Origin of the sequence: Levilactobacillus lindianensis (assembly GCF_003946095.1) — a bacterium.
GTDB classification, from domain to species: Bacteria; Bacillota; Bacilli; order Lactobacillales; family Lactobacillaceae; genus Levilactobacillus; species Levilactobacillus lindianensis.
The window spans coordinates 1-57,671 of the sequence record NZ_RHOD01000016.1 but is presented as its reverse complement, the minus strand read 5'-3'; the positions used below and the strand labels follow the sequence as shown (position 1 = coordinate 57,671).

Sequence of the window (57,671 nt, the reverse complement as noted above, 5' to 3'; positions counted from 1 at the left end):
TTGCTTTCGGAACGGTTGAAGATCCCGACTGTGTAGCCGCGACTTTCGATGTTAAGGGCAAGGTTCTTACCCATAACTGCCATACCAACAACACCAATGTTAGCTTTTTCTGCCATTAGAAACCTTCCTTTTCTGGTTGAAATTAGATTCGAATTTTCCATCTCCTAGTGTAGCATTGAACAATAGGAAATTAAACTATTTTGACTACTTTTTTTCAAAAAATATATATTTTTGTAAAAAAATTTCTTTTACTAACGTCAGTAAACGCTTACTTGATCTAAAAGCGCCGACTATTGTTAAGAGTTGGGCCTAAAGTTCTGTTAAAATAGCTTTTCCAATCAGTAACCGGCATGATCAAATGGTTAAAACTTATTAGAAGTAGCGCGTAAATAAAAACAGGATTGACCAATTAGTCAATCCTGTCGGTTAGAAGACTATTTGTTTAAACGGTAGATCCATTCACGGTGGTCGCGTTGAATGAGTTCTTCAGCGGCGGCTGGTCCCATAGAATGTGGCGTGTAGTTAGGGAATTGTGGTTCTTGTAGGTCCCAAACACGACGGATTTGGTCGACGAACTTCCAAGCGTAGGAAACTTCTGGCCAGCTGGAGAAGTTGGTCCCGTCACCCTTCAGGACGTCGTGTAACAGACGTTCGTAGGGTTCTGGCGTTTCCTTAGACTTTTCGGCGTCAACCAGGTAGTCCAACTTGATTGGTTCCGTAGAGAAGCCGGTGTCGTTGGTCTTGGCGTTCAATTGTAAGGAGAACCCAGCGTGTGGTTCAACGAAGATCGTTAAAACGTTGGCAGCCAATGGTGTGTTCTTGCTCTGTGGGAAGGCAAAGATGTCGACGAGTGGGCGTTTGAAGACCACGTCAACTCGGGTAAACTTGTCGGCTAACATCTTACCAGTCCGAATATAGAATGGGGTCCCTGACCAACGGTAGTTGTCAAAGAGGAGTTTCCCGGCAACGAAAGTTTCAGTCGTTGAGTCGTGAGGCACATTGTCTTCATGACGGTAGTCAGCTTGATCGTTGATGGCGCCATATTGACCCCGAACGAAGTTGGTTGCGGCGTCGGCAACGTTGTAGACCCGCAGACTCCGTAAGGCCTTCACTTTTTCAGCTCGGATATCGGTATCCGTGAAGGCGACAGGTTGTTCCATGGCCAACAGGGAAACAATTTGCATGATATGGTTTTGCACCATGTCACGTAAGGCCCCACTGTTGTCGTAGTAGTTGGCCCGTTCTTCAACCCCCAGCTTTTCAGACAACGTGACTTGGATGTTGTCGATGTACCGGTTGTTCCAAAGGGATTCAACTAAGGTATTCCCGAAGCGCAGGGCTTCGATGTTTTGAATCATTTCCTTACCCAAGTAGTGGTCAATCCGGAAGATTTGGTTTTCATCAAAGGATTGGCTCAGGGCATCGTTTAGTTGTTTTGCGGAATCGTAGTCGCGGCCAAAAGGCTTTTCGATGACCAGACGGTTGAAGACATCTTCCCCTTCGGATAATAAGCCTTGGGTCTTTAAGTCTTGGGCAATCGTGCCAAAGAATTGAGGCGCCATTGATAGGTAGAAAATCCGGTGGCCTTCTGCCTTGTACTTCTTATCGAGCTTTTCGATGAGCTCTTTCAAGACCGAGTAGTGGGCCGCGTTGGTCACATCATGGTCTTGGTAGTAGAAGTGGGAAACGAAATCGGTGGCTTCCTTGGAGTCAGTCCGGTTACCGCTATCTGCTAAAGACTTCTTGATGGCTTCGCGGAACTTTTCGTTGTCCATCTTTTGCCGTGAGGTACCGATCACAGCGAAATGGGACCGTAAGTTACCTTTACGGTACAGGTTAAAAAGACTTGGATAGAGTTTCCGGTAAGCTAAGTCACCGGTACCCCCGAAGAATAAGAATACAGCTTTGCGTTCAGTTGCCAAGAGATCGTCACTCCTTAAATTTATAAAATCCGTTAGTGTGTCTGTCAAAGAAAATCGGCGGTGCACGCGTTACTCCCCCGGGTCAGTGCCAATGCCGGGATCCGTGATTTGTCCAGACGGTGTGTCTAGACCACTTCTGACATTCATTATACGCCAGTTCTCATTGAAACGCGACCGTTTTTAAAGCAAGAAATCAAAATAAAGACAACCGGTTGCAATGTAATGAAAACAACGCTTGCAACGACTTTCATATATTATGAAAACAAAATAATTTGGCTTAGTTGATCGTGAAAACGGGTTTCGTAGTTAGCTACCAATGAAATCGCTGTCACGCACAGTCTAGCAGAATCATCATGGGAAGTAACGAAGAAAGACTCGCTAATCCGGACGACAAACGGGGTGTAACTCTGGCCATTGAAAATTTTATATAAGGTTAATTTTAAGTGTTATTAAAAAACGATAAATTTGATGGTGGATCTGAACCGTTTTGAGGGATTTCTGGTATACTAGCAATCGGTTAGAAAATACTGTTCTGGCGGGCTTCCGTCGGACAACTAAGGGGTCAGGAAAACAATGAAAAAATTTATGGTGGCTTTGACTGGGTTAGTAACATTGGCAACAGTAGGGGCCGTTGTTCCAGCTACGGCAGTTAACTCTGTTGTCACGGCACATGCCGCACATGTTGGGCCTAGTTTGAGTGTTAACGCGATCTACAGTTCCGCCAAGAAGGTAACGGGGAAGGCCACAAAGGGCTCGAAGATTACCATTAAGGCGACTAAGAACGCCAAGAAGAACTTAGGTAGTGCCAAGGCTTCTAGCAAGACGGGGAAGTACACAGTTAAGTTAGCTAAGTCATTGAAGAAGAACAGTAACGTCTACGTTTACGCAACGAAGTCCAAGACTTCCTTCTACCGGATCATTCGGGTTGAAGCTAAGAAGGCTGCCGCAGCCGCTACTAAGAAGACAACTTCTAAGAAGTCTACTAAGAAGACAACCAAGAAATCCACGAAGAAGTCGACTGCCAAGAAGACCACGACGGCTAAGAAGCACGCCGCTAAGTTTACGGTTAAGACGCCAACAGGTACTTGGAAGTCCAACACGGCCAACAAGTATTCTCAAGTATGGAAATTTAGCCAAAAGACTGGTTTAAACCAGTACCTTTACAAGAATGGTAAGAAAGTTAAGACCTTGACGTCTTACGCAACTTACAGCGTTTCTGCTAAGACTCCGACATTCTGGAAGATTACCTACGCTCCTAAGAATTCTAAGAGCAAGAAGACCGCATACTTACGATTCACTTCTGCTAAGAAATTCAAGATCGTTAACTCTAAGAATAAAGTTATCTCCACTAAGGCCGGCGTTGCACCAGCCGCTAAGTGGACGTTTGCTAAGAAGTAAACGATCCCTGTTCTTATAAAATAGCTAATAGTAAAAGTACCGCTCGTCAGTGATGATGAGCGGTACTTTTTTATTAGGCTGTTAATTTGTAGCGAGTTGTTGAACAGGTTCCGAGGTGGGTTTGTTCAACCGTGGCCGGTACCCAATCAGACGCATGGCGTTGAAGATAACGACGAGGATGGAAGCCTCGTGAACGAACATCCCACTGGCCATGTAGATGTAGCCGTAAACTAACCCGATTAACAGGAAGACTACTGTGGCAATGGCGATAAAGATGTTTTCCTTGGTGTTGGCTGAAGTCTTCTTGGCCAAACCAATTGCATGATTCAGGGCAGTGAAGCTCGATTGCATCAGGACCACATCAGCCGTTTCGATGGCGACGTCAGTCCCACCACCCATGGCAATCCCGATGTTGGCGGTGGCTAAGGAAGGGCTATCGTTGATCCCGTCTCCAACGAAGGCAACGTTACGCCCCATGTCTTGGAACTTCTTGACGAAGGTGACCTTGTCACTTGGTAAGAGGTCGGCATGAACCTCATCGATCCCCAGAGATTCGGCGACGGCCTGGGCTGTGGCCTGGTTGTCACCAGTTAACATAACTAAATGCTTGATACCTTGGCGCTTGAGAGCAGCCAGAGCGGCTGGAACTTCTGGACGAACCGTGTCAGCGACACCGAGAATAGCAGCTAATTGACCTTGGTAACCGACTAGGACCGTTGATTGACCTTCGTCTTGCAGAGCATGGAGGTCAGTGAGTTGAGCAGCCGTTAAGTCGATCCCATTGTCCTTTAAGAGAGCAGCGTTCCCAACGTAGAGGGGGGCATCGTGCCACTGACCGACCATACCGCGGCCCTTAATTGTTTCGGTGGCCATCTTGTTGGCATCTGCAGCGACGTGCGCAGCTAAATGTTGGCTAATGGCGGTGGCTAAGGGGTGATCGGAAGTCTGTTCGACCTGAGCAACGGCGCCCAGGATCTGGTCATCATCGGTGTAACGCTTGAGGCTAGCGACGTCCATCTTACCAGTTGTTAAGGTACCAGTTTTGTCAAAGACTAACGTGTCGACCTTGGCTAGGCTGTCCACGACGTCCCCACCTTTGATGAGGATCCCGTTCTTCGCCCCATTACCGATACCGGCAACGTTGGAAACGGGGGCGCCGATAACTAAGGCACCAGGGCATCCGAGAACCAGGACCGTGATGGCGAGGCGTAAGTTCTGTGAAAAGGCGAAGACCAGAATGGCAATCACTAGGACAGCCGGTGTGTAGTACTGGGCAAATTTGTCGATAAATTTTTCGGCAGGAGACTTGGTGTCTTGGGCTTCTTCGACCAGTTCGATAATCTTAGAGAAGGTCGTTTCGTCCCCAACTTGGGTGGCTTCGACCTGTAACGTCCCGCTTTCGACAATAGCGCCAGAGTAGACGCTGTCACCGTTGTGCTTGTTTAAGGGGCGAGATTCACCGGTGATGGAAGATTCGTTAACGTATCCGGAACCGTCGACCACATGGCCGTCGACAGGTACCTGCCCACCAGCCTTAACTAAGACGACGTTGCCCTCTTCAAGGTCATCGACATCGACTTCTTCGGTTGCGCCGTCGTCACCGACTAGAAGTGCCGTGGTTGGGGCCATTTCAGTGAGTGACTGAATGGCACCCCGCGTCTTGGCCAACGTCTTTTGTTCGAGGTAAGACCCGAAGAGAAAGAGGAACGTCACGATGGCTGATTCTTCAAATTCACCGATGGCAAAGGCCCCGATGACGGCGATGCCGACCAAGAGTTCAATACTGAAGACCTTGGCACGTAAGGCACTGATAGCCCGGAGAACGATGGGGGCTGCGGCGATAACGGAAGCAATGATCCACGCCGTGTCGGTGATGTAAGGAACCTGGGTGAACCAGGTGTTTAGAAAGCCGAGAATGATAAGTCCGGCTGACCAGAAGGTAATTGGATTCGTGTGTGAGTAGATATAACGTTGAAATGCCATAAGTGAGCGATCCTTTCTTTAACTGAGTGATTTAAATTGTTTCGTCCTTGTTTATGTCTCTATTATGCCTGCGACGGGGGATGATTAACTTGATGTGAATCAAGTTGGCGAATTTAATTGAAAGATCATTTTGTTTTGGGTCGCCTGCGGTGACCAGAAGCTTCGTCCTGTGGGGCACGGGTGAAGCCGAAGGGCGGTCTTCACCCTCGCTTTAAACCTCACCCAAACCGTGAGTCTTAAAGACGTCCCGGGCTGTAAGACCGGAAAGTCACCGGTCAAACAGCCCCGACACAGGACTACGCCCCTGGTCTCCTCCGGCTATGGCGACAACGGCTGAAATTAAGAAAGTTGTTGTTACAGGTTTCCTGTTTACCTCTTACAGAGAATGAGACTTGTCTTAAATTAGATAGCGGTCAGTTAGAAATGACAAGCATTCGTCAGGTGAAACTGTTAAGGGGACCCTATCCGTATCCATAAAATATAGATAGTTTCAATATAGTTATATGGAACATTGAATTAAACGCTGAATATGTTTGATGTTAGTTAAAATTAGTCCGCAATCTTAGCCTTCGGCGGGCGGGTGCGGAAGCCTGTGTCGGTGGTGTTAGGGCGGTGGGTTTCCGGCCTTACAGCACGGGACGTCTTCGAGACCCCGATCCTGGGGGCTTGAGGACGAGGTTGAAGACCGGTCTTTGGCTTCAACCGTGCCCCATAGGCTGGGAGCACCCGCCCGCCGTAGGCGGACCAACCCACGGACTAAATTCAGAACACAATAAAACCCGCCACAAACCAGTAATAGGTTTGTAGCGGGTAATGAGGTTAGCTTATTTGAGGACGTAGCCATCGCTAGCTGTGTCGTAATGTAAGGTAACAGAATTGTCAGGCAAGTCGACGGTAATCGTCTGGTAGGCTGGTTCGAAGCCGTGGTGTAATAAGTTAACCGCAACTTCACCATCCTTGACGGTCACTTCATAACGGTTAAATTCACCGTTTTGATAATTGAAGTCTAAGCCATCGTCTTGGTAGTGTTCATAGGTGCCTTCGTTACCGAAGAGTTTGAACGTCATGGCCTTATCAGGTTCTTCACTGATGTGGTCAACGCTAGGACCCCATGGTAAGAGGGTGTTAGCCTTGATGAACAGTGGCAACTTGTCGAGTGGGGCATCCACGACGATGTCTTGTTGGCCATCGTATTCGCGGTTGTTCCAGAAGTCAATCCACTTGCCAGCTGGCAGGTAGACTAACCGCTTGATCTTAGATTTCTCAACGATAGGGGCAACGAGGATGTCGTCACCAACCATGAATTCGTCGTTTAAGTCGCGAGTCCGTGGGTCGTCATCGTAGTTCAAGACTAATGGCCGCATGATTGGCAGACCATTTTGACTTTCCTGAGCGAACAGGTCATACAGGTATGGAATGAAGTGGTAACGCAACTTCAGGTATTTCCGGTAAATCGACAAGGTTGGTTCACCGAAGCTCCAAGGTTCTTGGTGCCGAGTACCCATGGCCGCGTGATTCCGCAACAGGGGACTGAAGATAGCGGCTTCAATCCACCGTGTCAACAGTTCGGCGTTGGTATCTGAAGCAAAGCCCCCGATATCGGTTCCGACGAAGCTGAATCCGCTCATCCCTAAGTTACAGATTTGAGGAATCATCATTTGAATATGTGGCCAGATACTGCGGTTATCACCGGTCCAAACGGTGGCGTACTTCTGAGTCCCAGCATAGGCTGCCCGCGTGATTACGTAAGGACGACGGCCTTGTTGATCCTTTAACCCAGTGTAGGTTGCCTTGGCCATGTTGTGACCATAGACGTTGTGCATCTTCTTATGAGTGGATGGGGTTTCTTGGTCACTGAAGACCGTATCGTCAGGGATGTCACCCTCAAAGCTAGCGGGTTCATTCATATCGATCCAGACACCACCAACACCGTTGTCAGTTAAGAATTTATTGTTGTTAGCCCACCACTTGCGAACTTCGGGACGACCGAAGTCAGGGAAGGCGGAGTCACCAGGCCAAACTTTATTGATATAAACCTTGTTGTCTGGTGTCTTGACGAAGTAGTCGTGCTTAACCCCTTCGGCATAGGTCTTGTAGTCAGGATCCTTCTTAACACCGGGATCGATGATGGGGATAACCTTGATACCGCGGTTCTTTAACTTGGCCACGAAGGCCTTAGGGTCACCCTCGAACTTGTTCTTGTCCCAGGTGAAGACCCGATAGCCGTCCATGTAGTCGACGTCAAAGTGAATGGCATCGCATGGTAAATCATACTTCTTTAAACCATCCGCAATGTCTTGAACCTGCTTCTGGCTAGCACTGTAGCCCCAACGCGATTGTTGGTAACCCAGCGTCCACTTTTGTGGTAAAGGTACGCGACCGGTTAAGTAGGTGTAGTTGGTGACAACGTCCTTCAAGCTAGAACCACCTAAGATGTAGTAGTCTAGGTTACCTTCAACGGCTGAGTAGAAGTAGTAGTGAGGGCTTTCCTTACCCATATCGAAGTGGGCCTTGTAGGTATTGTCAAAGAACAGACCGAATGGGTGACCGTTCTTCAAGCCCAACAAAACAGGAATGGACTTGTACAGATTCTTAAAGTGTTCCAGTTGTGGTTGAGGATTGTCGGCGTTCCAGTTATCGTATTCGAAGCCCCGCTTATCCAGGTACCCGGTCTTATCACCGAGTCCATAGAGGTGTTCATCCGGCGCCAATGACTTGATCAATTCGAAGAAGCCGGTGTCGGAACTGACAGTGGACTTGGAAACGGAGTGGCCCTCGGCCTTCACTAGGCGTTCGTGGACCTTGTCAATTCCCTTGTCGAGCAGCTGACGCTTGCCACGGTAGTCCGTGACCAGGGCGTTGCCGTTCTGGTCGTAGGCGTCGACGTGACGGTCGGCATCTAACTTGATGGTGAGAGCGGCCGTCTTTAATTCATAGTGGTCGCCGGCATCTGTGACGGTGTACGCCGTCTTGGTTTCCTTATTGCCTTCAATGGCATAAGACTGACCCTTTTCACCGCGGTCTTCGAAGATTCGAACGATGGCATCGGTGAGCACCGTTACTTGTAAAGGATGCTCTGGATAGTCAAAGGTCACGGTTTGATTAGCTTGTTTATATTGTGGTAATTCAGGCATAGAAATTCGCTCCTCTTCCTTTAAAAATCCGTTAGGCAGCGTCGTCGGATAAGTCCTTTTGTGGCTTGTCTTGCTTGATAACGCTGATCGTCAATACGGCAATTAACATGGAGATCCCGGCAACTAACATCATGCCAGGCATGGACTTGCCGACCAACTTGAAGACGAAGAAACTAGCAACTGACGCAATGATTTGTGGTAAACAAATGGTTCCGTTAAAGATCCCGATGTAAGATCCTTCATTAGATCCATCCAATGATGAGGTGAAGATGTTGAAGGGTTCAACGTGGACCGTGAAGAAACCAATCCCGATTAAGATGAATGGCAAGATTAATAAGTACTGGTTGTGAATGAAGAAGACCCAGATTAATCCAACGGCGAAACTTCCAATCCCGAAGCGGTACCAGAACTTACGCTTGAATGGGTTGGTGTGAGACAAGACTAAGAATCCGTATAAAACGGCGGCCATGGATTGAACGAAGGTTAAAATTCCGTACCAGTTCCCAGCGGCTTGATAGCCGGCAGAAGTGGCGTTGGTCGTGTTCCAAACGTTTTGAGCGATAGCACCAGTGGTGTAAGTCCACATGTATTGAATTCCAATCCAAGCGAACATTTGAACGACGGCAACTTCCCAGAGAGCCTTTGGGGCTTCCTTGATTAATTGCCAGATGGGCTTGGTATTCTTGTGTGATTCGGGATCAATGTGGTGATACATCGCAAATGTTTCAGGATCGTATTCCTTAACGGTGTGGATCGTGTAGGCAGAAATTCCTAGCAAGATAGCGGCACCGATGTAGAAGGCTAAACGAACGGATAAGGGTACGACACCCTTCTTAGCAACGTTGGCAACCCCAAAGAAAGTTAAGACGAATGGGAGTAAGGTGGCAAGCACCCCACCAAGGTTACTGAAGGCTTGCTGCCAAGACCAAGCTTTATCCTTTTGGCTTTCGTTGACCATGTCCCCAATAATCATCCGGAATGGTTGCATACAAATGTTACTGGACAGGTCCATGAAGGCAATGGCAATAGCCCCGAAGAGTAACGCGGCTAGAGAACCATAACCGAAGCCAAATGATCCGGCGTTAGGCAAGAGAATCATGACCAGTGCGGCAACTGGGGCACTGAATAACAGGTAAGGCATCCGTCGGCCAAAGCGGTTCCAGGTCCGGTCGGAGTACTTCCCAACGAGGGGTTGAACGAGCAATCCAGCCAATGGTGGCAAGATGAAGAAGAACCCTAAGCTGTTCGGGTCGGCACCGATGGTTTGGAAAATCCGACTCATTTGAGACGATTGTAATGAGAAGGCCATGTTGACACCACAGAAACCAAATGTGATGGCGAAGAGAGTCTTCCACGGTAAGTTAGGTAGTGAGTTAGAAAGTGAAGCGGTCTTTTTACCGGTATCGGCCGTGACTTTGTGATCTCCTACTGGGCGAGCTGCATGTGCTGTTGGTTGATTCATAAATAATTGCATCCCCTTGGTATGTATAATTTCAGAAATCCTTTTGACAAGATCATCGTAGCACTTTACGTAAACGTTTACAATACTTTATTCGCGCTAAGGTAAACGTTTACGCTACGAGCTGTTAAAGTGGGTCAAATTAGACTATAATAGACGTATCCTAAACGGAAGTGGGGGTTGTGATGAAGCCAACAATCAAAGATATTGCGGCCAGATCCGGTGTCTCAATTGCGACAGTTTCACGAGTGCTGAGCCAGAAAACCGGCACTTACAGCGAAAAGACCCAGGCTAAAATTTTACGAATTGCGAAAGAACTCGGCTACCGAAAAAACACGGCGGCGGTCGAGTTAGTGAAGAAACGATCAGCAGTGCTCGCCGTGATCTTGAATGCAACTCCCACCAACTTTTCAACCGGCGTCATCGATGGGATTCAAAAACGAGCCAGCGAGTTGGGACAAGGGGTCATCATTCTGTATGCCGGGAACCGGGATGCACAGATGCTCCACAAGGCGATTGTGACGGCGTTGGAGCGGGCCGTCTCCGGAATCCTATTGACGGCCATTGAACCGGATGAAGCAGATCTCACCCTATTAAAGGACTCGGGAATTCCATTTTGTTTCGTCTCCCTCTACTTAAATCAACCTCAAATTTTGTCGGTCAGTTCAAATAATGAAAGTATCACGTCGCAAGCTGTGGACTACCTGGTCGAACAGGGGCATACGGCGATTGCTTTAGCCGGAATCGACGGATACCATACCGGGACGCAACGGATTGCCGGATACGAGGCTGGGTTGAGAGCCCATGGGATCACCACTTCTTGCATCAAGTATGGGGACTATAGTTATGAGTCTGGCCGTCAACTCCTTCAAGAATTTCTCCCACTTAAAGTGACGGCAATCATCACGGCTAGTGACATGATTGCTGCCGGCCTGTTGAATGCCGCGCAAGAGGCAGGGATTCGGGTACCCGAGGATCTGTCGCTGGTGAGCATTGATGGGACGATCATTTGTAATATCACGACGCCAGGTTTGACCAGTGTGACGCAGGACTTCTATCATATTGGAAGTCGGAGCGTCGATCAGGTCATGGGTCACGACGTGGAGACGTTTGTCCCGGTCAAGATTGAGGAACGTGGCAGTGTTAAACAACTGAAAAAGTAAAAGAAATCCCCGTGATCAACGAAGATCGCGGGGATTTTTGTCAAAAAAGCAGGACCACTTACACCTCGCAGTGTGTAAGCGATCCTGTTTAAAATTTACAGGTTAGTCTTCGTCATCATCATCGTCTTCTTCATCCAGACCGTCGCGAGCATCGTTGCCCAGCAAGGCTTGGAGTTCACGGATGATGTGGTTATTAGTCCCACGCAAGCTGGTTAAGAAACTAGCTAAAGCTGGCCGTTCTTCTTTCTCGGCGAGCTTGATAGCCCGGTCGATGAAGAGGTTGTGGGTATCAGCATCATGGACCAGTTCGCTAACTTGGTCTTCGGCGGGCAAATACTTCTTGTCGCCGCCCTCTTGCAACATGTTGTAGTCGTGGAATTCTTTGGTGGTAGTTGAAACAATCTCGCCCTCATCCAAAAGGAGTTCGCCTAAGGCATCGAATTGTGTCCGGTAGGTGGCAATGTAGTCGCTGAGTAACTGGCGAACACTAAGTGCCAGTGGCCCCTTAACGGACCAGCGAACCTGGTGAAATTTCACGATGGAAATGTGGAGGTTAGCCAGGATGTGGTTAGTCATGGCTCCCGCCGTAGGGACGTGGTGGTCATGTTCGGTTTGGGCTTGTTCGGCAGCGTAGCGGTCTTCAATACTCATAGTCGTTGTGGTCATTAGATGAACTTCCTTTCAAATTTAGGGATTACAGATTAGAGTGCCTTAACTTTAGAACTCTTAACAGTGTAGCCGAGGTCGGTGACCGTATCGGCTAGGTTTTCAGCGGTGACAGTGGCATCATCAAACTCAGCCTTAATCTTGCTGGCGTTGAAGAGCACCTTGACGTTCTTCACGCCGTTTTTCTTACTAAGGGCGCCTTCAATCTTGGTCATGCAAGATGGGCAGGTCAGGTCGTCTAATTTCATGGTTACTTTACTCATAAATAAAAACCTCCTTAGGTTTTTCGCTTGTCTTGATTACATAACCTAGTATAAGGGGTCGCGATTTGGAAATACTTGACTCAAATCAAGTTGCGTAAATATTTCAAAATTTTTGAAAAGTGAACGAAAATCGCGAAAAAGGGCGGTTTAACAGCAATTTCGGAGCGTTGTAGTTTCAGTTTATCTATGAATATGAGACAATGGGACTAATGAGACAAAATAAGTGAGGGAAAGTAAATGTCGAAAAGCAACAAGGAAGTCAGTCTAGCAGGGATTCTCTCAGCAACCCTGTTACTTAATGCGGCTGCGGCGTGTATGTGGCCATTAACGACTGTGTATATGCATGATGAGTTACATCAAACTCTGACGCTTGCAGGGATCGCGCTGTTGGGAATGTCGCTGTGTATGATTTTAGGGAACTGGCTGGGTGGCTGGTTGTTTGATAACTGGTCCCCATTTAAGACAGGGCTTTCGGGAACGCTGATTTCGTTCATTCCGATGCTTCTGTTAATCTTTTTCCATGGCTGGCCCATCTTCGGGATTATGCTACTCTTCATTGGCCTGGGTGACGGAATCGTGATGACCGTAGTGAACTCTTATGCGGCCAATGTGCAATCGATTGGTAGTCGCCGGGTCTTTAATTACCTCTATATTGGGATGAACTTAGGGGTTGTTGTAGGGACGCTGATGGTGGGATACCTGATGGACCACGGGGTCACCTTGGTCTTCATGGCTGCCAGTATCTGTTATACCGCGTTGCTGATTATCTTCGTCGTAGATTTCCGGATGGATATCACGACCAAGACGCATAAACACGCCAAGGGTCCGGCCAAGCCAGCGCAACTGAAATTAATTTGGATGATCAGTGCCTTGGTCTTCTGCCTATACGTCGGGTACTCCCTTTGGGAAAGTGTGATTTCCGTGCACATGACCAGCCTGGGAATCTCCTTTGAAAAGTATAGTTTGCTCTGGACGTTAAATGGGATTCTCATCGTTTTCGGGCAACCATTGGCCAATCGAATCGGGACTTATTTCAAGATGAGTTCGCAGATTGGAATCGGGACGTTTGTCTTCATCATGTCGTTCTTAATGCTGGTCTTCGCCAAGACCTATGCAATGTTCGTGGTGACCATGATTGTCTTAACGTTGGGTGAAATGACCGGATTTCCGGGGATCCCCGCGTGGATCGACAAGCTGGCCGGCGACAACGAAAAAGGGAAGTTCCAAGGGATCTATAATATGGCGATCTCCTTTGGTCGAGCGGTTGGCCCGTTATATGGTGGGTTGATTATTGAATACGGAAGTTACCATTCGCTCTTCCTATCCGTAACGGCCGTGATGTTGGTGGCATTGGCTGCCGTCATGTTACGAAACCGGCATAATCAAATGCGATTACGTAAGGAACAGAGTAAATAACTAGATTCCCCTGAATTGGTGCTGAACCAGTTCGGGGGATTTTTTGTGGAATGAGTTAGGCACGACCGCTGATTCAAGGCCATCAATTAAAAAAAGACCCGGAAGATAAGCTTCCGGGTCATCATTGGAATTATTGCGTGGGCACGTCAGTGAGGAATCCCTGTTGTTTGAGGGCCGCCGTGATGCCAGCCCGTTGCTTGGGATCACGAGAAAATTCCGTGAGAATGTGGTGCGTGTAGGTTTCTTTACGTTGATGACTACCACGTTGCTGGTAATAACTGGTAATGGCGCGATCGTAAGCCGCTAGTTGCGGTTCGGTAGCTGTCAAAGGTTTGTAGGCATTATTAAAGTGCATGAGTTCTTGGGGCAACCGTGGCTTTTGTTCAGGTTGTTCTGCTGGGTGACCGATGGCTAAGCCTAACACGGGAAAGGTGAGGCTGGGCAAGTCAAAGGTTTCGATGAGGCGTGGTACATCGTTGAGGACGCTCCCCATGATGGTGCTCCCGAGTCCTAGACTTTCCCCAGCCGTGACGATCGCCTCGATAGCAATTGTGGCATCGAAGATCCCGGCTAGTAGTTTATCGGTGCTGTGGAGGTTCGCTTGTGCCGTGGTCGAGTCTCCCGCCAGTCGGGCGTTACGCGCCTGATCAGCCACGAATAGGAAATAGTGTCCCGCCTGTTCGAGCCAGTGGTGACCGGTGATTTCCCCGAGAATTGCGAGTTTAGCGGGATCAGTGACGCTGATGATGCTGACCTGTTGGGAGAAGGTACTGGTGGCCGCGTGTTGGGCTGCTGTAACCAGGGTATCAACTTCTGCGGTTGTCAGTTTTTCTGAAGTGAAGTGGCGAATACTCCGGTGGGCCATTAGGGTGGTGATCGTTGGATTAGTCATTAGCCATCACGGCCTTCATGCGAGTTACCAAAGCGTCATAGACGCGTTGTTCGTCACGAGGTACCCCACGAAGTTCATAGTTGGCAATGAAGGGCGCATTGAACTTCTGGGCGTAGCGTTTAGCGGTCAAACAATATTGCTCGTTAAAGTTCCGGTTGCCACTACCGACGACACCAATCAAGTGATCCGCGTTGTGGTTGTAAGCAATGTACTCGCCGAGAACATTAGTCATGAGTTCTTTGACGCCATTGTCGATGCCATTCCCACCATCAAGATAAGTGGGGACAAAACAGAAATAGGGCTGATTTTCGTCGACAAAGTCACTGGCTTCACTGATTTCCGTGGGCTCAATAGTTGGTAATTCTGAATCACTTTCGTGTTGTTTGGCGGCGAAGGCCGTAAGATTTTCAACAAAGTTCTGGGTGTTACCCTCAATTGAAATGTATAAAACACGTAATGGCTGCATAAAATTTCCCTCCGCTTCGAATTTGCAATTACTCTTAGTGTACTCGGATTGGGGGCGAAATGCTCTTAGAAGTAGTCCGCTAATTTCCTTCGTTTGGGGGATGACTTGTCAAAAGCCTATCGATATGCTATTCTAGGGCTACTTTAAGAAAGAACGAGGTATTCAGCCGATGCGTAACTAATCAATTCTCAACTGTTTGTCAGCGCCATCCCACGAGTCTAGGGGTGGAGTGGGCCTGCATTTGGGATTGATGGTTACGCCGACTGAGTTGCCAGAGCAACCGGTGGGCGCCGTTTCCAATGGGGAAATACGACCACTTTTTTTGTGCGGTGCCATCAATCCCTGCTTTCAAAAGGGGGACGATCTTTTGACACAAATAACCTTAACAAATTTAACGAAAATAGTTGCTGGTGAAACACTTTTTACAGCAGAACGCTTAACGGCACAAACTGGCGATCGCGTCGGCATTATCGGGGCTAATGGGGGTGGGAAAACCACATTGGCCCGCATCATCACGGGCGTTGATACTGACTTTGAGGGGACTTGCGCCGTGAGCGAGAGTGTTCAGTTGGTGCCCCAGATTGCGCCGGTCGTCGGTCGATCTGGTGGACAAAGTATGTTGGATCGCGTTCGCCGCGCCCTGAGTCAGCATCCAGCCATTCTGATTTTGGATGAACCTTCAGCCAACTTGGATGACCGTCATCAGGACTGGCTACAACAACAGCTCTTACACTATCCGGGCCTTCTGATTGTGATTTCCCATGACCGGGATCTGTTAACGGGGGTGGCGACGCAGATTTGGTCACTCGAAAATCAACAATACACGCAATATAACGGGGATTACACCCACTTCATGAGCGCCCGGCAACAGGCACGGGATAACACCCTGTCGCAGTATCATCGGGAACAACGAGAACGCCGTGAGCTCCAACAGGCGGTCCAAGCGCGCCACGAGAAGGCCGCTCGGGTCCGTAAGGGTGGTCGCCGATTGACACCGGCCGAACGGAGTAACACGCGTTCAATTCGAGAACAGAATGCCGGTAAGATGGAGCGTGGTGCCCGATCCTTACAGGACCGGGCCGATCGTCAAACGACGACGGTCAAGCCCCATGAGGCCGCCCCGGTTAAATTACTAGCGACCGACTTGCCACCAGTGACGGGGAAGTACCTGATTACCGTGGATGACCTGCATCTGACCCATGGCAAGCATGATTTAGCCAACCACGTTCGGTTGCGGATTAAGCCCGGCGAACGGGTCGCTCTGAGTGGCCCAAATGGCAGTGGGAAGACGACACTGATTACCGCGGTGCTGAATCACGCCGATCACACCCGGCTAGCGCCCAGTGCCCGGGTGGGGTATTTTCATCAGGATATGACGGCATTGCCCGCCGATCAAACGGTCTGGAGCTTTCTTAGTCGCGCCACGACGCTCGATCATAACCGTACCCGGCAGATCATGGGGGCCTTTGGCCTGACCGCGACGTTCTATGACCGGCCGATCGGCGATCTCAGTGGGGGTGAGCGGGTGAAGTTACAGCTCCTGGGAATTCTGGTAAGTGCCAGCAATCTCTTGGTCCTAGACGAACCCACGAACTATCTAGATTTACCGGCGTTACAGGCTCTGGAAGACTTTCTGGTGGGATACCCGGGTACCGTTCTCTTCGTGGCGCACGATCAGGCCTTTCGCCAGCGGGTGGCTACGCGCACGGTGGTTCTACAGAACCAAGAATTACGTGATCCGGCGCACAGTGCTCAAGGTGTTCCGGCTTCGGATTTACCGCGACTGCAGTTTGAATATGATCAGTTGATGATGGCACCGGAGCTAGATACGAAACGGTTACGGGAGCTGCGCGACCAGATTGCGGCAGCTCAACGGGACTAGTGACAACTTCGAATGACGAAATCAAGATAAAATCAGGATTTTAGAGACTTTTTGAGCGGGATCGCTTACGAAGTCTCTTTTTTTCTGCTAAAGTAATCCATTGTGTGATTCTATGAAAGAGAGTGAGAAAACAAATGGATTCAGTACAAAGTAGCCAAACTAACGTGGCCAAACAGGCCCGAGTACCCGTGGCGCACCCAATGCTTGCCATGATGGGGATGCTCATCGGGGGCTTTGTCGGGATGTTTTCAGAAACATCCTTGAATATCGCGTTACCTCAGTTGATGGCGCAACTAAATGTGACTACTGCAACGGTACAATGGTTGGTTACCGGTTATATGTTAATGGTTGGTGTGGTTTTGCCATTATCCAGTATTATCACGAAATGGTTTACGACACGGCAGGTTATCCTGTTTGCATTAGTGGACTTTGCGGTTGGGGCCGTCATCTCGGCCTCGGCCCCGGGATTTGGTGTGTTACTCTTCGGTCGGATGATCCAAGGGATTGCCACCGGACTGATTCTGCCACTAATGTTTACAGTAGCCATGCAGATCTTTCCGCCTTATAAGTTAGGGGCTGCCATGGGAATGGTTGGTCTGGTCATTATGTTCGCCCCTGCTGTGGGACCGACACTGGCTGGTCTGGTCCTGGGGATCGCCTCTTGGCGGTGGATCTTCTGGTTGTTTGTGCCGTTTTTGGTAATTGCTTTGGTCTTTGCCTTGTTATCACTGAAGAACATTGCGCCAGTCACCCGGCCTAAGGTTGATTTCCTTTCGATTGTGTTATCGACGATTGGATTTGGCAGTTTGGTCATGGGTGTCAGTCTGGCCAGTGATCATGGTTGGGGCTCGCTACCCGTGATTGCTAGCCTGGTTCTCGGGATCATTGTTTTAGCTTGGTATACGCACCGACAGTTAAATATGGAAAAGCCAATTCTAAACTTACGTGCCTTCGCCATTCCTGGTTTCCGGATTGGGGCTAGTTTAGTCATGATTAACTTCGGGATCATTCTCTCCGCGATGTATTTGTTGCCCATGTACATTCAAAAGGGGGCATTGGTTCCCGTCGCGCTGACGGGGATCATCATGTTTCCTGGTGGGGTCATGAATGCTATCGTTTCCGCCGTTTCCGGTCGGTTATATGATCGAATTGGGGCACGAGTGCCCGCACGTCTGGGCTTTATCATCTCGATGGTAGGGGCTCTCTTGTTGGCCTTCACGACGACTAGCAGTGCTATCTGGTACATCATCTTGGCTCACGTCATCTTGATGATTGGGGCACCACTAGCGATGTCACCATCGCAGACACATGGACTCAACGCCTTGACGGGGCCGATTGCGGCCGATGGCAGTGCGATTATGAACACGCTCCAACAGATTGTTGGGGCCATTTCGACGGCGATCGCCACGAGCCTGCTGGGTATCGGGCAAGTTGCCTACGGTGCCGGAAGTCACGCCGCAGCCTTCGTTAACGGGGCACACTATGGCTTCTACTTTACCTTTGTGTTGGCGTTGGTCGGCTTTCTCTTAGCCCTCCGTTTGCCTAAACAAGTCCAGTAATTTAAATTTAATATAGAGGGACCTCGGTGGATTAACTGGGGTCCCTTTGCTGTTTTCAGAAAACTCTAGAGCGACGATCGTTCCACAGAAAGGGTGATCTGACCTGAATCTCAAGAACGATTGTGCTATAATCGAAAATACTTTGTTAATGAACGAATTGTATACCATTGAATGACAGTTAGGAGGATCAAAGAACGTGATGCATTTGAGTAAACGTGAAGGTCGAGATTATCTAATAGGATTTGTTTTCGTGTTGGCAATGGTTGGCGTAGCAACCTGGTTAAATGACTACGAAATTATTCTCCCCGAGATTGCCGCACTGACCACCGGAACGTGGATTTACCACAAGAGCGATTGGGTTAGTCAACCCTTGAAGATATTCTTGGCCCCATCAGGCACCGCTGTGATCGGGTTCTTTGTGAATCAGCTGCCGGTTAACTATCCCGAAAAGGTTCTGTTAACCCTACTGTTCGTCTTAATTCTTTTAAAGGGATTACGGTCAGTACTGGCACCGTCATTTGCGACTGGCCTGTTACCAATTATCGTGAATGCCACGCACATGTCCTTTATCGTGGCCATCTTTGCCTTCACCTTGATTCTAATGGCTGGGGTGTTGCTTGCGGGCCTACAGAAGGGCCAGCCAACGCCTGAACCGATTCAATTCAAGCACATGGCGCTATTCTCCGTTGCTGCCGTGATTTGGATTGCGCTTGTGTGGGCCTCTGGTCATCCACAGATGGCCGGAATTCCACCGGTCTTTGTGGTCTTCTTCGAAGTTCTCCAAAAGCCAGAATATGCGGGGAAAGTGGCCATCAAACAGATCATTGCCCTCAGTGGGGCCGCAACGTTTGGGGTTGTCGTACACGTCTTCATTGCCTCATGGTTGCTGACGACGCTGATTAGTCTGCCACTGGTATTCTTGCTTCTGCAACTCTTGCGGATCAAGTTGCCCGCAGCCTATGCTTTTCCACCTCTAGCCCTAGTTTTACCAGCGGAAATGTTCCATACCCTGCCAATCGCAGCGGTCTTGGCTTCCTGCTTGTTGTTGGGAATGGCCTATGGTTATAAGAAGGTTGCCCCAATGGTGAGTGGTTTCTTCGCGAACCGCCGGCAAGTGGCTTCGGATCAAGAAAATTAAAACTAAACTAAAAGTGACCGTTCATCAGGAAGAAGAATATCCTGGCGAACGGTCGTTTTTAGTTTAGTTATAAGCTTCCCAGAGCAAAGACCAATGGAATCGTTACGAGGCTACAGATTGTCGAGACACTCATTAGCGTCACGGCCGGTGTGGTCTCACCATGAGCCTGAAGGGTGAACAAGACCACATTACCAGCTACCGGACAGGCGGCCATGAGCACCGTAGTGTAGAACGGAATTCCCGTGACACCCAAAAGTCGTAGTAAAAGAATATCGATGATTGGAAATAGCAGGTTGCGACAAGCCAGGGCCCACAATAACCGATAGTTCAAGGCCTGTCGATTCAAGCGAACCGCTGCCAAACTATTGCCGATGACGATCATGGAGAGCGGGGTGTTAATTGAACTGACCGCCGTGACGGTTTGATTCAACAGGCTAGGCAAGTGAAATGGACTGACGAAGAGCAGCAATCCCAAGACAATGGCGACGATGTTCGGGTTCAAGAGGATCGCACGCCAGTCTCGATCACCAGTGTGGGACCGGAAGAGGGCGATACCGTGCGTCCAACAGAAAAGGTTGAAACCAGCCAATGACGCCACCGCGAAGAAGACCCCGTTGTTACCGAAAAGGGCACTAGCTAAGGGAATTCCCATAAAGCCGGCGTTGGAATAGACGGCGCCGAAGCGCATGATACGCTGGAGATTGCGGTCTTTGACTGACCGAAAGGCGACCTGGGTGATGAGCACCATCGCCAGATACGTGAGGATGATCCCCAGCATGACGAGTCCGAGACTCCGCAGTCGAATTGCCGAAAAGTGTTGTTCGAAGGCCTTGATAATCAAGCAAGGTGACACCACGTAGAGCAAGATGTTAGTGAGGTCGCTGGCAGTTTGGGGATGCATAAAGCCGAGCTTATTGATTAACAGTCCCACAGCCATCAGGAGAAACATGAGCATAATTTGATTGGTTAATTGTGTGATAGCCACGACGCGGCTTCCTTTCTAAATGAACATACGCGTTCAATTATGGTCGTGGCGTGGGGAACCGTCAATGGTAAATTCAGGCATCACATCCGTTACAGAGGCGCCTAATGCACACGAAAACAGCCGCTGGGGATGGCCCCAACGGCTGTTTTACACTAGTTCTTTAGTTGTCTGAATCGTCATCGTCCGCGTCATCCGGATTGACGGTTGGAAGTTGCGGTTTAACCGTGACCTCAAACCAGTTAATGAAGGAGTTCTCGTAGTCCAAGACCTTCAGATCGAAGTTTTGGAGATGAACGACGTCGTTAACCTTAACGTCGGGATAATTGTCGATGATGTAACCGGCCATCGTGACGATTTCCGTCGTCTCGAAGCCCTTGATGTCGGTGTTAAAGTACCGTTCAAAGTCGTAAGTGGTCATCTTCCCATTAACCTGGAAGGTTCCATTTGGTTGTTTGAAGATGTACTGGTCGTTGGCATCGTCGATCTCATCACGAACCGTTCCGAATAACTCTTCGTAGATATCCTTATCAGTGATGATTCCGGAGGTCCCCCCGTACTCATCAACCACGACCACGATTGGCGTCCGTTTCTTAATCATCTGTTGAAGAACTTCCGTAATTGGCGTCGTTTCTGGCGTCGTGGAAATGTCTCGAATCAGCTTGTCGACTCTGACCTTGGGATCCACCTGTTGTTGGCGAATCAGGTCGTAGTTGTAGACGTAACCCAGGATCTTGTCCTTGTCACCGTCCGCAACGACGGGTAAACGGCTAAAGCGTTCTTGCAGATAAACGTTGAGGGCACTCTTAACCGTTGACGTAATGTCGATCACGATTAATTGCGTCCGGTCAATCATGATATCTTTAGCAACTTTATCGTTGAGTTCGAAGGCCCGTTGCATGTAAACCAGGTCGTTCTTTTCGAGTTCCCCACCTTCCACGGCACTCCGTGAGAGGTTCAGAATTTCAGCTTGAGAGAAGACTTCGTCACTTTCATTGGCAACCTTCAAGCCCATCAGCTTGACGACCCCAGACGCGCTGGAGTTCAACAACCAAACGAAGGGGTAGAAGATCACGTGACAGTAGTGTAAGGGCGTGACGACTAGCATCAGAACCCGCATTGGCATATCGATGGAAATGTTCTTTGGCACAATTTCGGTAAAGACCACTTCTAGGTAAGTTAACAGGAGCACCCCGATAATCACACTGATCGTGTGAGCGGTGGCATTGTTAATGTGGGCCGGGGCAATCCCCGCCAGGAGAATGTCCACGAAGAACGTTTCCCCGATCCACCCTAAGATGATTCCGGCTAGGGAAACCCCAACCTGAGTTGTTGATAAATATTCATTTAAATTGGTGACCATTTTCAAAGCCCGATTAAGCTTCGTCGACGGTTTGTCTTGTGCCTCGATTTTTTCTTCGAGGGCACTAGGCCGCGTCTGAACTAAGGCAAACTCGCAGGCAACAAAGAAAGCTGCAAAGAGAAAAGTAATTAAAATAATAATTAAGTTCACAACTATCTGACCGCTATCCACACATCATTCCTCATTTCGTTATTTCTATCCCTTTATTATAGCGCGTCTCCGTGCCTTTTTATAGTAGATGAGTTGACCAAAATTGTACCTGTTTTTCACTTGCCTGGCAACCGAACAGCGTAAGAACACTCGATTATCGTTTGCCAATGACATACTTAACGTTTCCGGGAAAAAGGATTAGACTGAAATTAGTAACATCAAAGGAGATTTTGATTATGGCAGATACACCAAAGGAAGACACAGAAAAAGAAGCTGTTCAAATTCCAACGGAAGACGTGGACAAGGCAGCTAAATTGTTGTTGGAACCGGGGTATGTGACGAAGCACGATCTACCAAAGATGAAAGACTTGTCTTGGGCAACCGCACTTTCAGAAGCCGTTACCGATCATTTCTTGAATCATGACGACGAACATGACCCATACGTCTACTTCGAACAATTTGATTTTGCCGGTGGAGACATCGACTCTATCATCTTCAACATGGACGTTATCCCAACCCGTGAAGCCGCATTGAAGGACTTGGCGGATGCTTTAGGCGAAAAGATTGTTAAGCCTAAGCCAGTTGAGGATCAAGAAACTTACTAAAATTATTAGTGAATTTGGAGGCACTCGGACTTGTTCCGGGTGCCTCTTTTTATATAGCTTGGGAATTGTTGGATGAAATTGGCCGCCTGCGGATGCCAGGGATTGCGTCTGCTGTGGGGCCGCTTCAGCCCCTTGGGCTTCTCGCTCGAATTGAAGCCTCGCTAAGAACGCGAGTCTTCAAAGTCGCCCGTGATGTAAGGCCGAGAAAATCACTCGGTCTAACATCACCACCACGGCCGGCGTCATCCCTAGCCTCCTCCGGCTAGGTTTGAGCGTTGCCGCAACATATGTTGATCTTTGGAGTTGCCACAATTGGTTGTTAGACAATCCGATGTTTTGATGACGGTGGTCGAGTGTCTGCCTAACTACCACTCGCCATCCCACTTTTTCGCGAATTTGCCGCCGATAAATTACCATTTTAATAGTTAATTTTTCAAAACTTGCGAAAAAGTCTAGCTGGATTTCGTTAGTATAAGTAGGGGCCCAGGATTGCGTTTGGGTTGTGAAGTTAGACGTCGTTAAGTTGGCGCAAGGCGGTGGGATTGGGCCTGTTGACGGGTAAACCCTTGTGATATAATCATTTTGAGCACGCGATTGGGTGCTATACATAGTTTTTGAGACCATTTAGCCATTCAGCATTTTTTCAGTGGTTAAACTTGGCTATGACGACAGATAATCTGACCTATATTTAGGAGGAATCAACATGGATGACGAAAAGAAACCTAAGTTTGGGGTCAATAGTGCACCAGACGAACCAAAGCAACAACCGGCTGAGACGCAGCCACAGGCTAGCGAAGCCCCTAAGTTCGGGACCCAGGCCGCAGCACCAGAAGAACAGCCGAAGGCCAAGACGGCTCCTAAATTCGGCACGCAGGCCACAGAGGCAACGACCGAACAGGAGTCTAATTTTTTTCAACGGATTTATGCCTTGCAACCCACAAATTTCTGGGTTAAGCAATACATTTTCTCGATCATTGCCTGTGTCCTAGTCTGGGACTCAAAGATTAGTGTCCCCTTGGAACCACTGTGGTTGTTGCTGAACCTGGTTCTCTATCCGGTTGCGACAACGATTATGCTCGAAGCTGACAATGCCATTGAAAACTTCCCAAGCAGTCTGCGAAATGTGGCCTTTTTCCTCTTAGGGGACTTTAAGCGCCTCGGATGGGGTGGCATTATGGCGCCCGTTGTGTGGTTAAGTCAAGTTGTGCTTTTCTTCGTTCGTTGGGGCCTGGGCTTTATTCTGGGAACCATCGGATTAATCTACATGAACAGTCAAGCGAAGAAAATGCACATTTAAGTTGGTTGCGTAAGGAGATGGCGTGTTGAAGAAAGCAATTTCAGTTGGTAAAGGCTTTGGGAAAAAGGCTTTTGATGAAGGCATTAAGGCGTCTCACGTCGGGGATGTTGTGGTCATTGATCCGGGAACTTACACTTTTCCCAACGGTTTTGACGTGGGAAATTTACACCTCCGTGGAAACGGCCAACAACCTGGCGACGTGGTGATTGACTCGCATTTTTCCATGAAGGAAAATGGCTACTTGGAAGTTGAAAATCTGACGATCTATTCATCGGAATACAACATTATTTCTAACAAGAGAAATGGAACGGTCGTTTTGAATCGCGCCATCCTAGACAGTCATACGACGGAAAGCTATCCTGCTTTGTGGACCGAGGGCGGTAATGTTACACTGACAAACTCTGAGATTCGCCAGAACAAAGGGGAAGGTCTGAACTGTAGGAAAGGAGCAAATGTTCTCCTTAACAAGTCCGTCGTCCAGGGGATTTGGGCCAGGGATGGCGCAGTCGTTGATTTACAGACCACGCAGATTCAGCGGTATTTAGGTGGCGTTGACAACTCTCAGTATAAGGGGAGTGACGTATACTTTAGTGGTGCTGCTGACGGTGATAACATGATTACCTTGCGTTCGGGATCACAGTTCGTGGTGGATGCCTTAAACTTCGATTACCCACAAACGTCCGCGTCATTGACGCACGCGCTTTTGCAGGCTGGCAGTAATAACCTAAGTGATCTGACGTGGCTTATCGTCTCAATGGATGAACAGTCTTCAGCCGAAGTTGAGGGAGCAGAGGTTCGTCTGGAAGGGGTCAGCAGTACGCCTGCCGAACCAGAGCCGAAACCAGAAGAGAAGAAACCAGCACCAGTGGTTGAAACCAAGGACCCAGAGGAAAAGGTTGCGGAGCCCGAAGCTGAGCCAGAAGAGTCAGCACTAGATGAACTCAACGCGATGATCGGGTTGGACAATGTCAAAGAAGCCGTGACTCAATTCATTCGACTTGCCATCTTCAATCAAAAGCGTAAGGAACAGGGTCTGAAGGGCGTGGCGCAGTCTTACCACTCTTTGTATTTAGGAAATCCAGGGACTGGGAAGACGACGGTTGCGCGGTTGGTTGGTAAGATTATGTTTGAAGAAGGTATCTTACCTAAGGACAACTACGTCGAAGTTTCCCGCCAAGATTTGGTCTCCCAAAACGTTGGGGGCACAGCCATTCAGACCAAGAAGGTGCTGGAGCAGGCGCTGGGCGGCGTGCTCTTTATCGATGAAGCCTACACCTTGTATCAGGAGGGTGGTTCGGTGAACTGGGGTCAAGAAGCGGTCGATACCATTCTGAAATTCATGGAAGACCACCGTGACGACCTGATGATCATCTTTGCCGGGTACACCAAGGAAATGAAGGACTTTATGCACATGAACCCGGGCTTAATCTCACGGGCGCCGAACATCTTTGATTTCCAGGACTACACTGGTGAAGAAGTGGCCGAGATCGGGATGAAGTTGTTGAACGACCAGCAATTCACCTTTAATCGTGATCTCTACACCCAGACGATTGAAGAGGCCTATAAGACCAATATTGAAAACAGTAATGGCCGTTGGGTCCGGAACTTTAACGAAAAATTGGTCCGGATCGTCGCCAACAATTGTATCGAAGATCCCGACCGTGATGTCACGGCGATCTTAGACAGCGACTTGAATGAACTCGTCGGGGGCGACGAACAAGAAAAGGAAGCCAAGGTTCAGGAACTCCTGACGCAGATCGATCAGTTGGTTGGACTGGATGAGGTCAAAGACTTCGTCCACAAGCTGGTGGACCGCGTCGCCGGTGACCGGAAGCTGAAGGACGCCTTGCCAGATGAGCAGAAACCGACCTATCACATGGTCTTTGCCGGAAATCCCGGGACCGGGAAGACGACCGTTGCGCGGATTCTCGCGCAGCTCTTCTACAATCTCGGTATTCTAGAGAAGAAGACAGTCATGGAAGTTGGTCGGACCGACCTCGTTGGCCAGTACATCGGTCAGACGGAGCAGAAGACCGCTAACGCCGTACGAGACGCCATGGGCGGGGTGCTCTTTGTCGATGAAGCCTATCAGCTGACGGCGAGTGGTAACGGCGGCAATGACTTTGGAAAACAAGCCGTTGAAGCCTTGATTACGCAACTGGAAAATAATCGGGATAAGTTTATCGCCATCTTCGCCGGGTATACCGACCAGATGGATGAATTCTTGGGAGCTAATCCGGGACTGCGGTCACGGATTCCACTGACGTTGAACTTCGCCGACTACACGCCGGACGAGATCGGGGAGATTGTTTGCCGGACCTTACGTAAGAAATGGCATGTCAATGAGTCCCTCCTGCGGCACCTGGTTGCCAACAAGTATGCCAGCCTACCGGCTGAAGAAAAGTCTAACGGTCGTTGGGCCCGGAACTTTACGGATAAACTCATTCAAAATGATAAAAATTGGTTAGTTGCCAATCTGGAGACCGTGGAAGATGTCACGGCCATTCCAGACGATGTCGTGATCGAAACGGCTCGTTAATTTGGTGATGCTAAAGGGTAAGTAATTCGTGATGAATTGCTTACCTTTTTTGACCTTTAAGCAAAATCATTGAAAATGATGATGGAATGATCTAGGATAGCTATCCTAATAGATCAGTAGTAGCAGTGATTGAGCACGACAAATTAGCACTCTGATGAGATGAGTGCTAATTATTTGCATTTCTGACCAATGCTGACTATTATAGAAAATGTAATCAAGCAAAGCAGAAAGGGGTTAATTGATTATGGCTAACGATTTAATGAACCGGAATTATGATTTCTTTGATCCAATGAATTTCTTCAATGAAGTGGGCAACTTAGGTCACGACATGTTTAGTGGCGATGCGGCTATGAAGACTGATGTCGTCGAACATGACAAGGACTACGTGGTTACCGCTGAATTGCCAGGCTTCAAGAAGGATGACATTCACATCGACTATCGTGATGAAACCTTGCGGATCTCCGGTAAGTCAGACGTCAATGAATCCACCAAGGATGACGACGGTCGGATCTTGCGGCAAGAACGCCACAGCCAAAACGTGGCTCGTTCCTTCTATCTGCCAAACATCGATTTGAAGCAGGTCAAGGCCGCCTTCAAGGATGGTGTTTTGACACTGACCTTGCCAAAGCAAGCCGAAGTTGACAATAACCACGAAATTAGTATTGACTAACAGCGAGTAGTCACTGGTTCCGTGATTTCAGGATTGTGATTGTGTTTCTTAAAAACCTTCAGGAAACAAGAAAATAAGAGAGTGGGACAAAAGGCGGTTAGTCAATGAGCATTAACGTCGATAGACGAATAATCCCGGTTTTGGATTGTTTGTCTATCGGGGTTAAGCGGAGTTGACTGCCTTTTGTCGCACGTTTCCGCAATATACGTTCGGAGTGCACAAAGGGTCTGGGACTTTTGTCCCAGACCCTTATTTTTGCTATTAAATGCTAATTAATACTGTTTCCCGGTTTCGTAAACGATCTCGGGTTCATTGCCGTTTCGCTGATTCTTATTCAGCAGGTCGATCATCGTCATTTCATCTTCGCTGAGGGTGAAGTCAAAGACCGCGGCGTTCTGGCGAATTCGTTCGGCGTGTTGCGACTTCGGAATTGGCAAAATGTCGTGTTGCAGTTCCCAGCGTAAGATGGTCTGGGCAACTGACTTGTGATGGTGCCCGGCAATCTTAGCGATCATTGGGTCGGCCAAGTCCACGCGCCGACCCAGGGGACTCCAAGCTTCAGTGATAATGTGGTGAGCGGCATCGAAGTCGTTTAACGCTTGTTGGTTCAGGTAAGGGTGGTATTCAACTTGGTTGATGACGGGCATCTCTTTTGCTTTGGTTGCCAGTAACTCCAGGTGAGCTACGGTGTAGTTGGATACCCCAATCGACTTTACCTGACCGTTGGCCTTGAGTTGTTCGAGGGCGCGCCAGGTGTCAAAGAAGTGTTCCCGGACGGGCCAATGGATCAGCAGGAGGTCCAGGTAATCGGTCTGAAGCCGCTTTAAAGAGCCGGTGACGGCCTGCAGGGTTTCATCGTAACCCTGGGCCACTTCGGCGACCTTACTGGTCAGAAAGAGCTCCTGACGAGGAATCTGAAGGTTTTGCAAAGTGGTGCCGAGGATATCTTCGTTGCGGTAGAGCATTGCCGTATCGAAGAGTCGATATCCGGCATCCCAGGCGGCCTTAATCGTGGCGTCCATGGTCTCCTGGTCACTCAATAAGTAGGTTCCAAAGCCCATGCCGGGGATGGCGTTACCATCTGCCAGTGGGCGGGTTGAAGCAAGATTTTTAATAGTCATGACTATCGTCTCCTTGGTTAATTAGCGTGGTCGCTTGAATTGGTCGTACAGGTTGATTGAGGCTTCAATTAACATGCCGAAAGTCATTAGCCACATGGCCAGCATGTCCTTATGGGCTAACATACAACCGAAGAGGACAACGTAGAGAATGAACAGGATAACAGATGAAGATTTGTGATTCATGGTGGTGCCTCCTTTATGTAGTGAAGCGAGATATTTGTGACCGACTAAATGGTTGCCGGCCGCAATGATTATGTCGGAAATTAACGATAAATTTGGTAGATCGAGACGTCATTTGGATACGTCTCAGTCCGTAGAATTAAAAAAGGTGGGGCGAGAGCTTCGTTGCGGAAAGGGTCGATCTAAGCCGGAGGAGGTCAGGGCTGAAGCGTCCCCACAGCAGGCGTAATCCCTGGCAGCCACAGGTGACCCCTTCCACAACCCCATACGTCCATTTAAACACTCCAACGAGGTCCTGTGAACTATTACCGAATTTTTAAAGTTCCTGAAAATGTCGCGTGATTACAGGATTGAAAGCGGATTATCGAGTACAATAGTGATTAAAGAACCCGTAAAAGGAGGAATCGGCGATGCCAGAACGTGAGTTACCCTTACTGGATCAAGGTCTAGATGATGCTGCCGTCCGTCAGCGGATTGCAGCGGGCCAACAGAATGATCCCTTGCCCCCACTGACGAGAAGCGTCAAACAAATCTTTCGTGACAACCTCTTAACGCTATTCAACCTGATCAACCTCCTGTTGGGTGGATTAGTGTTCTTGACGGGGAGTTATAAAAACCTTCTATTCATTGGCGTTGTGGTTTTCAATACGGGGATCGGAATTTTCCAAGAAATCAGATCGAAACGACAGGTCGATAAGCTGGCCCTGCTTTCGGAAAGTAAAATTAATGTCCGCCGTAATGGCCAGGTGGCGACGTATTCGCAGGATGACTTGGTGATCGATGACCTGATGATTTTAGGCCGTGGGGACCAGTTACCGGTGGATGGCCGCGTCAGAGAAACGGCTGGAATCGAAGTCGATGAGTCTCAGATTACGGGGGAATCGACACCCATTATGAAGGGCACCGGGGATGATCTCATCTCTGGGAGTGTTATTCTAGGCGGCCGGGCCACAGTACAGGCGACAACGGTTGGCCATGGTAGTTTTGTTAAGAAGCTAGCTAATTCTGCTAAAGAAAAAAAGCGAGGGGCCAGTGAACTCCTCACGATTATCAATCGAATTATTAAGGTGTTGACGTTTACCATTATCCCGTTGGGGGTGGCCCTCTTCGTCTCCTCACTCTTGCGCGGACAAGATCAGAACCGAGCCATTCTCGGCACGGTGGCGGCTGTGGTGGGGATGATTCCCGAGGGACTGGTCCTGTTGACCTCGGTGGCTTTGGCGGCCGGAGCCTTCACCTTGGGCCGACGCAACGTGTTGGTCCGAGAGTTACCAGCAATCGAAGCCTTAGCCCGTGTTGATGTTCTGTGTCTGGATAAAACCGGGACGATTACCAACGGGCAATTACAATTTGACCGTATCGAACCCGTGGGCAACCAGTCGTCAGAGGCTTTACAAACGACGCTGGCTCAGTTGGTCGCGGCGACGGGTGATGATAACGAGACTGCTCAGGCGGTCAAAACTGCCTTGGGGACACCAACTGTGACGGCTAGCGAGGTCTTGCCGTTTTCATCCGGGAGAAAATGGAGTGGCGCACGGTTAGCTAGTGGCTCGGCCTATGTGTTGGGTGCGCCGGAGTTTATCTTCGCGACGGTTCCCACCGAAATCAAACGGCGGATCACTGATCTAGCAGCGAAGGGTTATCGTGTGCTCGTGTTGGCCCAAGTCGATCAGCTGACGACGCCACAACCCGCCGCACCGCAAGCGCTGGGTCTGTTGTGCATCACGGATGAATTGCGGCCGCGCGCCAAGGATACCTTTGGCTACTTTGCGACCCAAGAAGTGGCCCTCAAGGTCATTTCGGGGGATAACCCCGTGACCGTGGCTAGTATTGCCCAACGTGCTGGGATCGCTGGTGCCAACCAGCTGGTTGACATGAGCCAAGTGGGGGCAACGCCCGACTACGGCCAACTGGTTGAAACCTATAATGTCTTTGGGCGAGTAACCCCAAGTCAAAAGCAGAGCCTGATCCAAGCTTATCAGACGGCGGGACATACCGTGGCCATGACCGGGGATGGGGTCAACGATCTGTTGGCCCTGCGGCAGGCGGATTGCAGTATCGCCATGGCCTCCGGGAGTGAAGCCACCAAGAGTCTGGCGGACTTCGTGCTGGTGGACTCCAACTTTGATGCGATGATTAATGTTCTCAATGAAGGCCGCCGAGTCATTAATAATATTGAGCGGGTGGCTTCCCTCTACCTGATCAAGACCATGTACTCGGTAGTGCTGACGTTGATTTTTATTTTCATGAGTCGGAGTTATCCGTTTGAACCAATTCAGTTAACGCCAATTTCCTCGCTAATGGTGGGTATTCCGACCTTCTTCCTGGCGTTACAACCCAACTACGCCCGCATTCAGGGGCGGTTCATGCAACAGGTTATGGAGATTGCGGCCCCGGCTGCGGTCTGCGTAGTCGGGTACATTCTGGTCATTCTGGCCGCGGGCACACAATTTCACCTCGACTTCGCGACGACCTCGACGCTGAGTGTCCTGATGACCGGACTGATCAGTCTCAATGCTTTACTCCGAGTGGCCCGGCCGCTCAACCGTTTCAAGATTGGCTTGGTCGCTCTAATGGCGGGACTCTTTGCTATTGTTTTTCTCTTCTTGGGGTCGATTTTCTCCCTGGTTAACCTGCTGAACTGGCAGTTGGCTTTGATTTATATCCCGTTAATGATCAGTGTCCAACCAATCTTCCTGGTGGTTCAGGAGGTCTTGGGAAAACGAATTCTGAGTCGTATACGTTGGCGCTAGCTGAAAACTCAATAATTAATGCTTATCTAGTTCTTAGAACTAGGTAATATGTTATAATTGCCAGTAAGAAACGGAAGGGTAGGAATGAGACATGGCTGACTTCAATCAATACACGCGGTGGGAACACCAGATGCACGGCGTTAAATTGCCACGATGGGATGATCTCCCTAAGTTTGATCTTTACATGGACCAGGTGACAGCGCTAATTAACGATATTCTCGGTCCCTTGGGTATTGATACCATTACCCCAGCGATGATTAACAACTATGTTAAACACCACGTAATCTTGGCTCCGGTCAAGAAGAAGTATCAGCCCATGCAGCTCACGGATATCCTGATGATTAGTCTCTTAAAGCCGATGTTTCAGACGGATACAGTCCGTTCCGGCATCGACCAGATTACAGCAGGAGACTATCCGAAGCAGGCTTATGACAACTTCATTAGCCAGCTGGAAGATCGCTTGCACCACTTGGGTGAAGAACAGGTTCAGCCGGCCGCCAAGGACTTAAATGAAAAGCTGATGCAGGTGGCCATCGATGCTGTCGTTTCCCGGCTACAATCCGAGAAACTCCTGCACCTCATCAAACGACCAATTCGTAAAATTGAAAAGAAATAAGTAAACGTGCAAAGGCACCGCAACTTTTCCGACTGGGAATTGCTGCGGTGCCTTTCTTTTATTGTGTCTGTGACTCTAAGGATAAGTCGTTCATGAAGGTTAACAACAGGTTGGCATAGCTCGGGTGATCCGTGTTGTCCTTGATTTCCTGTTGAATCGTTCTGAGGTTATTGGTGATGACGCCATTGACGCCCAAAAACATCATTTGGTCGGTCTGCGTGGCATCGTCAATATCCCAGGCGTAGACCCGCTTGTGGCGCTTCTCGGCCTGGTCGATGAAGGTGTCGTTGAGTGTCGTCGACTCCATCGTATAGGCGTTAGCCTTGGTGTGAGGGAAGGTGAGGTTGTACGGCATGATGTAACTGACGAAGAGTTTCGGATAATCCGTCTTCAAAGTGTTCATGGTGCGGTAACTCAGGGTGTGAACCTCGTCGTGATTGGCCAGAATGCGCTGCCCAAATTGACGGTAGAAGCGGGCTGGCAAATCCTTTGAATCATGGCGACTGGTTTTAATCTCAATCAGGAGTTTTTGTTTGTGCTTGATGGCCGAATTGAGGTAAGCCTCGAAGCTGGGAATCTTCGCCTGGTAGCCATTTTCGGTGACGGTTACCGCGGTGAGTTGTTTCAACGTCATCTTGGAAACGCTACGGTTTAACCCGGCTAAGGTTTTGAGATTGCCGTCATGCATGACCACGAACTGGTGATCCTTGGTTTCGCGGATGTCCATTTCGACGTAATCGGGGTGTTCCCGGCTGGTCTTGACCATGGCGGGGATGGTGTTCTGAACGCCGTTGCCGTGGTCCACGCCCCGGTGGGCAATCGTCAGGGGCCGACTCATAGCGAAGCCGTTAAGATAGACGAGATTGAAGGTGACCAGCAAGCCGGAAATGAAGATGACCCCACCCGTAATGAAGAGTCGAGTTCGGAGCTTCGTCTTCGCGGGCTCGTGGAACCGGAGAAAGGTCGTGGGCGTCAGGCGTTGGCCCTCATGACTACTGAGAATAACCATCATGAAGATCACGGTGCTGTAACAGACAACAAATTCGGTAATAATTTCCATGACGAGTAGGTTAATTGTGGCTGCGGCTAGTCCGAAGTGGGTGTGGTCAAAACCTAATTGTCCGAGGTAGATCGCGACGTAGATGGCCCAAATGGTGACAGAGACGAATGCCAAGGTAATCAGGATGCGACTAAGGTAAGTCCAGAAATGGCCGCGGGTTCGCTGCCAACTCAAGCGAATGGCTTGGCGGCTGTGCTGTTGATCAAGAATCATCAGGGGGAGTACACTGATCAACCGGATACCGAGGTAGGCAGCCCCCACGTAGAAGAGTCCCAGCGCCACGGCCATGATCGGTTTCTCCAAGAGATAACTGACAATAAATGCGGGAATCTTGGCCTTGCTAAGGAGAGGTGTGGAGAAGAGCTCACTCCCAAAGGGAATAATGACGATGAAGTAGCCAATAAAGAAAAGAAAGGTGCTGGGTGAGGCGCCGGCAATGCTGCGGACGGTGTCGCCTAAGACCGCTAGAGAGCTCTGTGGCCGTCCGTGGCGAATGTTGGTTATTCCCAGTAACAGGTAGGCGAACTGCCAGTAGACCAGCGTAATAATCGCCAATAGAATCAACGCCAGGCCAACGAGGGCCAGTGGGTGAGAAATGACGAGTGACCCGATATTGGTATAAGAAATATATGGGACGTGTTGCCAACGCATGAGTTCGGCTGTCAGCCAGGTAAAGGCTGGAACGGCCAGATAGCTCACAACGACATTTGTCATGAAGACCAGGGTAACATAGCTGCCCCAGTGATTGAAAAAGTGGTGGGTGGCTTCCCGCCAAAAGGCCCAAGGTCGCATGCGATCAATCCTTCTCCCCTAAAATTGTTTTGCTATCTTTACTTTAGCATAGAGTTTCCTAAAATATTTGAAGAATGACGTGGTGAGGCTTAAATATCTGGGAAAAGACGGACGTTTCGCGGATCGATGAAAAGGTCACTGCAGGGCATGTGAAAATGAAACAGTCTGAAAGTGACAAGATTCACACAAATAAAATTCAACGAGCGCTTAAATGTTTATGTATGCGCTTACATGCCTTTGTAAGGCTAATACTGATAAATCAACGTTTGATCAGTGCCGAAACTTTTTGTGATCTTTTTAACATAAAGGCCTTGCAGAAATTTCAAGACGTGCTAAGATATAACTCGTGAAGAACTTAACAAGACTGTTTTCAAAAACGGAGGCATAAGCATGTTAAAGAACGTGAAAGAAAATCCAAAAACCAAAACAATTGAAAAAACCGAAACTGTTGACCAGATGATTGACCGGTTGACGGCTAAAGCCCACGACGCTCTGTGCGCCATGGATGACTTTACCCAAGAGAAGGTCGACCACATCGTCCACCAGATGGCAATTGCTGGATTAGACCAACATATGGCGTTGGCTAAGGCTGCCTTCGAAGAAACTGGCCGGGGTGTCATGGAAGATAAGGCCATTAAGAACATGTTTGCCACTGAAGAAATTTGGCATTCGATTAAGCATGACAAGACTGTCGGCATCATTAAAGATGACCGTGAACGGCAACTGATCACCGTTGCCGAACCCCTGGGAATCTTGGCTGGGGTAACGCCAGTGACGAACCCCACGTCAACGACGCTCTTCAAGTCTTTGATTGCCGTGAAGACGCGAAACCCAATCATCTTTGCCTTCCATCCGCAGGCACAGGCCTCATCCGTGATGGCTGCCAAGGTGGTTCGTGATGCCGCTATCGCTGCCGGTGCCCCAGAAGGCGTGATCCAGTGGATCGACAAGCCAAGTTTGGAAGCGACGACGGCGCTGATGAATCACCCAATGGTTGCCAGTGTCTTGGCCACCGGGGGTCCCGGCATGGTAAAGGCGGCTTATTCAACCGGTAAACCTGCCTTAGGGGTTGGTCCTGGTAATGGTCCGGCTTACATTGAAAAGACGGCGAAGATCAAGCGGGCTGTCTATGACATCGTGCTTTCCAAGACGTTTGATAATGGGATGGTCTGTGCTTCTGAAAACAGTGCCGTCGTTGACCAAGAAATCTATGCTACTGTTAAGCAAGAGATGCAAGATCGCGGGGTCTTCTTCATTAAGAAGGCCGACGAAAAAGCGCTGGCCGATGCGATGTTCCGGCCAGAGGGTGGCGTTAAGGGTCCAATTGCCGGGATGTCTGCGGTTAAGATTGCGGAATTGGCTGGGATTGAAGTTCCCGCTAACACCAAAGTCTTGGCAGCCGAATTGAAAGGTGTCGGGCCAAAGTTCCCACTCTCTCAAGAAAAGCTGTCCCCAGTGATTTCCATTTACAAGGCGAAAGACAAAGCGGATGCCTTCCAAATCTGTGACGACCTGCTGCACTTCGGTGGGTTGGGTCACACGGCTGGCATCCACACGACCAACGACGATCTCGCCACAGAATTTGGGATTAAGATGAAAGCCAGTCGAGTCCTCGTCAACACGCCTTCCGCTATCGGGGGGATTGGGAACCTTTACAACGAAATGATTCCTTCATTGACGTTGGGAACCGGGTCATGGGGGAAGAACTCCGTGTCTCATAACGTTTCCTCATTTGATCTGTTGAACATCAAAACTATTGCAAAGCGGCGAAATAATATGCAGTGGATTAAATTACCTCGCGTTTACTTTGAAAAGACGTCCGTTCGTTACCTCGACGACATGCCTGGCATCAAGCGGGTTTTCCTGGTTACTAGTCCATCGATGGTTGAACTGGGTTACATCGACACCGTCTTGAATGAATTGAAGCGGCAACCAAATGGGATCGAATACTCCCTGTTCTCTGACGTGGAACCTGATCCAACCACCGATACGGTTGAACGTGGGGTTGCGCAGATGCGGACCTTCAAACCAGATACCATTATCGCTTTAGGTGGCGGGTCACCAATCGATGCCGCTAAGAACATGTGGTTATTCTACGAAGACCCTAACGCTAGTTTCTTCGGGGCTAAGCAGAAGTTCTTGGATATTCGGAAGCGGACTTACAAGTTCCACAAGCCACACAAGGCCCAATTCGTGGCCATTCCAACGACGTCTGGGACTGGTTCAGAAGTGACGCCATTCTCCGTCATTACCGATTCCAAGACGCACGTGAAGTACCCATTGGCTGACTATGCGTTGACGCCTGACGTGGCAATTGTAGATTCGCAATTTATCCAAACGGTCCCCAAGAAGACGGTGGCTTACTCCGGATTAGACGTGTTGACTCACGCTATCGAATCCTACGTTTCCGCTATGGCTTCCGATTACACGCGACCATGGTCGCTGCAAGCCATCAAGCTAGTTATGGATAATCTGACGGCTTCCTACAATGGGGATGTCACGGCCAAAGAGGAAATGCACAACGCCTCAACGTTGGCCGGGATGGCCTTCGCCAATGCCTTTCTCGGGGTGGATCACTCGATTGCCCACAAGTTAGGTGGGAAATTCGGCTTACCACATGGGTTGGCGATTGCCATCACCTTGCCACACGTTATCCGGTACAACTTCCAGGAACCAACGAAGCTGGCTATGTGGCCGAAGTACGAAACCTTCAGAGCTGATGAAGACTACGCTCAGATTGCTCGTTACCTTGGCTTAGCTGGGACGACTAAGGAGGAGTTGAAGGAAGCTCTCGTGGCTAAAGTCATTGATTTGGCACACTCCGTTGACGTTACCTTGAGTTTGAAGGCTAACGGCGTGGACAAAGCGCACTTCGACCGGACCGTGGACAAATTAGCTGAATTGGCCTTCCAGGACCAATGTACGACGGCCAACCCACGGGAACCACTTGTGTCTGAATTAAAGCAAATTATGATTGATGAATACGACGGAAAGAACGTCGAAGAATAGGCGACACCGGGCGGTACTCCAGCGAGGGTACCGCCTTTTTTATGCTTCCTTTTTGGTTTGAAAATAGACCAAAAAAAAACCGCCTGCTGTGGGTACGCTTCGGCCTGGGGACCAGGCTCCTCGGCCTTTGACTTTGAAGCCCCACTAAGAAGCGCGGGTCTTCAAAGTCAAAGGCCGAGGAGCCCACTCGATCTTACGCCATCGTCATCACCCCTGACCTCCTCCGACTACGGTAGCGAATTGCCATGAAATGGCGTGACGGTAGCCAATATTTGAGGTGAAGTGGTAGTCGATTTGCTGATAGGGTTAATGGCAAATGTTGCTAGATGTCGACTAAGTAGCTGTTTCTCAGTAGTATTTATCAAAAAACAGATCGGTTTTCTACTATATTAATAACTGCTAGAAGTTAACATCTCGATGAATGGGTGAGCCGCTGTTCGGAGTTTGTTGTTGAGGACTTATTTGGGGGAGGGTCACTAAGAAATAAGCATTTTTATAAAAAATCGGAGGTCCCGGCCCCTAATTTTGATAAAAATGGGGGTGATCAGACGTGAAATTTGGGTGACTTTGCGTGAAAGAAGCTGGAAAATGTCAAAATTTCATCAGATTATCATGAAAAATGACAAATTTTTTCGATTTTTCGGTGCAAAAGACACGGGAAAAAGGGTCTCTTTTTGGCTAAAATGGGTAAAAAGTGGGCAATTAAAGCGGTTTATATGACAACCAGGTAACAAATATTACGGAATGTCATACTGTAATATTTTTCTTAACGCTGGTGTAACCTAACACCAATCTCACTGACATAACCATCAGTTATTCTAATAGCCGTTAAGCAAACAAAGGAGGACATTCATTTATTATGAATATCAAAAAAGCTTTAGTTACGACTCTTGGAACGGTTGCCGTTGTCGGTGCCGGTTTCTTCGCCACTAGCGACACGGCAAATGCCGATGTTAAGGTTACGGTCAAGCAGGGGGATTCTGTTTGGTCATTAGCTAACAAGTATGACTCATCTGTAAATGCTATCGAAAAGGCAAACAGCCTGGCTAACAGCAACTTGATCTTTGTTGGCCAAAAGTTGAACGTGCCAAGTAGCACGCAAACGACTTCGACTAGTTCCGCTAACGTTGCTAGCCAAAACTACAACACCACTAGCCAAACCCAAAACACGACTTCTACCCAACAACAAACCACGACTAGCAGCAACACCGCTGCTTCTACTGGTGTGTCTGGTTCAGAAGCTAGTGCCAAGGCTTGGATTGCGGGTAAGGAATCTGGCGGTTCTTACTCAGCACGTAACGGTCAATACGTTGGGAAGTACCAATTGAGTTCTTCTTACTTGAACGGTGACTACTCAGCTGCCAACCAAGAAAAGGTTGCCAACAGCTACGTTGCTTCCCGTTACGGTTCATGGTCTGCTGCCCAATCATTCTGGCAAGCAAACGGCTGGTACTAAAACTCAGCTAATTTAACGTTTAAATTCAAGTAAGCACAGCGGATGCAGGTCCGCTGTGCTTTTTTGCTGCGCTGGAAAATTGCGGGGTCAAGTCAACTCAGCTTTTTCGAAGACAAACAGAGTTGAACACGGAACGTTGCGTGAAAATGTGGCGTGGTTGCCGCGAGCAGCCTCCCGATAGCGACGAACTTCCGCCAAGTTTTCTTTGATAGAATCGGGTTATCAATGTCGACTGTTACCTATATTAGGAAGAAATAGTCAAAAACTATCTAAATCCCCCCTTTTTTTCCGAAAATTCGCGGTATGTTGCGGCAAAAAATACTGAAGATAGCCGCGGAAGCTCCAATTTTTCTCGCCCAACCGTCATACCGTAGCAACATAAGCCCCGGGAACCCCCCGTATGTTGCGGCGTGGTTAACCATGTTACGGTTTGTCATGTAAGGCGATTTTTCTTAACCAGGGTGTAACGCAGCAACAACCACCGTGTAACGTCCACAGGTTATGATAGGTCTCGTTAAGTAATTGAGACACAGACCGCTTCACCAATCAAAGGAGGACATTCATTTTATGAATATCAAAAAAGCTTTAGTTTCTACATTAGGTACTGCCGCAGTTTTAGGTGCCGGATTTTTCGCCAGCACCACTTCCGCTAACGCCGACGTCCGGGTGTCGGTTAAGACCGGAGACACGGTTTCTAAGATTGCCAACCAATACAACTCCAGTGTGTCATCAATCGAAAAGGCAAACGGCTTAAAGAACGTTAACTTAATCTACGTGGGTGAATCTCTGGTTGTGCCATCAGCTTCATCAACCAGTACGACTACGACTAGCAGCCAAGCTTCAACGCCTAGCCAAGCCACCACTTCGACTTATTCTACGAATACTAACAACTCTGCCAACTACACTGGCACTAATAACTACAGCAGCCAATCTGCTTCTACTGGGACGACTAGCGCCGCTTCAACGACGTCAACTTCCGGTAACAGTTCATCCGCTAAGGCATGGATTGCCAACAAGGAATCTGGTGGCTCATACTCAGCTCGTAACGGCCAATACGTCGGGAAGTACCAATTGAGCGCTTCTTACTTGCATGGGGACTACTCTGCCGCTAACCAAGAAAAGGTGGCCAACAACTACGTGACCTCTCGTTACGGTTCATGGTCCGCTGCCAAGTCATTCTGGCAAGCAAACGGCTGGTACTAAAATTAGTCGACTTAATTAATTGAAATCAATAACGATGGTGGTTCTTCTTTGGGAGAACCACCATTTTTGTGTGCTAAGTGCTGGTGTGTCAGGGATTGTGTGCCTTATCAGTGGGGAAATGGCAAAGGTTTGTCATCATTTTGTAACATGCATTCAATTTGCCTGTAACAGTCGAGGCCTATGCTGGGGTTACTGAAGAACACCAGACAAGGAGGAACCAGCTTGAAATTAAAGGCACTGTTGATGACGATGTTAATGATGGGGACGTTGGTTCTTTCTGGCGTGACGGCGCTGGTGGGGTCAACCACCACGGCCGAAGCTAAGGTTACCTACGTTTGCAAGCTTTCCAAGCAAGAGCGGCAGGCAAAGAAGTGGATTGCCATGAAGGAATCCGGTGGAAACTACAGGGCACGAACGGTCTTTACTATGGTCGTTACCAGCTCACCCGGTCCTACTTAAAAGGGGACTACAGTAAGGCTAACCAGGAGAAGACGGCGGATCGATACGCCCATAGCCGTTATGGTACCTGGGTCAAGGCTAAGCGCCACTGGTTGGCTTGTGGCTGGTTCTAAATCATGATGAGTAGCGGCTCGGGATTTTCCTGGGCTTTTTATTTTGGCGTTTGCCAATAAATAAAAATGGCGTCAAATTCAGTATCTACGCTGAATTTGACGCCATTTTTAATTAGGATTCGGCGAGTGGATCTTGTTTCATAAGCAGGTGGAACTTGAGAACGATTAGTAGGTTGAATCCCACGATCATAGTCAGGAGAATTCCCCAAGCGGTATTGGTGCCGGTATTCGTAGAGATGGCTGACCGTAAGAGATCGATCAGGTAGGTCATCGGTAGCCATGGATTGAGCCGTTGAGCGAAGGAGCTGACCAATGGTGTCGGGTATAAGCCGCCAGAACTTGCGAGTTGTAGAACCAAGACGATCGAGATGAGCCAGGTGCCGAAGCCACCGAGTAGGAGTCGAAGGCAGAAGATGAGGGAAAGAAATAGAACTGATCCCAGAAGAATGGCCCAGAAGAGGGCGGACTCCGAGCGGACGGTTAGGCCGTTAGCTTGTCGTAGCGTGAAGAAGAGTAGGCCACTTTGAATGAGTGCAACCACCCCGACGACACTGGCTTTGCTTCCCCACCAAGTGAGGGCTAAGCGTGGTTTGCGGTAAAACATCGCTCCGTCATACATGGTTCCCAGGGCAATCCCACCGACGTAGAGGCCAATTGCAATGGCGAACGGTGCCATCCCGGTACCATTATTGGGAACCTTGGAAATATCGTGGCTTTGAACCGCCACGGGTTGCGCTAGAGCCATTGCTGTTGCCGTGGTATCGGCAATTGTTGCGAGTTGTTGATGGCCATTAGTGAGAGCTTGCCCCATCGTAACGGATCCTTGCTGAAGACGCTGAATACCTTGCTGTGAAGCAGTTAAGCCCATGGTCAACGCTTGATTATGAATCGGTGTCGTGGCGGTCAGAAGTCTTTGCGTTCCCAGACCAAGTTGCTGGCTCCCAGCTGAGAGAGCAGTCGTTCCCTTGGCCGCGGCAGCCATGCCAGCAGATGCGCCGTGGACAGCAGTTAAGAGAGCTTGAACGTTCAACTGTGTGACTTCTCGGCTGACCTTGGTCGTAATGCTAGTGGCCATTCCGCTAGTAATTTTGGAAACGATGAAGTTTTGGCCGGAGTTTTGGGTGTAGTGAAGTTGCATTTGCTGGGGATGAGTCGTGAGTAAGGTCGTCGCGTCCTGAGAGAAGTCGCGGGGAACCGTGACGACGAGATAAACTTTCCCGGATTTTAGTTGTCGCTCTGCCGTAGTTGCCGAGAGATGGTGGAAGTCGAGGCTGTCAGATCGAATGAGGTTGTGGGTGAGTTGTCGGCCAATCGCAATCGTTTTACCATGGATCGTTGCTGGTCGGTCGTGATCCACGATGGCTACGGGAATATCATCGGTATGACCATAAGTGTTCCACATGGACGATAGGTAAAGGTAGCAGTAGATTGCCGGGATTAGGGCAATCATGAGTAGAACTAGAATCAGAGATTTGTGTTGCCATAAAGCGTGCCATTCACTCTTTAACATGAAAATCCCACCTTTCGAGGAGCTGTTGCGTTGCTCTAAAACACCCTTAGCGTAAGGCCACCGGCCAAGTGGTGCAATCGACAATATAGGTGGAAGTGTTGGGTAAAAATGACCAACATTGTCGTGAGTTTTCCCATAAAAGGCTGGCTTGATTAACTGAAAAGGCCAACAACAGGTTTACCGGAAGTGTTGATTGACGCTGTTAAAGAAAAGTTATCTAATTGATTTAAAATGGCGTGATTCAGTGAGGAGATGAGGGCATGGAGACAGATACGCGGGTTCTGACAACGGAGGTTAAGTTGCAGCGGGCTTTCGTTAAATTGCTGGCAGACAAGGGATTTGACCGTCTCACAGTTCGAGATTTAGCTCGTGAAGCCGCGATTAATCGCGGAACCTTTTACCAGCACTATTTGGATAAATTTGATTTACTAACGAGCTATGAAAATGAGCTGGTGGGAGCCGTGCAGGGGATTTTTACACAGTATCCCAAGCCAATGGGGAAACCGGTACCGGATCAGCGGGATGCTTTTTGGCAATTGTTTCAATATTTGTATCACCAACGGGCTTTGAGCGCCACATTATTGCGGTGTCCGGCGTCAAAGATTGGCCCCCGCCTCAAGGCACTCATTGTGGCGATTGTCGCGGTTCCAGTCGATGGTGAAGCTGCGATTCCACAAGACATTGCGCAGGAGATCGTGGTCCAGGGAGTTCTCGACTTCATTCGTTATTGGTTGACGCGTGACGTGATTTTATCTCCGCGGCGAGCCTACGCGATTTTCAAGGTAACACGGACGCTTTCACCCCAACAATTAGTCGGTGACAATGAAAGCTTTTCAAATAATTCTTGAAAGCGGATACAAAGTTGATTACACTAGTAATTAACTGAGAAAAAGCGTAGGAGGAAATTATGGGAAAAACATTGGCGATTAACGCGGGAAGTTCAACACTGAAGTGGAAACTCTTTGAAATGCCAGAGGAGACGGTCATTGCATCTGGTTTGGTCGATCGCTTAAATCTGCCCGGCTCGATCTTTAAGGTCAAGCTGGCCAACGGCGAAAAGTTTACGGATACCCAGGACAACATCACCAATCAAGAAGCGGCGGCCATGGTATTGACACGCCTCAAGTCCTACGGGATTTTGGACCACTTGAGTGAAATCACCGGTGTCGGTCATCGAATCGTCGCCGGGGGTGAAATCTTCAAGGATTCTGCGCTGATTACGCCGGAAGTCTTGGACCAGATCAAGTCTTTAAAGGACTATGCACCACTCCACAATCCAGTTCAGGCCTATTACATCGAGGTCTTCCAGCAGTTATTGCCTGATGCCCAACAGGTTGCGGTCTTCGACACCTCCCTGTATACGGATATGCCGGCTGTGAACTACATGTATAGCCTGCCTTACGAATACTACGAAAAGTTTGGGGCCCGTAAGTACGGGGCTCACGGGACTAGCCACCGTTACGTGGCGCACCGAACCGCAGAACTTCTCGGCAAACCCCTAGAAGACCTGAAACTGATCACCCTGCATTTGGGCTCTGGTTCCTCGGTCACGGCGTTTGACCACGGTCAGGCCCTCGATACCTCGATGGGTTTCACGCCCCTCGCAGGGGTCATGATGGGGACACGTTCGGGGGATATCGACGCTTCCCTGGTCGCCTTCCTGGCGGAGAAACTCCAGATTGATATGCCAGCCATGGTGGATATTTTAAACCACAAGTCTGGGCTGTTAGGGGTGTCCGAATTGTCACCCGATCAACGTGACCTGGAAGATACGCAAGATGAGCGGCCCAAGTCCAAGCTGGCTTTGGACATGTTCGTTAACCGCGTGGTCTGCTACGTAGGAAGCTATGTAGCTGAACTCGGTGGCTTGGATGCCATTGTCTTCACGGCTGGTTCCGGTGAGAATGGGATCGCCATGCGCCAGGCCATTGCTGATAAATTGGGAGTCTTCGGTGTTGCCATCGATCCCGCTAAGAATGACTTCCGGGGTGAAGAACATATCGTGAGCCCCGATGACGCGGCCGTTAAGGTGCTGGTCGTGCCAACTAACGAGGAACTCATGATTGTTCGCGACGTGAACCGTCTGTCCCACTAAATCCTGTTGTAAAAGGCCGATAGGCCGCTCTGAATTTTAAAAGTAGGTAATTGGGCCGCCTGCGGCTGCCAGGGGTTACGCCTGCTGTGGGGACCGCCTACAGCCAAAGGGCGGGCTTCCGGCTCGCTTGGAAGCCCCGCTGAGAACCGCGAGTCTCCCAAGTCGTCCCAGTCTGTAAGGCCGAGAAAAGCGCTCGGTCTAACAGACTCGTCACGGCTGGCTCCACCCCTGGCCTCCTCCGGCTCAGGTAGTGAGTCGTGGCGGCCTGATGACTCTTGTTGGAATTGCCAGAGTCATATGCTGGTAGCACCAATTTAACAGTCAAAAAGCCCTCAACCACGCAGTTTAGCATGGTTGAGGGCTTTACAATTGCTGCGATTGTGAGACTGCTTGCGAGTCAAGATGACAGACAAACATACTGGTTCAGATTGAACCTCGTTGTTAGAACAGTAGTGCCCAATCTGGTATTGTGGTTTGCCATCAGATAGAAAGTATCAAATTTTGAACGGCCATGTAGCGGTTAAAAACCAATCTAGCCGGAGGAGGTCAGGGATGGAGCCGGCCGTGGTGGTGGCGTTAGACTGAGCGTTTTTCTCGGCCTTACGCCACGGGCGACTTTGAAGACCCGCGTCCCTGGCGGGGCTTCAAATCGAGCGAGAAGCCCAAGGGGCTGAAGCGTCCCCACAGCAGGCGTAATCCCTGACAGCCGCAGGCGGTCGTCTACATCCATTTTCACTCTTATCTCATCTGAAGATCCCGACGGCGGTAACCTAGCCAACCAACGATAACCAGAACGATAGCTAAACCAATCATCCAGCTAAAGGTTGTCCAGTCGACCGCGTGTTGCGGAATCCGAGGCATCCAGCCAGCAGGGGTGACATTCTTAACCCAGCTAGGCAGCTTGAGTAGGCTCCCCATGTAGACGGAGACAAAGCCCAATGCCAGGTAGAGCCAGGTAAAGGTCTTGATCCGTGGCCAGCAGCCAACGAGTAATACGGCAATTCCCAGAAAGACCCAGATTTCTGGAAGTTGTCCGGCAATACCTTGCCAGAATTCGTGGGCACTGATGCCGTCCTTCACGTGATCCAGACTGGCATCCCCCATGATGACGATGCCACCCAGACCGCCAATGTAGGCCAGAGTGCTGGTTAGAAAGGCGGGACCCACGTAGCTGAAGAAGAGGCGGGTGCGGCTCACTGGCCGCGCGTAAACGGCTTCCAACCAGCCCCGAGTTTCGTCGGTGTGGGCCTTTAAGATTAGCTGAATGCCAGGGATGGTGGCCACGGCGGCCATGACGACGGCCAGGAGTGACGTGAAGCTTAACAGGACTTTGTGGTTAGCCTCGTGGACCATGGCCGCGCCGAAGACCTGTTGCATCGTCGGGTTAGTTTTCAGAATATCACCGATGGTATTAAAGACCGTTCCGTAGGCAACTCCGAAGATGATGACCGCTAGGATCCACGCAATAATAACATTGCGTTGACGGCGCCACAGTAGGGAAAGTGGTCCCCGTAGAAGTGCTGAAGCGTGACGCTTACCGGGCCGGGTGGTCAGTGCACCGGCACCGAGGTCTCGGCGATTGTTGGCCATGACGGCCAGACCAAAGAGAATCAGGGCAGTGCCTAGACTCAGCCAGACGGGCAGCCAGTTGGCATCGTTGTACGGCGCTAACTTTTCCACCCAACCCAGTGGGGACCACCAGGTGAGCTTGGGATGCTGAACGTCGGTAATCATCCGAGCTAAATAGCTGATTCCAAAAAGAGTGTAGGCGAGTCCAGTGGCGCTGGCAGAGTGATCCGCAATCTGGGACATCAGGAGGCCCAAGAACCCAAAGAGGAGGCCGGTGGTGGCTAAACCTAGACCAATCAGCCAGTTCCCTTCAAGGGTGGCACCCGGCATGTTAGCGGCGGTTAAACCGACGCCGTAGAGGATACCTAGAAGGCCGTTAACGATGACTAGTTCCCAGGCCGCGGCGGCTAATGGGGCGGCCGTGCCAACGGCGTGGGCTCTCACAAGTTCGGTGATTCCTAAGTCTTCCTCGCCACGGGTGGCGTGGATGCTAAGGGCGAGGTTCATGACGACTTGAATCAGTCCCATGAATAGGAGCATTTCGTTCGCAAAGATTTCGGCAGTAGTGACCTTCCCTTTGAAAGTGAAGGCCCCAAACATCGCCATAATTCCGGGACTAGCGAGAGTTCCCTTGATGGCCGCAATTTCGGATTGCGTGCCGTAGATGTCTTGAAATTTCCAGGCCACACTAGCCATCAGAGCGGCTAGAATGACAATCCACATGAGAATCCGGAAGCGATCGCGGCGAAAGGCTAACCGGATCAGTTGACCGGTACGTCCATAACGTGACATGGCGATCACTCCTTTCCCGTGTAGTAGTGCATGAAGAGATCTTCAAGAGTTGGTGGCGTACTCTGTAGGGCCATGACCTGGTGTTGCGCCAGGGTAGCCATGATGGTGGCTAATTGCGAATCTTCGACGGCAAATTGCCACTCGTGGGCTTGATGGCCAGCGGTGACACCGTGAACCCCGGGCAGGGTGGTCACGTCAAAGTCATCGCCCAGCGTAACAGTAACCATGGTGCGCGTCAGGTGGCGCATCTCAGCGAGACTCCCGGTCTCGATGATTTGTCCCTCACGGATGATCCCGATGCGGTCACACATGCGTTCCACTTCGGAGAGAATATGACTTGAAAGCAGGACGGCCTTGCCACGTTGCTTTAAGTCTAAGACGGCTTCCTGGAAGACCCGTTCGTTGAGTGGATCGAGCCCAGAGGTTGGTTCGTCAAAGATGTAGAAATCGGCATCTTGGGAGAAGGCGGCAATCAGCGCCACCTTCTGGCGATTCCCTTTGGAGTAGGTCCGCGCCTTCTTGGTCGGATCAAGCCCGAACTGTTTGATTAGGGCATCGGTCTTGTCGGAATGGGCCGTGCCGTTCATTTTGAGTAACAGATCAATGATTTCGCCCCCGGTCAGATTTGGCCAGAGGTACACGTCGCCGGGCACATAGGCCAGACGTTGGTGGATCGTGACGCTATCCTGCCAGACGTCCTGACCGAAGATGGTAGCCGATCCGCCAGTCGCACGGATCAACCCCAGAAGTACCCGGATCGTGGTTGATTTACCAGCACCGTTAGGTCCAATGAACCCGAACACCTCACCGGCATTCACACTGAAGGTGATATCTTTTAATGCTTGAAAACGGCCAAACTTTTTCTGTAACTGATGAATTTGTAAAATAGGCTGTGTCGCCATTTGAATCCCCTCCTCACGGTTATTAAATCGCTATTATCGTAAGCCTTGGTTTGGGGGAAGTCAATATAAAAGTGAACTATTTATCTAAAATAGTTCACAAAATTTAAATACGCTGGGGATGAATGTGCTAAAATAATAACAGCTAAGAAGAAACCGCTGACATTTAAAAAACAGGCAAAGGGACGTGAACCAAGTGGCAACGAACCAAGAGAGAAAGGACCAACAGCGGCGTAAAATTCTGGCCGCCGCAACTAAATTATTCCTCCGGGATGGCTATAAACCCACGCACGTCAAGGGGGTCGCGGATGAGGCCAATGTGTCGCAGGTCACCCTATACAAGTACTTTGATAGTAAGTATGACTTGGCCCACCAGGTCGTCTTAGACCTGATCGTGGGAGGCTATGCCCAGTACCGTACAGTAGTCGACGACCAGAAAAAGTCATTTCGTGAGATCGTTCAGTTCATGATGAAGACCAAGGTTAAGGTGTCCGCGGGGATGAGTCAGGACTTCTACAACTTCACGGTGGCGGACATGCAAGGAAAGTTCGGTAATGGGGAGGCCAAGGCCACCTATGATGCCGGCAAACAATCCTTCTGGGATGCCGTGATTCAACGCGGGCGCGATGCGGGGATGATTAATCCGGATATCTCCAATGCCGCTTTGACGATGTATCTGGACATGTATGTCGATTATTTCAGTTCGCCGGATCATGATATTCCAGAATATCGGCAACTGATTGACCAATTAATGCAATTATTCTTCTATGGGTTCGTTGGGGTTGCCCCGGACGCGGTGGAAGGAAAAACTTCTAAGGAGCGTAAACATGACGGAAAATGATGTTTTAGCAGCAGTTCGAGTCTTTTCACAGAGCAAGATGGGGGATGACGAGACCGGGCACGGCTTCGATCACATCCAACGTGTCGTGAGTTTGGCGGACAAACTCGTTCAAGAATATCCTGAGGCCAACCACGTGCTAACAGTCACCGCGGCCTACCTTCACGATGTCATTGACGAGAAGTTGGTTGAAGACACAGCGGTGGCCAGTGCTGAGGTACGAGATTTTCTCACCCAGCAGGGTTTCAGTACCGCTGACAGTGACACGGTCTTTCTGATTATGGACAACATGTCTTATCACAAGACGATTGATGGGACAGCAAAGCCATTGCCATTGGAAGGTCAAATTGTTCAGGATGCCGATCGGCTGGATGCAATCGGGGCAATTGGGATTTCTCGCGCAATTTATTTTGGTGGTCATTTTGGCGAAAAGATCTACGATCCAGCTGTTAAGCCCCGAACAAGCATGACACATGCGGAATACCGAAACCTGGACAACGAAACCATTATTAACCACTTCTATGAAAAGTTATTAAAGCTGAAAGACCTGATGAACACCGATGCCGCTAAGCGGGTGGCCGAACACCGCCAACAGGTGATGCGCGATTTCTTGGCAGAATATAAGGCAGAGTGGAACGCTCAAGCTTAAAGTCCTGATGAGTGATCGGTCATTTTTTCAGTTATTTTCTTCACAAGATGACAAATGCAAAATCCCAGTATAACGGGTTTCTTAGTTTGTTTTGTATATTATTTACAAAAATATCTTGAAATCTGTAACTTTTTTTCATATACTAGGAGTCGTTAGGTTGATGCGAATTTTCGATTAAAGGAAGGAACTTAAACCATGAAGATTGGATTAGTTGGATTAGGAAAAATGGGTAGTAACTTAGCTCAAAACATGATGGACCACGGAAATGAAGTTGTTGCGTTCGATTTGAACCAAGACTTCGTCAATGACGCTGCGGGATTTGGTGCGCAACCCGCAACCTCACTCGAGGACTTGCTAAGCAAGTTAACCACGCCCAAGATTGTTTGGTTGATGTTGCCAGCCGGCAAGCCAACTGACTCGACCATCACCACACTGACGGAAAAGTTGAGTGCGGGCGATTTCATCATCGATGGTGGGAACTCTTTCTGGAAGGATTCGGCAGCCGCTGCTAAGCTGGCAGAAGCTCAAGGCATCAACTTCTTTGACTGTGGGACTTCCGGTGGTCAATCCGGGGCCCGCGAGAATGGGAACTTCATGATCGGTGGGACGAGTGCCGAAGCTTTTGAAACTTTGAAGCCACTCTTTGAAGGCATTTCCGACAAGAACGGTTATCTCTACACTGGTGCCGCTGGCTCTGGTCACTATCTGAAGATGGTCCACAACGGGATCGAATACGGGATGATGGAAGCCATCGGTGAAGGGTTCGATGTTCTGGCGCACAGTGACTTCGATTACGATAACGAAGCCGTTGCCAAACTTTGGAATTCAGGTTCCGTGGTTCGTTCATGGCTGATGGAATTGATTCAAGAAGCCTTTGCGGATGATGAGAAGCTGGATGACATCAAGGGTGTTATGCACAGTTCCGGTGAAGGTAAGTGGACCTTGCAAGAAGCCCTCGACCAACAAGTGGCAACGCCAGTTATCGGGCTTTCCCTGATGATGCGTTACCGCTCAATGGAAACCGACACGATGACGGGTAAAGTTGTTGCTGCCTTGCGGAACGGTTTCGGTGGTCACGCGGTCGATAAGGCTAAGAAGTAAATTTTTAAATTGAATTTGTGGTGGGGACTGGCAGTGATGCTGGTCCCTTTTTTCTTGGGTAGGAGTAACTATCTTTACCCACTGCAGGTGGCACGATTTAAGGAAATATAAATTCCCCCATGCATTTTCCGGAAAATGTGCGTATGATAGTAAGCAGTGACGCTAATTTGAAAGAGAGATGTTAAAATGACGCAAGTAAATTCTGACCCAGATAAGGTCTCGCGGAGTAACTTAATCGCCATCTTTGCGGTAGCGCTGATGGCCTTCCTGGGAATTCTAGTGGAAACTTCGATGAATGTGACATTCCCAACGTTAATGAAAACCATGCACGTGTCCCTCAGTACCGTGCAGTGGATTACCACGGGGTATCTGTTGACGGTAGCGCTGCTGATGATTACCTCGGCCTTCCTCAAACAACGCTTTACGAATCGACAACTCTTCGTGGCGGCCGCGACCGCTTTTATTTTGGGCGCTTCGATTTGTGCGCTCGCACCCAGTTTTGGAATTTTATTATTCGGTCGGATCATCCAAGCCGGTTGTGCCGGGATTGCCATTCCGTTGATGTTTAACGTGGTCATGGAAAGTGTGCCCCGCTCGCGCCTTGGGTTCTATATGGGGATGGCCGGGTTAATCCTTATGATCGCGCCGGCCAGTGGCCCAACCTTCGGGGGAGTCATGGTTTCCTTGGCTGATTGGCGGATGATTTTTTGGTCCACAATTCCGGTGGAAGCCCTGGTCTTACTCCTGGGTTTCCGGGCCATTAAGCAGTTCGATCCCGTGTCGAAGGTTCACTTCGATTGGCTTCAATTTATCCTACTCGCCATCGCCTTTGTCAGCTTTACGATGGGGGTCAATAGTCTCAGTACCGCGGGTCTCCTGAGCTGGGAATTCCTGGGTGGCGTTGGCCTGGCTCTTGTGATGATTTGGGGCTACATTCACCTATCCAAGCACAGCGAGCATCAACTTCTCAAACTAGAAATCTTCAAGAATCCCGTTTTCACGTTTAGCTTCTTAGCCTACGTGAGCCTGCAATTCTGTAACATTGGGATTAACTTTGCGCTCCCTAACTACGCCCAAATTGTCGTGGCTGCGAGTTCATTAGCCGGCGGGATGATGTTACTTCCCGGAAGCCTGGTGACGGCGTTGCTCCAACCTTGGTTTGGCCACTTGTTGGATGCGCACGGAGCGCGGTTGCCAATCTTACTGGGAAGCAGTCTCTTTACCTTAGCGGCGGTCTTCTTCACCGTATTGGGGCAACACTTGAGTGTACTGATCATTGCGATCCTTTACGTTTTATTCAGTATTGGCCGGTCAATGGCTTTCAGTAATACCCTGACAAATGGATTGAAAGAGGTTGCGCTGACACAGCGAGCCGATGCCAATGCCATTTATAACACGGGGCAGCAGTTCGCTGGGTCCTTAGGAACCACGATTCTGGCGGCCTTGATGTCTTCAGTTAAGACGCCAGGATTGTCCAATGCGCAACAGACGGCGCAAGGAAGTCAGTTAGCCTTTGGCTTGATTCTGGTTCTGAGTATTCTTAACTTTGGCCTATATATGATTGTGTTCAAGCACCAAAAAACTGATAAGTAAAAAATATGGACGACTGGCATTTGCCGGTCGTCCATATTAGGTTAGCGATGAAATTTAAGATATAGCCAGTAAAAGATAACGATAAAGATGCTAAACTCAGCGACTCTGCCGAGGGCAGCTTCAATATTATTGAGTAAAATCAAGTTAGCCCAAATGCTAGTCTTAGATTCGATGGCATCAATGGCAGCAAAGTACAGGTAGGTTAGGCCGCCATAAAGCCCGCCAGCGCCGATCCCCGTGGTAATTGCCTGAAGCCAGACTGGTTGTTTGCGGCTCAATCGCTGCTGTTTGCGGTTCCCAATACCGAGCACGTAGCCCGCTCCTAGCAGATATACAACGGTTCCGGTTAGAAAGAAGAGGCTAATGAGAGCTAACCAGGAGAGCGCGGTGGTGGGATGATGTTGGGCAAAGATACTCGTGATGATCGGGGCCAGGAAAACGTAGATGGCCCCCCAGAGGAGCGCCTTGTCCTCGATTCGCTTGGCCGCTAGGCGTTTGGTGTCATCGAACTCTCCGTTAACACCGTAGAACCAGATACTGAATTTGTCATGAAAAGGGTGGTTATTGGTCATGTTGTTACCTCCCCGAAAAATGATTTAGAAGCCCACTCCGAAGGGCTTCTACCAAGCTTCAGTATAGCCATGGTGGCTACCCGTGTCGAGAAAAAAAGTATCCGAAGGTTAGTTCGGATACTAAGGTGAAAATTAACCATTACTGTTGTCGAAACGTGCGCCAAAAGGCAGCCGGTTCCGCTTAAATCTGGTAACTAAATAATCCAAGCCCGGGATTATCCAGTTACCAGCCTTAATGCTCACCGGCTAACCGCCTTCTGTCACACTCTATCGTTCTCGATTTTGAAACTTAATCGGGTAGCGATTGAGTGTGGTGCGAAACACGTCACTCGGCACGTAATACTTGTTTTGAGCCAGCCGTTGGCCATTGAGACCGAAGACATCTTCGGTCATGAGCACCAACGGTCCCCGACCGACGAAGGCGCGGCGGAAGGTTGACCGATCACGTTCCGACACGGTGATCGTCAGCTGAGAGCTGGCGGCGTGTTGGTAGAGATTCTTTTCCAAAAACTGGGTGATGCTGGCCGAGTCTTCCAGGTCGATGTCGAAGGTCTTAACCGTTTCCGGCATGATGATCGCGAGGTTGTTGGCCAGGTTGCCATCGTCATTTTGATACCAGATGTTGAGCGTGTAGTAGGGTTCATCGGACCGATGGAAGAGCTGGTCGGTGAAGGCACTCGGCAGATTCTCATGGTAGTAGACTTCCCGGTCGGTGACGGGGGTGGTCAGGCTTTTAAAGATCGGTGAGTCGAGGGACTCGATGCCCCGCTCACTGAAATTGTTTTCCCGCTTGATGAAGTGACCCTTTCCGTGAACACTGACGAGCACGCCGTCTTCCTTCAGTAGGGAGAGGGCGGTACGGAGCGTGACACGGCTAACGTCAAATTCAGTGCGGAGGACCTCCTCGGACGGGAGTTTTTCCCCGGGGATGAGTTGGCCCTGCTTAATCATTTTTAATATTTGGTTATAGACTTGAACATATTTGGGTGAACGGTGCATTCATAAGCCCTCACAATCTATTTCATTACAAACTCATTTTAGCATGGGTTTAGTTGAGAGCATAATTATATTCATAGAAGGCGCCATAGGCTGTCCGGTCTGGCATGAGAAACTCACGAGTGAGTTGAAAGTCAGCCTTTTCGAGCAGGTGTATCATGGGCCGGTTTGTATGATTGGTGGTGATCTGTAGGCTAGTTAGGTCGCGACTGGCGGCGACAGCGATCAGATCCTGTAAGATCTGAGTCGCCAGGCCGCGCCCCCGACATTCGGAGTGCACCATCAGGCGGTGGAGCTGTAACGTGTTGTCTGCCAGGGTAAGGGTAATGGCCGCGTGTTGTTGGCGGCCATACAACCATAGGAGTTGCTGGTCAATGTCGGCCTGCAGGGTCTCTGGATTGGGATAACGTGGATTCCACTGGGTAATACCTGCCTGTTGCATTTGGCGTTGGGCATCGGCCAGTAGCTCCGTTAAGCCGGGTAAATCACTGGACTGGGCAAGGCGCTTGTTCAGGGTTGCAATCATGACTATCTCGCCACCTTTAGAAAATCATGAGGGACATCACGAGCATCATGATAACCCCAAAGACCATGGGTACCGAGGTCCGTTTAACGATCTGAACCGGAGAAAGCTTCGTGGTTCCGGCAACAATCAAGACCACGGCTGCGACTGGGGAAACGGCCCGCAGAAGGTTCCCAGCCAGTTGCATGGGAACGGACAACGCAACTGGTGAAATTCCAGCAGCCTTAGACAGTGGAATAATCAGAGGAATCATGGCAAAGATCAGGGCAGTCCCACTCCCACTGAGCAAGACGATGACGGCGGTGAAGAGCACCATGACGATTGGCAAGACAATCCCCGAGCTACTCATGTGTTGCATGGTATCTTGAACCAGGTTAATAATTCCGATGGACGTTAACCCTTGAACGAAGACCTGCGCCGAAACCAGTAGGGCTACGATACCCATAACGGCACCCATCCCGTCGAAGAAGGCGTTGGTTTCCTTCAAAACCTGACGAACCTGGTGCTTGTAGGAGAGTTCGACAATAACAGCAATGACGAAACTAATCAGACTGACCACTTGAACACTGATTTCGAACTTAGTGCCAGCAAAGATATTGGTGAAGAAGACCACCAGTAACAGCACGATTGGTAACAGGGGTAAGAGACCGTAGACAAAGCCCTTGAAGCCGGTGTAATGCAGATCCTCGGTTGCCTTTTGGGCTTCCTTGTCGTCACTTTGCAGCAGTTCTTGTTCATAAGTGAGTTCTTCAGGGTGCTTCTTATCCTGGTATTTCTGCCAGAAATAGTGCACTAACGCAATGGCAATCAACGTTGGAATGGAAACCAGCGCGTGTTTCTGGAAGACGTAGTCGGTAACGGACATGTGAAGCTGTGCGGCCACGGCAACGTTGTCAGAACCCAGTGGGGTTGGGACAATGGTTGCGGAGGTCCCGATGATAGCGGCCGCCGTTAAACGTGACATTCCAGTGGCCCGCAGGACGGGATATAAGGTTGCTAATAAGATAATAGCTAAGTTGGAAGCACTTGGCACAACCAGGGAGAGTAAGTTCCCTAATAAGAACACGATTGGCACCAAGATGTAGACGGATTTGATTTTCGCAATCGGTTTTGTCAGGGCGTGAACCGTGACTTGGTTAGCGCCAATGTAGTTCATGTAGGCACTGTACCCACCCAGGATTAAGATCACGAACCCGGGACCGATTAAAGTATTTGAGAATTGATCAACGATCGCCTGGAAAGGGTTGAGCCAGGTCAACCCGGTGGTTGCGGAGACGTCGATCTTGTTGCCGAGAATGATGGCGACGTACATCAGGATTAACCCTAAGGAAAGTAGGGCCATCTTAATGTCATTTTTCTTCAAGAGCATGTAAACCAATACGGCAACGGCAAGGATACCAATGACAGAAATTAAAATCGCATTCATGAATAGTCCCTCCTAGGGTTTTACGGTTTGACTGATAGCATCTACCAGCCAGTCACTGAATTGTTCTGAATCAACATCGGTTGCGACTGTCGCGTTGTTTGGCAGGTTCAGGTAGCCGCGGAGGTCCATGAGTGAGGCTCCGGCGGTCATGGTCCCTTGCGTCTCGATAGCAACGTGGGTCTCAACTTCGGTAAACATCTTGGGATTCAAGATGAGGCCCATGGCTAAGGCATCATACATGTGAAGACCAGTCTTGAAGCTGCCGCCACGGTAGCGAGAGAAGAGGTCGTAGAACATGTCGCCGACCTTGCCAAATTCCTTAATCTTGGCTGAAGTTTCGGGCATGACTTTGGCTTGGCGGCCAACTTCCATGGGGGCAATCCGAATCTTTAGGCCACTGTCCATGACAATCTTGGCGGCTTCGGGATCGGACCCAAAGTTGAATTCGGTCAGGACACCGAAGTTACCGCGGCCCAAGGCACCACCCATCAAGACCAACTCGTCGATATTGGCGAGATCTTGGGGGTAGAGGTGGATGAACAGGGCAATATCGGTCAGTGGGCCGATGCCGACCAGCGTGACCTTAGCGTCGCTGTGAGCGACCACGTCGTGCATGGCCTCAACGGCTGTCTTTGAGGTGTCGGGGAATACCGTGGGTTCAGGGAAAGGATAGCCGTCCATCCCGGTCTTGCCGTGGACACCACTGGCGTCACGTACGGGATACAGCAGCGGCTTGCGACTTCCGGGAACGATGGCCACGGGCTTTTCCAAGAAGCTCAGTAGGCGTTGCGTATTGAACGTTGTTTTTTCAAGGCTGACGTTACCGGCCAAGGGACTGATGAGTTTAACCTCGAGTTGATCACTGAAGAGGGCGATGGCAATGGCCACGGCGTCGTCAATGCCGGGGTCGGTACTGATGATGACGGGACGTTTGGTTTGAGTTGTATTTGGCATGAGCATAAGAACTCCTTTGAAATTTATAATAGCGCTTACACGGAGTATACAACGTCGTCTTAAATAATACAACGTTGTATTTAAAAACGATGACTGGGATCAATTATTGAGAACCGTGAAAAATCAGGAATCATGCGGATTGTGGGAATTCACAAATTAATAATAAAATTGATAGTGCGGTGTAACATCAATGGGTTAACGGATGGTGTAAGCTTGTGAAAAGTGCGATAGAACAGGAGTCTTAAGGAACTAACAATTGATTATGTAAAAAATTACTGGTTTACCGTTTTACGATAAAATAAGACAACTTGTATTAGTTAATTCAGACAAGTTGTCTTATTTAAAAAAACTTGATGACACGAAAAAGACCCACGACGGGAACGTTGTGGGTCCAAAGTGAGTTGTCTTATTTGATGATTTTAACAAGTTTAGGGTTCCCGGTAATGTAGCCACCAGAAATCTTGTAGCGCTTGGTGCCAGAGATGAGTTGGTTGTGGCCATAGGAGTAATCCCAGCCCTTTACCGTAAAAATGTGACCTTTGCGGTAGTGCTTGAGACGGTGAGTGAGATCGACGTCGCTATAAAGATTGCGACCACCCTCGGCTTTAACGCGGGTGACCCACTGAGGTTTATCGGTGGTGACGTATCGTTGATTACCAGTAACATAGGTGCCATTGGCAAGCTGGTAGCGCGTCGTGTCGCCATCTTTGACAAGTTTGGTTACAGCCACTTTTGATCCTTGTTTGAGATGGTTGAGTTGATCGCTAAAGTCCGTTGCAGTGTGCGTCCAGATTCCCTTAGGATTTGTGACGTAAAGAGTCTTGGCCGTTTCATCTTCGAGGAAGAGTTTACCCACGTAAGCTGATTTGGCCGTGATATAACTGCCATCACTTAACTCGTAACGTGGATTGCCGGCCTTAGATTGCGTCGTGTTAACGACGGTGAATACTGGCGCATAAGCACTCGGCTTCGTGGCGTACTTGCGAATCCGTTCACTCTTCTTGAAGTCAACGTGTTGGTAACGGTAAAGCTTTTGTTTGCCGTAGACCCGGAAACTTTGGGAAGCATTCGGTGCCGATGTGGCCGGGCTACTGTTTTTGGTATAGGTAATCGTAACTGCTTGTTCTTTTGTGGAATCGCCGCCATTTTCGAAGGTGACGCTGTTGGCACTAGCTGTGTATCCGGAAATTTCAGGGATTAGCGTGTGATTATCATCTTGGTAGGTGTTACCGCTGATCCCGGTAATGACCTTTGAAGCTGTATTTCCTGTGATGGTGGCGTTAATGTCCTGGAAGACTTTTTCAGGAAGATCGGTACCATCATTAGTCTTGTAAGTGATCCTTGTGTGGGTATTGATAGCTCTTGTGGGTACAGTGTAGTTAGAAGCTGGGTCTCCGCCAGGAACATCCTTATAGGTGATGACATAAGTTTTTAATTGCGACTGCAGGGTTGGTTCATCGATCTCACTATTCTCTTTCTTGAAGATTTCAGCGTCATTGTTAAATAGATCTGTAAGTGCTGAGACAGATCCTATATTCGTGAGGTGATAAAAGATGAGGGCAGCCTGTCCTGCTGTCAAAGTATTATTTGCTACTTCACTTATTAGGCGATAGTTTTCGAGAAAAGTCCCCTGTTTCATATTACCAAATGTTTCGTCCGCTGTTATGAACTTACCTAATACAGGTGGGTTGGGAGCAGATGAAAGGGGGAGTGCATAGCCCACAGAGGGTAAGCCTGGTCCACTCATGGTGAAGTTCGTAGAGGGAGTATCGTCAGCTTGAGCAATTGATTGATGACTAGTTGGATACATCTGGGGCAGTGTTATTCCACCAATTGTTAGGAGACTAAGTGCTGCAAGATAGGCAATATAGCATTTATTAATTTTCATTGTAATGCTCCTTTGATTAAAAAAACCATTTGGGTATGACGTCGCCTAAACGTCATTTTTTCGGAAAAGGTAGCTTAATTTTATTGGCAAACGGTTACATTCATCATTAATTATACGCACGAATTGAGATATTTATTGGATAAACTGATAAATATTTATTTGTCGATTGAATCTTTTAAAGACTATATCAAATCCAATTGCCTACTACCGTTGAGATTACCACTAATGTTAATTAATTAGCGTCAAAAGAAAAAGAGGCTGTGACATAACTGACCTCTATAGGACAAGAATAAGGCACGAAACCGAATTTTGGTTTCGTGCCTTATTTCTATGATCTTGATTCTTAATCCATTTTTCTCTAGTAGAGACTAACTTGAGGATGTTCAATGCCAGAACGAGGATTCCAGTTTCTTTTTTGACCTTTTCTAGGCCGCGTACCGAATAGCGATGGAAATGCAAATAAGCCTTCGTCTTGCCAAAAATTGGCTCTACATCAATCTTTCGACGCCCATAGATAGCCTTGTTTTCTGGTTTTGAAAGCTGTGTGCGTTCCTTAG

45 protein-coding genes and 2 pseudogenes (1 of these 47 running past the window's edge) are annotated in these 57,671 nt (G+C 49.3%); 22 read left to right on the top strand and 25 right to left on the bottom strand.

Translation table 11 applies throughout. From position 1 onward, the window contains the following. Together gndA and zwf are read right to left on the bottom strand one after the other, a co-directional pair. Positions 1-116: the 5' portion of an NADP-dependent phosphogluconate dehydrogenase gene (gene gndA / locus EKM70_RS07705; protein WP_125546740.1), read on the bottom strand. The gene continues 1,324 nt to the left of window position 1, outside the view; 116 of the gene's 1,440 nt are visible here — the first part of the coding sequence; it begins with the start codon at positions 114-116; its stop codon lies beyond the left edge, outside the window. A gap of 318 nt (positions 117-434) precedes the next feature. Further along, positions 435-1,922, bottom strand: coding sequence for a glucose-6-phosphate dehydrogenase (zwf, locus tag EKM70_RS07700; protein WP_125546738.1), 1,488 nt, complete (start codon positions 1,920-1,922; stop codon positions 435-437). A gap of 573 nt (positions 1,923-2,495) precedes the next feature. On the opposite strand from zwf, the gene EKM70_RS07695 reads away from it, so the two are divergent. Further along, on the top strand, positions 2,496-3,320 hold the full coding sequence (locus EKM70_RS07695; RefSeq protein WP_125546736.1) for an Ig-like domain-containing protein: 825 nt from the start codon (positions 2,496-2,498) through the stop codon (positions 3,318-3,320). An 81-nt stretch (positions 3,321-3,401) separates the two neighbouring features. On the opposite strand, the gene EKM70_RS07690 is transcribed toward EKM70_RS07695, so the two are convergent. From EKM70_RS07690 to EKM70_RS07680, 3 genes are all read right to left on the bottom strand, one after another. Then, positions 3,402-5,303 (bottom strand): heavy metal translocating P-type ATPase, encoded by a 1,902-nt coding sequence (locus tag EKM70_RS07690; protein WP_125546734.1) that lies wholly within the window; start codon positions 5,301-5,303, stop codon positions 3,402-3,404. An 824-nt stretch (positions 5,304-6,127) separates the two neighbouring features. Next, positions 6,128-8,437, bottom strand: coding sequence for a glycoside hydrolase family 31 protein (locus tag EKM70_RS07685; protein WP_125546732.1), 2,310 nt, complete (start codon positions 8,435-8,437; stop codon positions 6,128-6,130). Positions 8,438-8,468: 31 nt separating this feature from the next. Next, positions 8,469-9,899: an SLC45 family MFS transporter gene (locus tag EKM70_RS07680; RefSeq protein WP_125546730.1), complete on the bottom strand. Its 1,431-nt coding sequence runs from the start codon at positions 9,897-9,899 to the stop codon at positions 8,469-8,471. Positions 9,900-10,081: 182 nt separating this feature from the next. On the opposite strand from EKM70_RS07680, the gene EKM70_RS07675 reads away from it, so the two are divergent. Further along, entirely contained in the window at positions 10,082-11,059 is a 978-nt protein-coding gene (locus tag EKM70_RS07675; RefSeq protein WP_125546728.1) for a LacI family DNA-binding transcriptional regulator, read from the top strand. Positions 11,060-11,161: 102 nt separating this feature from the next. Here the strand turns inward: EKM70_RS07675 and EKM70_RS07670 are convergent, their stop codons facing one another. Both EKM70_RS07670 and EKM70_RS07665 read right to left on the bottom strand, forming a co-directional pair. Further along, entirely contained in the window at positions 11,162-11,725 is a 564-nt protein-coding gene (locus tag EKM70_RS07670; protein WP_125546726.1) for a Dps family protein, read from the bottom strand. Between the two features lie 35 nt (positions 11,726-11,760). Next, complete coding sequence (locus tag EKM70_RS07665; protein WP_125546724.1) at positions 11,761-11,988, bottom strand: heavy-metal-associated domain-containing protein; 228 nt, start codon at positions 11,986-11,988, stop codon at positions 11,761-11,763. A gap of 237 nt (positions 11,989-12,225) precedes the next feature. Here EKM70_RS07665 and EKM70_RS07660 point away from each other — a divergent pair, with 237 nt between their 5' ends. Beyond that, the gene (locus EKM70_RS07660) at positions 12,226-13,404 is read left to right on the top strand and encodes an MDR family MFS transporter (RefSeq protein WP_125546722.1); all 1,179 of its coding nucleotides are present in this window, start codon (positions 12,226-12,228) and stop codon (positions 13,402-13,404) included. A 130-nt stretch (positions 13,405-13,534) separates the two neighbouring features. Here EKM70_RS07660 and EKM70_RS07655 read toward each other — a convergent pair whose 3' ends face one another. Beyond that, on the bottom strand, positions 13,535-14,296 hold the full coding sequence (locus tag EKM70_RS07655; RefSeq protein ID WP_125546720.1) for a nitroreductase family protein: 762 nt from the start codon (positions 14,294-14,296) through the stop codon (positions 13,535-13,537). Then, entirely contained in the window at positions 14,289-14,762 is a 474-nt protein-coding gene (nrdI, locus tag EKM70_RS07650; RefSeq protein WP_125546718.1) for a class Ib ribonucleoside-diphosphate reductase assembly flavoprotein NrdI, read from the bottom strand. The genes EKM70_RS07655 and nrdI overlap by 8 nt, the downstream gene beginning before the upstream one ends. Positions 14,763-15,129: 367 nt before the next feature. Here nrdI and EKM70_RS07645 point away from each other — a divergent pair, with 367 nt between their 5' ends. The 3 genes from EKM70_RS07645 (at position 15,130) to EKM70_RS07635 (ending at position 19,341) form a co-directional block, all read left to right on the top strand. Continuing rightward, a complete protein-coding gene (locus EKM70_RS07645) occupies positions 15,130-16,644 on the top strand; it encodes an ABC-F family ATP-binding cassette domain-containing protein (protein ID WP_125546716.1) in 1,515 nt (504 codons plus the stop codon). Between the two features lie 134 nt (positions 16,645-16,778). Beyond that, positions 16,779-18,203, top strand: coding sequence for a DHA2 family efflux MFS transporter permease subunit (locus EKM70_RS07640; RefSeq protein WP_125546714.1), 1,425 nt, complete (start codon positions 16,779-16,781; stop codon positions 18,201-18,203). Positions 18,204-18,402: 199 nt separating this feature from the next. Continuing rightward, the gene (locus tag EKM70_RS07635) at positions 18,403-19,341 is read left to right on the top strand and encodes a hypothetical protein (protein ID WP_125546712.1); all 939 of its coding nucleotides are present in this window, start codon (positions 18,403-18,405) and stop codon (positions 19,339-19,341) included. A gap of 67 nt (positions 19,342-19,408) precedes the next feature. On the opposite strand, the gene EKM70_RS07630 is transcribed toward EKM70_RS07635, so the two are convergent. Both EKM70_RS07630 and EKM70_RS07625 read right to left on the bottom strand, forming a co-directional pair. Continuing rightward, on the bottom strand, positions 19,409-20,326 hold the full coding sequence (locus EKM70_RS07630) for an AEC family transporter (RefSeq protein WP_125546710.1): 918 nt from the start codon (positions 20,324-20,326) through the stop codon (positions 19,409-19,411). A gap of 160 nt (positions 20,327-20,486) precedes the next feature. Beyond that, positions 20,487-21,857: a hemolysin family protein gene (locus tag EKM70_RS07625; RefSeq protein WP_125546708.1), complete on the bottom strand. Its 1,371-nt coding sequence runs from the start codon at positions 21,855-21,857 to the stop codon at positions 20,487-20,489. A gap of 215 nt (positions 21,858-22,072) precedes the next feature. Here EKM70_RS07625 and EKM70_RS07620 point away from each other — a divergent pair, with 215 nt between their 5' ends. From EKM70_RS07620 to EKM70_RS07605, 4 genes are all read left to right on the top strand, one after another. After that, positions 22,073-22,441 carry a hypothetical protein gene (locus tag EKM70_RS07620; protein WP_057878961.1) on the top strand — a complete coding sequence of 123 codons (369 nt, stop codon included), beginning with the start codon at positions 22,073-22,075 and terminating at the stop codon, positions 22,439-22,441. A 703-nt stretch (positions 22,442-23,144) separates the two neighbouring features. After that, complete coding sequence (locus EKM70_RS07615; RefSeq protein ID WP_125546706.1) at positions 23,145-23,738, top strand: hypothetical protein; 594 nt, start codon at positions 23,145-23,147, stop codon at positions 23,736-23,738. Positions 23,739-23,763: 25 nt separating this feature from the next. Continuing rightward, entirely contained in the window at positions 23,764-26,277 is a 2,514-nt protein-coding gene (locus EKM70_RS07610; protein WP_125546704.1) for an AAA family ATPase, read from the top strand. A gap of 244 nt (positions 26,278-26,521) precedes the next feature. Then, a complete protein-coding gene (locus EKM70_RS07605; protein WP_125546702.1) occupies positions 26,522-26,947 on the top strand; it encodes an Hsp20/alpha crystallin family protein in 426 nt (141 codons plus the stop codon). Positions 26,948-27,219: 272 nt separating this feature from the next. Here the strand turns inward: EKM70_RS07605 and EKM70_RS07600 are convergent, their stop codons facing one another. After that, the gene (locus tag EKM70_RS07600; protein WP_125546700.1) at positions 27,220-28,068 is read right to left on the bottom strand and encodes an aldo/keto reductase; all 849 of its coding nucleotides are present in this window, start codon (positions 28,066-28,068) and stop codon (positions 27,220-27,222) included. Between the two features lie 21 nt (positions 28,069-28,089). Then, the gene (locus EKM70_RS11405; RefSeq protein WP_164506356.1) at positions 28,090-28,251 is read right to left on the bottom strand and encodes a hypothetical protein; all 162 of its coding nucleotides are present in this window, start codon (positions 28,249-28,251) and stop codon (positions 28,090-28,092) included. A 407-nt stretch (positions 28,252-28,658) separates the two neighbouring features. Between EKM70_RS11405 and EKM70_RS07595 the strand changes: the two genes are divergently transcribed. Both EKM70_RS07595 and EKM70_RS07590 read left to right on the top strand, forming a co-directional pair. Next, entirely contained in the window at positions 28,659-31,001 is a 2,343-nt protein-coding gene (locus EKM70_RS07595; protein WP_125546698.1) for a cation-translocating P-type ATPase, read from the top strand. A 91-nt stretch (positions 31,002-31,092) separates the two neighbouring features. Further along, positions 31,093-31,617 (top strand): DUF1836 domain-containing protein, encoded by a 525-nt coding sequence (locus EKM70_RS07590; protein WP_125546696.1) that lies wholly within the window; start codon positions 31,093-31,095, stop codon positions 31,615-31,617. A 58-nt stretch (positions 31,618-31,675) separates the two neighbouring features. On the opposite strand, the gene EKM70_RS07585 is transcribed toward EKM70_RS07590, so the two are convergent. After that, positions 31,676-33,469, bottom strand: coding sequence for a glycerophosphoryl diester phosphodiesterase membrane domain-containing protein (locus tag EKM70_RS07585; protein ID WP_125546694.1), 1,794 nt, complete (start codon positions 33,467-33,469; stop codon positions 31,676-31,678). Between the two features lie 390 nt (positions 33,470-33,859). Here EKM70_RS07585 and adhE point away from each other — a divergent pair, with 390 nt between their 5' ends. From adhE to EKM70_RS11615, 4 genes and pseudogenes are all read left to right on the top strand, one after another. After that, the gene (adhE, locus tag EKM70_RS07580; protein ID WP_125546692.1) at positions 33,860-36,478 is read left to right on the top strand and encodes a bifunctional acetaldehyde-CoA/alcohol dehydrogenase; all 2,619 of its coding nucleotides are present in this window, start codon (positions 33,860-33,862) and stop codon (positions 36,476-36,478) included. Positions 36,479-37,337: 859 nt separating this feature from the next. Then, positions 37,338-37,934: an aggregation-promoting factor gene (gene apf, locus EKM70_RS07575; protein ID WP_125546690.1), complete on the top strand. Its 597-nt coding sequence runs from the start codon at positions 37,338-37,340 to the stop codon at positions 37,932-37,934. Positions 37,935-38,501: 567 nt separating this feature from the next. Continuing rightward, positions 38,502-39,137, top strand: a complete 636-nt coding sequence (gene apf / locus EKM70_RS07570; RefSeq protein ID WP_125546688.1) for an aggregation-promoting factor — start codon at positions 38,502-38,504, stop codon at positions 39,135-39,137. 354 nt (positions 39,138-39,491) lie between these two features. After that, positions 39,492-39,709: pseudogene (locus EKM70_RS11615) on the top strand (aggregation-promoting factor C-terminal-like domain-containing protein); the annotation flags it as partial. A 112-nt stretch (positions 39,710-39,821) separates the two neighbouring features. On the opposite strand, the gene EKM70_RS07560 reads toward EKM70_RS11615, so the two are convergent. Then, positions 39,822-41,219, bottom strand: coding sequence for a YhgE/Pip family protein (locus tag EKM70_RS07560; RefSeq protein WP_125546686.1), 1,398 nt, complete (start codon positions 41,217-41,219; stop codon positions 39,822-39,824). 260 nt (positions 41,220-41,479) lie between these two features. On the opposite strand from EKM70_RS07560, the gene EKM70_RS07555 reads away from it, so the two are divergent. Together EKM70_RS07555 and EKM70_RS07550 are read left to right on the top strand one after the other, a co-directional pair. Beyond that, positions 41,480-42,067, top strand: a complete 588-nt coding sequence (locus tag EKM70_RS07555) for a TetR/AcrR family transcriptional regulator (RefSeq protein ID WP_125546684.1) — start codon at positions 41,480-41,482, stop codon at positions 42,065-42,067. A 59-nt stretch (positions 42,068-42,126) separates the two neighbouring features. Continuing rightward, positions 42,127-43,314, top strand: coding sequence for an acetate/propionate family kinase (locus EKM70_RS07550; RefSeq protein WP_125546682.1), 1,188 nt, complete (start codon positions 42,127-42,129; stop codon positions 43,312-43,314). A gap of 97 nt (positions 43,315-43,411) precedes the next feature. On the opposite strand, the gene EKM70_RS07545 is transcribed toward EKM70_RS07550, so the two are convergent. The 3 genes from EKM70_RS07545 to EKM70_RS07535 all read right to left on the bottom strand — a co-directional run bounded on the left by EKM70_RS07545 (position 43,412) and on the right by EKM70_RS07535 (position 46,577). Further along, positions 43,412-43,654: a hypothetical protein gene (locus tag EKM70_RS07545; RefSeq protein ID WP_125546680.1), complete on the bottom strand. Its 243-nt coding sequence runs from the start codon at positions 43,652-43,654 to the stop codon at positions 43,412-43,414. A 398-nt stretch (positions 43,655-44,052) separates the two neighbouring features. Then, complete coding sequence (locus tag EKM70_RS07540) at positions 44,053-45,675, bottom strand: ABC transporter permease (RefSeq protein ID WP_125546678.1); 1,623 nt, start codon at positions 45,673-45,675, stop codon at positions 44,053-44,055. Positions 45,676-45,680: 5 nt separating this feature from the next. Beyond that, positions 45,681-46,577: an ABC transporter ATP-binding protein gene (locus EKM70_RS07535; RefSeq protein ID WP_125546676.1), complete on the bottom strand. Its 897-nt coding sequence runs from the start codon at positions 46,575-46,577 to the stop codon at positions 45,681-45,683. A gap of 193 nt (positions 46,578-46,770) precedes the next feature. On the opposite strand from EKM70_RS07535, the gene EKM70_RS07530 reads away from it, so the two are divergent. From EKM70_RS07530 to EKM70_RS07515, 4 genes are all read left to right on the top strand, one after another. Further along, on the top strand, positions 46,771-47,415 hold the full coding sequence (locus EKM70_RS07530) for a TetR/AcrR family transcriptional regulator (RefSeq protein WP_164506354.1): 645 nt from the start codon (positions 46,771-46,773) through the stop codon (positions 47,413-47,415). Further along, positions 47,402-48,061 carry an HD domain-containing protein gene (locus EKM70_RS07525; protein ID WP_125546672.1) on the top strand — a complete coding sequence of 220 codons (660 nt, stop codon included), beginning with the start codon at positions 47,402-47,404 and terminating at the stop codon, positions 48,059-48,061. Before EKM70_RS07530 ends, EKM70_RS07525 begins: the two co-directional genes overlap by 14 nt. Before the next feature lie 195 nt (positions 48,062-48,256). Further along, complete coding sequence (gene gnd, locus EKM70_RS07520) at positions 48,257-49,162, top strand: phosphogluconate dehydrogenase (NAD(+)-dependent, decarboxylating) (protein WP_125546670.1); 906 nt, start codon at positions 48,257-48,259, stop codon at positions 49,160-49,162. Positions 49,163-49,348: 186 nt separating this feature from the next. Further along, positions 49,349-50,755 carry an MFS transporter gene (locus tag EKM70_RS07515; protein WP_125546668.1) on the top strand — a complete coding sequence of 469 codons (1,407 nt, stop codon included), beginning with the start codon at positions 49,349-49,351 and terminating at the stop codon, positions 50,753-50,755. 41 nt (positions 50,756-50,796) lie between these two features. On the opposite strand, the gene EKM70_RS07510 is transcribed toward EKM70_RS07515, so the two are convergent. The 7 genes and pseudogenes from EKM70_RS07510 to EKM70_RS07480 form a co-directional block, all read right to left on the bottom strand. Then, entirely contained in the window at positions 50,797-51,327 is a 531-nt protein-coding gene (locus EKM70_RS07510; protein WP_125546666.1) for a DUF3278 domain-containing protein, read from the bottom strand. Positions 51,328-51,594: 267 nt separating this feature from the next. After that, positions 51,595-52,326 (bottom strand): GntR family transcriptional regulator, encoded by a 732-nt coding sequence (locus EKM70_RS07505; protein ID WP_125546664.1) that lies wholly within the window; start codon positions 52,324-52,326, stop codon positions 51,595-51,597. A 49-nt stretch (positions 52,327-52,375) separates the two neighbouring features. Further along, entirely contained in the window at positions 52,376-52,849 is a 474-nt protein-coding gene (locus EKM70_RS07500) for a GNAT family N-acetyltransferase (RefSeq protein WP_125546662.1), read from the bottom strand. A 16-nt stretch (positions 52,850-52,865) separates the two neighbouring features. Beyond that, complete coding sequence (gene dcuC, locus EKM70_RS07495) at positions 52,866-54,272, bottom strand: C4-dicarboxylate transporter DcuC (protein ID WP_125546660.1); 1,407 nt, start codon at positions 54,270-54,272, stop codon at positions 52,866-52,868. Between the two features lie 12 nt (positions 54,273-54,284). Further along, positions 54,285-55,232, bottom strand: coding sequence for a nucleoside hydrolase (locus tag EKM70_RS07490; RefSeq protein ID WP_404819865.1), 948 nt, complete (start codon positions 55,230-55,232; stop codon positions 54,285-54,287). A 400-nt stretch (positions 55,233-55,632) separates the two neighbouring features. Then, entirely contained in the window at positions 55,633-56,805 is a 1,173-nt protein-coding gene (locus EKM70_RS07485) for a DUF5776 domain-containing protein (protein ID WP_125546656.1), read from the bottom strand. Positions 56,806-57,346: 541 nt separating this feature from the next. Further along, a pseudogene (locus EKM70_RS07480) lies at positions 57,347-57,671 on the bottom strand (transposase); the annotation flags it as partial.

What these genes read in the sequence shown, in the direction of transcription:
- EKM70_RS07695 (WP_125546736.1), top strand. Translation starts at nt 2,496, where the DNA reads ATGAAAAAATTTATGGTGGCTTTGACTGGGTTAGTAACATTGGCAACA.
- EKM70_RS07690 (WP_125546734.1), bottom strand. Translation starts at nt 5,303, where the DNA reads ATGGCATTTCAACGTTATATCTACTCACACACGAATCCAATTACCTTC.
- EKM70_RS07685 (WP_125546732.1), bottom strand. Translation starts at nt 8,437, where the DNA reads ATGCCTGAATTACCACAATATAAACAAGCTAATCAAACCGTGACCTTT.
- EKM70_RS07680 (WP_125546730.1), bottom strand. Translation starts at nt 9,899, where the DNA reads ATGAATCAACCAACAGCACATGCAGCTCGCCCAGTAGGAGATCACAAA.
- EKM70_RS07675 (WP_125546728.1), top strand. Translation starts at nt 10,082, where the DNA reads ATGAAGCCAACAATCAAAGATATTGCGGCCAGATCCGGTGTCTCAATT.
- EKM70_RS07670 (WP_125546726.1), bottom strand. Translation starts at nt 11,725, where the DNA reads ATGACCACAACGACTATGAGTATTGAAGACCGCTACGCTGCCGAACAA.
- EKM70_RS07665 (WP_125546724.1), bottom strand. Translation starts at nt 11,988, where the DNA reads ATGAGTAAAGTAACCATGAAATTAGACGACCTGACCTGCCCATCTTGC.
- EKM70_RS07660 (WP_125546722.1), top strand. Translation starts at nt 12,226, where the DNA reads ATGTCGAAAAGCAACAAGGAAGTCAGTCTAGCAGGGATTCTCTCAGCA.
- EKM70_RS07655 (WP_125546720.1), bottom strand. Translation starts at nt 14,296, where the DNA reads ATGACTAATCCAACGATCACCACCCTAATGGCCCACCGGAGTATTCGC.
- nrdI (WP_125546718.1), bottom strand. Translation starts at nt 14,762, where the DNA reads ATGCAGCCATTACGTGTTTTATACATTTCAATTGAGGGTAACACCCAG.
- EKM70_RS07640 (WP_125546714.1), top strand. Translation starts at nt 16,779, where the DNA reads ATGGATTCAGTACAAAGTAGCCAAACTAACGTGGCCAAACAGGCCCGA.
- EKM70_RS07635 (WP_125546712.1), top strand. Translation starts at nt 18,403, where the DNA reads ATGCATTTGAGTAAACGTGAAGGTCGAGATTATCTAATAGGATTTGTT.
- EKM70_RS07620 (WP_057878961.1), top strand. Translation starts at nt 22,073, where the DNA reads ATGGCAGATACACCAAAGGAAGACACAGAAAAAGAAGCTGTTCAAATT.
- EKM70_RS07615 (WP_125546706.1), top strand. Translation starts at nt 23,145, where the DNA reads ATGGATGACGAAAAGAAACCTAAGTTTGGGGTCAATAGTGCACCAGAC.
- EKM70_RS07605 (WP_125546702.1), top strand. Translation starts at nt 26,522, where the DNA reads ATGGCTAACGATTTAATGAACCGGAATTATGATTTCTTTGATCCAATG.
- EKM70_RS07600 (WP_125546700.1), bottom strand. Translation starts at nt 28,068, where the DNA reads ATGACTATTAAAAATCTTGCTTCAACCCGCCCACTGGCAGATGGTAAC.
- EKM70_RS11405 (WP_164506356.1), bottom strand. Translation starts at nt 28,251, where the DNA reads ATGAATCACAAATCTTCATCTGTTATCCTGTTCATTCTCTACGTTGTC.
- EKM70_RS07595 (WP_125546698.1), top strand. Translation starts at nt 28,659, where the DNA reads ATGCCAGAACGTGAGTTACCCTTACTGGATCAAGGTCTAGATGATGCT.
- EKM70_RS07590 (WP_125546696.1), top strand. Translation starts at nt 31,093, where the DNA reads ATGGCTGACTTCAATCAATACACGCGGTGGGAACACCAGATGCACGGC.
- EKM70_RS07585 (WP_125546694.1), bottom strand. Translation starts at nt 33,469, where the DNA reads ATGCGACCTTGGGCCTTTTGGCGGGAAGCCACCCACCACTTTTTCAAT.
- adhE (WP_125546692.1), top strand. Translation starts at nt 33,860, where the DNA reads ATGTTAAAGAACGTGAAAGAAAATCCAAAAACCAAAACAATTGAAAAA.
- apf (WP_125546690.1), top strand. Translation starts at nt 37,338, where the DNA reads ATGAATATCAAAAAAGCTTTAGTTACGACTCTTGGAACGGTTGCCGTT.
- apf (WP_125546688.1), top strand. Translation starts at nt 38,502, where the DNA reads ATGAATATCAAAAAAGCTTTAGTTTCTACATTAGGTACTGCCGCAGTT.
- EKM70_RS07560 (WP_125546686.1), bottom strand. Translation starts at nt 41,219, where the DNA reads ATGTTAAAGAGTGAATGGCACGCTTTATGGCAACACAAATCTCTGATT.
- EKM70_RS07555 (WP_125546684.1), top strand. Translation starts at nt 41,480, where the DNA reads ATGGAGACAGATACGCGGGTTCTGACAACGGAGGTTAAGTTGCAGCGG.
- EKM70_RS07550 (WP_125546682.1), top strand. Translation starts at nt 42,127, where the DNA reads ATGGGAAAAACATTGGCGATTAACGCGGGAAGTTCAACACTGAAGTGG.
- EKM70_RS07540 (WP_125546678.1), bottom strand. Translation starts at nt 45,675, where the DNA reads ATGTCACGTTATGGACGTACCGGTCAACTGATCCGGTTAGCCTTTCGC.
- EKM70_RS07535 (WP_125546676.1), bottom strand. Translation starts at nt 46,577, where the DNA reads ATGGCGACACAGCCTATTTTACAAATTCATCAGTTACAGAAAAAGTTT.
- EKM70_RS07525 (WP_125546672.1), top strand. Translation starts at nt 47,402, where the DNA reads ATGACGGAAAATGATGTTTTAGCAGCAGTTCGAGTCTTTTCACAGAGC.
- gnd (WP_125546670.1), top strand. Translation starts at nt 48,257, where the DNA reads ATGAAGATTGGATTAGTTGGATTAGGAAAAATGGGTAGTAACTTAGCT.
- EKM70_RS07515 (WP_125546668.1), top strand. Translation starts at nt 49,349, where the DNA reads ATGACGCAAGTAAATTCTGACCCAGATAAGGTCTCGCGGAGTAACTTA.
- EKM70_RS07510 (WP_125546666.1), bottom strand. Translation starts at nt 51,327, where the DNA reads ATGACCAATAACCACCCTTTTCATGACAAATTCAGTATCTGGTTCTAC.
- EKM70_RS07505 (WP_125546664.1), bottom strand. Translation starts at nt 52,326, where the DNA reads ATGCACCGTTCACCCAAATATGTTCAAGTCTATAACCAAATATTAAAA.
- EKM70_RS07500 (WP_125546662.1), bottom strand. Translation starts at nt 52,849, where the DNA reads ATGATTGCAACCCTGAACAAGCGCCTTGCCCAGTCCAGTGATTTACCC.
- dcuC (WP_125546660.1), bottom strand. Translation starts at nt 54,272, where the DNA reads ATGAATGCGATTTTAATTTCTGTCATTGGTATCCTTGCCGTTGCCGTA.
- EKM70_RS07490 (WP_404819865.1), bottom strand. Translation starts at nt 55,232, where the DNA reads ATGCTCATGCCAAATACAACTCAAACCAAACGTCCCGTCATCATCAGT.